The sequence below is a fragment of the Nostoc sp. PA-18-2419 genome (assembly GCF_005869855.1).
In the GTDB taxonomy this organism is placed as follows: Bacteria; Cyanobacteriota; Cyanobacteriia; order Cyanobacteriales; family Nostocaceae; genus Nostoc.
The window spans coordinates 1-57671 of record NZ_SZNH01000018.1 but is presented as its reverse complement, the minus strand read 5'-3'; the positions used below and the strand labels follow the sequence as shown (position 1 = coordinate 57671).

The window sequence follows — 57671 nt, the reverse complement described above, 5'->3', positions numbered from 1 at the left end:
GCCAGCAGAAGATAACCCACAACAATTAATTCTGCGGTGTTATGAATGTCACGGAGAAACAGCGGAGTTATGTTTGCAAAGCGATTTAGGAATGAGTTTAGGAAATACGGTAGATTTGTTAGAACGTTCTCCTACTACTGTTCCTGAATTCTCATCTGAGCAACAAATCTTGACAATCCAGCCTTGGAAAATCGCCAGCTTTAAGGTGATACCAGCGATTAATCCCAAGCTTGAGTAAGCCACTAAAGGATTGCCAAATTATCTAATCTTGTAGAGTGGACATCTTGTCCGTCTTTGGTTATTGGCCGGCAAGACACCACTTTACAAGAAATACTTTTCTATTTAGAAGTCACTTTATTATGGTCAGTTATGATTTTCCACTGACAAATGATAAATGACTATTGACAAATGACTCTCCTAGTCTTCATGATCTTCAAAAGGATCGCTCAACTGCTTGCTAGGAGGACCAAAGGAAGTATAAATTCCATACACTGTAATGGTTATTAAAACGGCGCAGAAAGAAATGCTAAGAACTATTGCGGGTTCCATAATTTAAAGATTGATTATGAGTGCTATTCTTATAGAATATTACAGAACATTAAAAAAAGCTTTGGCAAGTAATCTTAGGTGAACTATGGCACAAAGGACTAGGTTGGGAGATATCCTGAAACCCCTGAACTCTGAGTATGGGAAGGTGGCTCCAGGTTGGGGTACTACCCCTGTAATGGCTGTTTTTATGTTGCTGTTTTTTGTGTTTCTGCTGATTATTCTGCAACTTTACAATAAAACAATCTTGATTCAGGATGTATTTGTTGATTGGCGGAGTTTAGGACGCTAATAAATACAGAGTTATCTAGTTTGGATAACAAGTGAACTCACTACCCGGCTAGTCCGGGTTTTTTTGTCAATACTCAGTGCTAACTAACTATTGAGTAGACTACCTGAGGTTACAGCTATTTTCAGGTAAATCAACCACGGCTTTTTTTACGCTCCAGGCGCAGCAGAAAGTCTGAGCGGAGGTTTCCAACGCTCGCAGACTCGCTAACGCTGCGCTATCCGTTGGTGCAGCCCGCCGAAGGCATCGGAACTTTCTAAGACAAAGTCGCACACAGGAAGATGAGTATGTGGTCTAAATAGATGAAAACTGCTGTAAATATTTACAAAGCTTATTTAGTTATCACTATCAGTATTCTAGCTCAGTGATTACTTTGATAAATGTCATGTATGCAGAGAATCGTGACCATGTGCAATAATTACTGAAAAAAATGTCTTCAATGTCAGTTATCAGCAGCTAATCTTGAAGGAGCATGATATTTCTCTCTCCTAGCTCCATCCGCAAATCGGGATTCTACAATTGTAATTATTCTAAGTCTTTGATGGTCACAGACATAAGGCATCACTCGCTGGTGGGGCGATCGCTTTCTATAATAGGCGATTATTGAGTAGACTACATAATAATATGTGAGCCTATGTAGTGGTTTTAGAGTTTATTGGAGATAAAAAATGAATATATTTGGTATCGGTCTGCCGGAAATGGCTGTAATTATGGTAGTAGCGCTGTTAATCTTTGGGCCGAAGAAGTTACCTGAGATTGGCCGGAGTGTAGGCAAAACAATTCGCAGTTTTCAAGAAGCTTCTAAGGAGTTTCAAACCGAGTTTCAAAAAGAAGCTGAACAGTTAGAAGAAACGGTGAAAACTACTGCTGAATTGGAACCTAAGCAAATTGAGCCTGCTAAATCACAGCAGGATACTGCTAGTTCTTCCCAAGTTGGTTAGGAGAAAATACTAATTTTGGGTTTTAGGTCGCACCAAAGGTGCGCTGACAGCGCAACGCCATTTAGATTATTTTACAGTTGAGAGCAACGTCTCGTGGAAATCTAAAAGACGCTGGTTTCGACGTTACGCTACCGCCAATCTAAAACACTAAGCTATCTATACCTTGTGGTCTGTTTCAATCCAAAAGACACTCACAGACTAGGCGTGAACTAGCTATCGCAAATCTAAAATCTAAAATTGATTGACTGTAGCAAAATGACACAAGCTGTTACACAACCTGCTTTGGTGATTCCCCAGCTAATTGTTGGGTTGGGGAATCCAGAAAGCAAGTACGACCAAACACGCCATAATATCGGCTTTGCTGCTATGGAAGCTCTCTCTAGTGCTTGGCGCATTTCTCTAGCGGAAAATCGCAAGTTTCAAGGAGAGTATGGCGAGGGTATGGCGCCAAGTGGAGGGAAAATTCGCTTGCTCAAGCCGTTGACTTATATGAATCGTTCCGGACAAGCCATACAAGCAGTGACAAGTTGGTATAAATTACCACCGGAATCGGTACTGATAATTTATGATGATATGGATTTGCCTTTGGGAAAAACTCGTCTGCGCTTATCTGGTTCGGCTGGGGGACATAATGGAATGAAAAGTGCGATCGCACATTTAAATACTCAAAATTTTCCCCGGTTGCGAATCGGTATTGGTAAACCCAAAGATGCAGCTAATAATGATGATTCAGATACTATCTCCCATGTGCTGGGGCGATTTTCCGCTAGTGAAAATCAGCTGATGTCTCTTGTACTTCAGTTTGTGGTTGAATGTGTAGAACTAAGCCTCAAGCAGGGAGTAGAAAAGGCGATGAATCTTTGTAATAGCCGCACCATTAATTAGTGCTGAGTGCCCAGTACCCACTGCTGAGTTAGGAGTTAACAGTTGGGATTTATTCTCCCGCATCTGGCTCATCTTACCCATCTTTCTATCTTCTAGGGCGCTTATTTTGGTTGATGGACAGCGATTTTAGCTTGCTCCATCCAACCAAAATAAATATCCTACACACTCTGTGTATAGGTAAACTGACTCATTTACACCCTCCGGGTGCGGCACATCTTGGTTAATTTTTGTAAGAATAATGGCGATTGCATCGTTGCCTATCGTAGGTTATTACCCCAAGCAACGTCATTACTAAAGCAAATAAGTTTATTTAAAACGTCTTTTGCGTCTAGCTGCCACTGCCTTACGTTTACGTTTTTCTAACGGTGTTTCAAAGTGCCGATGATACTTTACGTCAGCCAATATGCCAGCTTTAGAAACCTGGCGTTTAAACCGGCGTAAAGCTGAGTCTATTCCTTCATTCTCTCCTAGAACAACCTGGGTCATTCTTGCCTTGTCCTCATAATCAATAGTTTCCATTGTAATAGTAGCCTCAACCTTAGTAAAACCCCCCGAACAAAGCCATGATTGGGAGGTTATTCGCCTGGTTGAGATTAGTTATGTGTGCTTCTAGCTTCTGCAAATCGGTAGTTGGCTACAAATTTCATATTAGTGCTTTGATGCTCCTCAGCTTTAATTAACAAGAGCAGAAAATGATTATGTTAAATTTTCCTGACTCTGCTATTTTTAAAAGTTGATTCTGCTCTGATTGAATCAATTTATCGCTGAGTGTTAATGCAGTGAAAGCAACCAATAAATTCCATAAGCTATTCGAGCTAAAAATGACTTCATCACTCAAGAAAACTAGTAAGCTGTTCCACATTTAACTTACATAATTAGAGCGGGCAAGATGCCCACTCCACAAGAGTTATATAAATTTTCGAGGCTGAACTTAATTTTAATCCGAATTATACTAGAGTTTTTAAATTACTACTAAATAGTACGTATATTTATTTTCCTATACTTAAATAAATATACGTAAGTAAATCCTGGCTCTCTGGAGATGTTGGCGTAAGTAAAGCTGATTACAGAAAGTACTGCTTGCCAGGGTGCGATCGAGGTGCTTTAATAGCGATCGCGTTCCCCAAAAGGTTCCTGCTTGGAGAATACATCTAAAACACCCAGTGAAGCGACATTAGACATCACCGTTGGTGTTTATAAAATTACAGACTCAAAACATTTAATCAAAGGTTATGACAAGCTAGTAGCATATCCTTGACACTAAATTCTCCCAAACAGCTAAATAGGAGCATATATGGAGCCAATCATTGCTATAGTCTTAGCCCTTATAGGTTATGCCTTAGGTTCTGCAAAACTGATTAATCAAGGTAATGAAGCCTTAGTGGAACGCTTGGGGCGGTATCATCGAAAACTTAAGCCAGGACTAAATTTTATTGTTCCCTTGGTGGATCAAATTGTCATGGAAGATACCACGCGAGAGCAGTATCTCGACATTAAACCCCAGAATGTGATCACTCAAGATAATGTTGACGTAGAAGTAGATGCGATTGTATACTGGCGGATTATAAATATTGAAAAAAGCTTTTACGCTATTGAAGATCTTCAAGGAGCATTGACACAGTTGGCCACAACAACGCTGCGGGAAATCATTGCCCAAAATACCCTTGAGCAGACCAATGTTTCCAGAGCGGAGATGGACAGAGCTATCTTAGACCAGTTGAATGAAATAACCGCAGATTGGGGAGTGCAGATTCTGCGCTTAGATCTTCAAAGTATTACTCTACCTGAGAGCGTACGCAAGTCCAGAGAAGATCAGCAAGCTGCTGAAATCAGAAAACGGGCACTGATTACTGAAGCAGAAGGACAGAAGGAAGCTGCCATTCGCAAAGCAGAAGGAACTATGACTTCAGTTGAGATTATTGCTAAAGCCTTACGTTCCAATCCAGAAAGCAAAGAAATTCTGCGGTATCTCGTGGCTCAAGATTACGTCAAGGCTAGCCAACAACTTGGAGAAAGCAATAATGCCAAAATTGTCTTTGTAGACCCAGCCAACTCCACTGAAATGTTTCAGGAATTGATTGGTGAGTCGGTGACTCATGAAAATAGCAGCAAAAAGTCTGAAAACGGTGCTACTTAAGAATCGCACAGTGCGGTTTGTCGGAATATTGCATCGGCTACCAGGGAAACATCTCGCATTTCTTGGACATCGTGAACTCGCAGGATATCAGCGCCATTCGCGATAGCAGCACAACAAGCTGCTGCTGTTCCCCAAACTCGTGCTTTGGGATCTGGTTGATTGAGAATCCGACCAATGAAACTTTTACGAGATGCTCCTACTAAAATAGGACAGTTAAGTGCTGTGAGCAATCGCAATTGTTGAAAAATTTTTAAATTTTGCTGATAATTTTTCGCAAAACCAATCCCAGGATCGATAATCACCTTATCCCGGTCAACGCCAACAGCAGTTGCGGCCGCTATTTGCTTTTGCAAAAAACTAAAAATTTCTGCCATCAAATCCTGATAATCTGTCATCTGTTGCATCGTTTGTGCTGTTCCTCGGATGTGCATTAAAATAATTGGCACACCTAAACTGGCCGCTGTTGGCAACATTTCCCAGTCAAAGCTACCGCCAGAAATATCATTAATCATATCCGCTCCAGCTTCTACAGAGGCTCTTGCTACCGCAGCACGGGTAGTATCTACAGAAATCGGTACTGAAATTTCTCCTCTGAGTACCTGTAACACCGATAGCACCCGGTCAAGTTCCTCTTGGAGAGTTATTTGTTTTGCTCCTGGTCGAGTTGATTGACCACCCACATCGATAATGTCAGCACCAGCAGCCACCAATGCTTGTGCCTGGACTAAAGCCGCAGAGGTCGTGTTAAACTTACCTCCATCGCTAAAGCTATCAGGTGTCACATTCAAAATGCCCATCAAATAAGTCCGCTGTCCCCACTCGAAACAGCGTCCTCGAATTATCAAGTTACTTGACATAAAAAGAAGTCAGAATTCAAAAGTCAGAATTCAGAATACTTCATAATATAAACTCAAAAATTGAAGTTAAGGCTTGCGGCGTATTAGCCATTCCCATGCACAGAGCATGGGAACGAAAAAAGACACATCAGACTAATTTATAATTGACAATCCGAGCGAAACTTTCAGGGTCGAGACTTGCTCCTCCCACTAAAACGCCGTCAATTTCTGGTTGAGCCATGATTTCATCAATATTATTCGGCTTGACTGAGCCACCATATTGAATTGATACATTTGGATTACTCAATTCGCTACGAATTAAGCCAATTATTCGATTAGCTTCGACAGCTTCACAAGTATCACCAGTCCCAATTGCCCAAATGGGTTCATAGGCTATCACCAAATTTTCTTGATCGATATCTACCAAACCTTTGTCGAGTTGGAGAGTAATGAATGATTCAGTTTCTCCGTTATCTCGTTGTTGTTTAGTTTCACCAACACAGAGAATTGGGGTCAAACCAAACCTTTGAGCTGTTCTTAGGCGCAGGTTAACAGTGGCGTCTGTTTCACCAAAGTATTGTCGGCGTTCGCTATGACCGACAATTACAAAACGCGCGCCAATTTCTGTGAGCATTGGGGCAGAAATTTCACCCGTGTAGGCTCCAAATTCATCCCAATGCACATTTTGCGCCCCCAGTTGCACCCGACTACCATGTAAATTTCTAGACAAAACGCTGAGGTCAGTGAAAGGAGGGCACAATAGCACTTCACGTTCTTCAGGCGTTTCTTGTAGGTAGGGCAAAAATCCTCGTAAAAAGTCTTCGGACTCTGCCTGGGTTTTGTACATTTTCCAGTTACCGGCAATAACTATTTTTCGCACAGGTAATTTAGTCAAGATCCTAACGCTACTAGATGCATTTTTCACTGTACTACTTTTTCGCACACTCCTCGTCCCTCAAGGATTGAAACTAGCTCTGGTTATTACTCAACTACAATAAATTTAAAATCCTTAGCAACAGTTAACTCAAATGGGCAAGCTAGTACTGCCAATTCTTCAGGGTAAGCAGATAGGACAAGTAATAGTTACCCTCACTCTCACAAATCGAATCCACCGAGTTCTCGCTGGGCAAGGCTTTATTTCTTTGGAGTAAGTGCGCTTTTGTACGCTGGATGATGTTTTAGTTGATACAGGTGCAACATTACTATGTTTACCTGCTAGCGTTATTAGTCAACTAGGTTTAGTTTAAGGTGGAGAAGCTCAGGTAGAAACTGTGGCTGGAGTACAGGAACGGCGAATTTTTCGAGATGTTGAATTAAGTATTGGAGAAAGGCAAGGAACTTTTGATTGTTTGGAACTTACACAAGTACCCTATCCGTTTTTGGGTGTGACCCCAATGGGAGTTTTAGGGTTAGAACCAGACCTTAAAAATCGAAAATTGTGTGTTTTGCAGATGAATTAGCAGTCAAAGACAACCTTTTAATGAAAAAGCTTTTATTTATTTGTAGTCAAAATAGGTTGCGAAGTCCTACCGCCGAAGCTGTGTTTTCTGAATATCAAGGATTTGAAACGGACTCGGCTGGTTTAGATCGCTACGCAGAAGTACCAGTTTCAACAGAGGCACTCGCCTGGGCTGATATTGTCTTTGTTATGGAAAAATCGCATAAAAACAAGCTATCAAAAAATTTTCAGCACTGCCTTAGAGATAAAAAGATTATCTGTTTAGATATACCAGATGAATATGAGTATATGGAACCAGCTTTAATTGAATTGTTAAAACAGAAGGTGCTACCTTTATTAAAAATTAAACAATAAGCATCAGTAATGCTTTTAATTCATAACGTCAAATCTATTGAATAAATAAAGCAAATATAGAAATTCATCTGCTGACAATCAGATTTTTGGGTTATTCTACTACCCAGTAATTAAAAATTACCAGTTATCAGTTACCAATGTTTTCTGATAACTGTTGACTGTTTACAGGTTTAATATGGTAATCTCTAATTTTTATTTTCAAATAAACATAGTAATGCTATGTCCCTAGCTCATTTATGGAGTTTGTTGCAGGATTAATAAGGTATTATATACCTCCCGTTTTAAGTTATTGTTATTTTGTAGTTCTATAGTAATTTTGTTGAAACGATCAATGCTCAGACCATTATCTTCGACAATTTTTTGAGAACGGGTACAGTAATTGACTGCAATATCTTGAGCTTTTCTGGGAAGACCATTGATGCTGTTAGAATCATTACAAACAATCTTGGGAATTTCTCCACTGCCAATAAGTTTTTTAATTTCTTCAAACGCATTTTGACGCGCTGGTTCCATTGCTAGCACCGCTTGGGCATAGCTTTTAATTTCTGTATTGTTAACTGGTGGAGTTTGACCATAAGCTTTTAAACTTGATGAAAAACCGTTGGAAATCAAACCCACAGTGGCTACAAAACCGAAAAAGAATGATTGGGAAAGGATTCGCTTTCGGTTAGATTGAGAAAAGAAATAAGAAATTTTCTTCATAGTTTATGTAATACAGAACTACATCAGGCATCTTACTAACAACTTTGAATTATTTTTGGAGTAGGAAGTTCCAGTAATTGCCCAATATATCAAGCTTTTATATTTATTGTGAACTTCCTCGACATATTTGACAAAGTTCAATTACTTTAGTTTGGAGTGCTGACATTTCTGATACTCCTTGTTTGATGCTGACTTCTAACTCCAATAGTAGGGGTAAGCAAGAGATTAACTGCTCTAAAGAAAGGAGCTTGATTTCTTGCTGTAAAAAGTAGATGCGTTTAGGATTACCGATATCAGCAGCTTGAGCGATCGCTTGTTGATTTCGCTCACCACTTTCCATCATAATCTTTACCCATAGCCAGGTGCGAAATTGTCCGATTAATGTAGATACTATCCGTAATCCTGGCTCAGAAGCATTGATGAGATCGGCTAACGTAATCAAAGCTTTTGCTGTGTCTCCTGTTCTAATTGCTGCTGCTAATTGTAAACTATTTTGGGTAGTATTTCTTACTAACTTACTAACTATATCTACGTCTAAAGGTTTATGACTACCTTGGGCATATAAACGCAATTTTTCCATCTCATTATAGAGAAGTCGTGTATCATTTCCTACAGACTGAGCCAACAACTCAGCAGTTTTCACCGTCAGTTTCACGCCCAGAGTTTGAGCAGCTTGGTTAACAGATTGCACCAGCAATTCTGTTTTCCAAGGAGGAATAAGTGGAAATTCTCGAAACTCGGTAGCAAATTGTTTTAATAGTTTTGTAGATTTGAGTCGTTCATCCGGCTTGTTACGGCTGGTAAGCAATAAAAAAGAGTTTTCGGGAATCACTGGTAGCGATCGCCCCAATTCTGCTAATACATTCTCTGGACAGTGCTGGCAAATAGTAGTGTTAATCAGCCACACCAAGCGCCCACCAGTGCCAAAAGTTGGTGTCATCACCTGATTTAACGACTCAATAGCAACATCAGCTCGCTCCGGTGGAAATGAAGTGTAGTTAAAACTAATCCATTGGGGATCGAGGACCCGATCGCGCAGCATAGCGATCGCTTTTTCCATAGCAAAATCATCCTCACCCCAATAAACGTAGATTGGCATAGAGTTACCTCCTAATGCGGGCATCAGGCAAACAGGGAGGGTGGGAAGATGGGGGTGTAGGAGGATGGGGAAGAAATCTTTTCCCCCACACTCTTCACCTCCCCACCTCCCCACACCCCGATCGTTACATTAAAAAACTAAATACTTTTGAGATCATTCTGTTAATCTGGATAATTTTCCCTAAAATCTATCAAGTGAGAGCGTGAGGCTATGAAGATTGGACGACAACTATCAAACTTACTTAAATCGGTTAGCACGGCTAACACTGCCAGAAGCCTACAGATCCCAAGCCCAGCATATCCAGGAATCTTCTAAATTTCAGGCAAATTCTGGGGTGAGACAAGCAGTACCCTTTCCTGGCTATACCTTGATGACTCCGCCTGCGGAAGAAGAATCAGAAAACTCTGCTTTCTATGCCAAATTACAGATTTACCAACAGGAACTTTTACAGTTACCTGTAAACCGTGACTTAATCGTGCCGGTACCTCCAGCTAGCTTCCATCTGACTTTAGCTGATTTAATTTGGGATAATGCTTATCTTGACGCCTGCGAAAAAAATCCGAAATTTGATAACGAGTTACGCTCTTGTTTAGCCCAAATATTTCAGCAATATCAACAATTGATGACAAGGAATCATCCTATTCAATGGCAAATGCTGGGATTGATACTGATGCCAAGAGCTGTAGCTGTTTGTTTAGTACCCGAGAATGAACGCTGCTATGAGGAAATTATTCAATTTCGCCGAACAATTTATCAAAACCCGAAGTTAATTGCTTTGGGTATTGAGCAGCACTATCACTTTACAGCGCATATTACATTAGCCTATTTTGGGGAAATTCCATCTGACTTAGACCGCACAAGCTTCAGCACGATGTTTTCTGAGTTAAATCAACAATGGTTGTTGAGTTTGCCACAATTTTCGCTTGATCGCGTCGAGTTGCGTAAGTTTGACGACATGACACGTTACTATCGCGAACCAGACTGGCCAGTTTTAGATTTTTGACCTGAGATAAGTATTTTACGACAACTAAACTTGTCTTGAAAATAAGGTATTGAGCATCGGGGAGCCACTGCCTTAGGCGGGTGTACCGACAGCCAAGCAAGTGGCATGATTGGGCATTGTAAAAAAGTTTTTTAGTAGTGGGGCAAGGCTAAAATAGTGCATTAGCTTGACTCTTGTGGGATGTGCGTCTCGCCCGTCCGAGGCGGGCAAAATGCCCACCCCACAAGAAATTTTATTGCAACATTTAAGGCTTGCCACGCCAGTAGGGTGCGTTATGCCAAAGGCTAACGCACCATTTTATTTAATTTTTAGTATTTAATGGTAGTGAGTGAAGACTAGCATCAAATACTACTTATTAAGAATGGAATCAGCGTGGCTTTTAATTTTTCAAATCTCTGTTTGAGGTTTGTTAATGAACCTCTGAGCTTTATTAATGCCCATAGTGACCAATACACTTGGGATAAGCCTTTTATTTTCACCCTACCTAAGAACAGCCTCCCCTGCTCAAAAACAGCCTAGCTCAGCAGAGAAATTTCCACAAAGCCAAGCGTATTGCAAAGTGACCGATCGCAAAATCAGCTGCGGCGATCGCGCTCAGCAATGCAATACTGTATTATTACTTTCTAAAAATCCAGGCTAAACATCGCACTTTTGAGAGAAATCCTTTGTTTTATTAAATASAAGGCTGGGATGATACAACCWGAAAATCAAAAGAGTATCACCTACACACGCGTTATCCACTTAAGTCATGTCATTGACTTGGATATTCCTCAATGGCCTGGCGATCCCCCAGTAGAATTTGAAACTGTAGCTGAATTGAACAATGATGGCTATTACCTGCGGCGTTTTTCCTTGGGGGAACATAGCGCTACCCATATCAATGCTCCTAATAGCTTTTATAGTCATAGTATCGGAATAGACCAATACCCAGCCCAGTCTTTGGTCGTACCCGCAGTAGTCATAGATATCCGTGAAGCTGTCAAAGTTAATTTTGATTATGCCCTGACAATCGCGGATGTTCTAGCTTGGGAAGAACAATACGGTGAGATTGCTTCTGGCTGCGTAGTTATACTTAATACTGGTTGGCAAAAGAAGTGGTTTGATAAAAATGCATTCTTCAATCAGGATGCTGAAGGAATTAGCCATTTTCCAGGATTTGGCAGTGATGCCACCCAATTTTTACTTGAGCAACGGCAAATAGCTGGGGTAGGAATTGATACTCATGGTGTAGACCCAGGACAGGATAGTAGCTTTGCTACTAACCGCTTAGTGTTAGAACAACCGCGCATTGTGCTAGAAAATCTCACCAATTTGGATCAGCTGCCACCATTAGGTACTACTCTAGCGATCGCAATTCTGAGATTACGTGGTGGTTCTGGTTGTCCTGTGGGGGTTTTGGCATTCGTCCCTTAATGTTTCTCTGTGTTCTTTAAAGTTCTGATGGGGCGTTGCAGAATAGAAATATGAATTAGAGCGATCGCGATGAAATGTCCAAGATGTGAATCAGATCACATTCGTAATAATGGACGGCAGCGTGGTAAACAAAATTACATATGTGTAAACTGTAAACATCAGTTCATCGAATCTTATGACCAGAAAGGATACACAGAAGATATTAAAAGTGAGTGGTTAGAAATGTACGTTAATCAATCTGGTTTCCGCGCCATAGAAAGAGTTAAAAAAGTCCAGACGCTCGCGGACTCGCTAACGCTTCCCTATCATACTACTGTTATAAATTGTGTGAAGCAAATGGGTAGTATTCTACCAGATACACCTTACAGAAGTGAAATTCCAGAAGTTACTCTTATTTGATGAACGTGAAACCTTTGTTGGCTCAAAAAAAACAAAATTTGGTTGTGGACAGCAGTAAATCAGAGGGTTGTGGGAATTATAGCTTGGGTTTTGGGTGATAGAAGTTCACAAACTTTTAAATATTTGTGGAGAACTATTAAGTATTGGCAATCTTATTTTTATGTAACAGACGGCTATACTGTATATCCTTGTTTTATTAGTAATGAAGACCACATTGTTAGTAAGACATATATGACAAGAGTAGAAGGTGAAAATAGCCGTTTAAGGCATTATCTTGCTCGACTACATCGTAAAAATTTTTGTTACTCTAAAACAGAATAAATGCTGAGACACTTAATTCAGTTAGTAATATATTATCTTAAGTATGGCTCAGTGGCACTGCGGGCGCTATGCGCCCACAAGCTTGAAGCGATCACATGATTCATATTTTGGTTCAGCAACGCCTAGTTTTTACATTGTTATAGATGTATAGCTTGTTAACTCAGTACTGCCGAGTGATTTTCTCATGGGTTAGTCTAGACTTGACGATAACCTAGAAAGTAAGCAAACTTAGTACACAAGTTCCACTGGATTATCGGTCGGAGGTTTTTGTGATTGTAACTCCGCTATCTTGCCGCAATTACATAGACGGTCAATGGTTGACTGCTGTAGGGGAAGTAACTCTTGAAAGCCGCAACCCTGCTGACAGAACCGAACTTGTTGCTACATTTCCCCGTTCCCAAGCCAAGGATGTAGATATAGCGGTAGCTGCCGCCCGCAAAGCCTACCACAGTTGGCGCCAAGTCCCAGCCCCAGCAAGGGCAGAATACATTTTTCGTGTTGGGGAAATATTACTCAAACACAAAGAAGAACTTGCCCAGTTAATTAGTCGAGAAATGGGTAAACCCCTGACAGAAGCTAGGGGAGATGTGCAAGAAGGTATTGACTGCGCCTTTTACAGTGCTGGTGAAGGGCGGCGACTTTTTGGGCAAACCACACCCTCGGAAATGCCGAATAAATTCGCCATGACGGTGCGAATGCCCATAGGTGTGTGCGCCTTAATTACCCCGTGGAATTTTCCGGTGGCAATTCCTTGCTGGAAAGCTATGCCAGCATTGGTTTGTGGCAATACAGTTATCCTCAAACCTGCGGAAGATACCTCTGCGTGTGCAACTAAATTAATTGAAATTTTCCAACAAGCAGGTTTACCGCCAGGAGTAATTAACTTGGTGCACGGTGTAGGAGAAGAGGCGGGGAAAGCTTTAGTCGAACATGACGATGTTGATTTGGTATCGTTTACTGGTTCTTCCCAAACCGGCGCTTTTGTGGGCGCGACTTGCGGACGCACTCACAAGCGTGTCTGTTTGGAAATGGGCGGCAAAAACGCTCAAGTAGTAATGGAAGATGCGGATTTAGAACTAGCTTTAGATGGTGCAGTCTGGGGTGCTTTTGGCACAACCGGTCAACGGTGTACGGCTACCAGTCGCCTGATTTTGCATCGGGACATCAAAGAAAAATTTACTGCTATGCTTTATGAGCGTGCTAGTAAGTTACGCTTGGGTGCTGGCAATGACCCCGATACAGATATCGGGCCGATAATCAATGAAAAGCAACTCCAACAGGTAAGCAAGTATTTAGAAATTGCCCGTGAGGAAGGAGCAAAGGTTTTAATTGGCGGGGAAATCGCATCTAATGGCAAATTAAAAAATGGTTACTTTTTTCAACCGACTATTTTGGATGATGTAACTCCCGATATGCGCGTTGCTTGTGAAGAGATATTCGGCCCGGTGGTGGCATTGATTGAGGTGAGTTCTTTTGAAGAAGCGATCGCCATTCTCAATGATACCAATTACGGTCTTTCCTCTTCAGTTTATACCCGCGATATCAACCGCGCTTTTACTGCCATGCGCGACATCGAAGCAGGTATCACTTATATTAATGGCCCTACCATTGGTGCAGAAGTACACTTACCTTTCGGCGGTGTGAAACAAACCGGCAACGGACACCGGGAAGCTGGCACCACTGCTTTAGATGTATTTACAGAATGGAAAAGTGTTTATGTTGATTTTTCAGGAAATTTGCAACGCGCCCAAATAGATAACCGAGGTAATTCGTAATTGGGCATGGGGAGATAAGGAGATGGGGAAGAATAATTCCTCAGTCATCAGTCATTAGTCAACTGTCAGCACCTCTCAAGGGCATTGGTTATTAGCGAACAGAGGACTGAGTTTATTTATTGAGGCATAATAACAATTTTATTCTTTGTTTGGGACAAGCCTATTCATACGTGGGGTAACTAATTGCTCCACGGTTAAATTAGCAGTAATAATTCTAAAAAACTATGTTAAGTATTCCTGTTAACTTAAATTTACCTCAAACACCGCGCCTAGTAACGAAGTTACCTGGGACTCGCGCTCAAGCAATTATACAACGCGATCGCGCCGTCAATTCTCCATCTTATACCCGCGATTATCCTTTAGTTGTGGCTCGCGGCGAAGGCTGTATGGTGGAAGATGTCGATGGCAATGTATTTCTGGATATGACCGCAGGTATTGCCGTTACCGCCACCGGACACGCCCACCCACAAGTTGTCAAGGCCATTCAAGAACAGTCGGCGCGTTTGCTGCACATGTCGGGGACGGATTTTTATTATGAACCGATGGTAGAATTAGCAGAAAAATTGGCAATTCGCGCTCCCTTTCCCCAACCAGAGAATAACGCTGGTTTTCCCGCCAAAGTATTTTTTACCAATTCTGGAGCAGAGTCTAATGAAGGAGCGATTAAACTAGCTCGATATTACACCAAGCGATCGCTAATCGTCGCATTTTTAGGTGCATTTCACGGACGTACATACGGCGCAATGTCTTTAACTGGTTCCAAAGCAGTGCAGCGAGCCAGTTTTGGCCCTTTAGTTCCAGGGATAACTCATATCCCTTATGGCACTCACGCTAGCTTAGATTACTTAGAAAAACAGCTATTTACCACAACTTTACCACCGCAAGAAGTAGCGGCGATTGTAGTCGAACCGATTCAAGGAGAAGGTGGGTATATCGTCCCAGAGAATGGTTTTTTAAAACGGATTCGCGAAATATGCGATCACCACGGTATCTTGATGGTAGTAGATGAAGTGCAAGCAGGGATGGGGCGGACAGGTCGCTTATTTGCGATCGAGCATTGGAGAGTAATGCCTGATATTATTACTACTGCCAAAGGTATCGCCAGCGGCCTACCTTTAGGAGCGATACTTGCTAGACCAGAGTTAATGACTTGGCCTCCTGGTTCACACGCTACCACATTCGGCGGTAATCCTGTAGCTTGTGCTGCCGGTATTGCCACCCTGGAACTGCTAGAAAGTGGTTTAATGACCAACGCTACTCAAATGGGAGAATTCTTACAAATTGGTCTTACCCAGCTGCATCAAAAATTTTCCAGAGTATCGCCGCCACGAGGTAAAGGTTTAATGGTTGCGGTGGACTTATTAGATGAAGCAGGTAATCTGGATTATAAATTGCGCGATCGTATTATCCAAGAATCCTTCTTACGAGGTTTATTGTTGCTAGGTTGTGGTAAAGCTGCAATTCGTTTTTGTCCCCCTCTAGTTATCGACAGCGAACAAATTCAAATCGCTCTCCAGATTCTCTCAGATATACTCTAACCTCAGACAAAAACTCTTTGTGCCTCTGCGCCTGTGCGTGAAAAAATCATTCATCCACATCAAAATTATGAAACCCGAAATAGCCCTTCATCTGTGGAAATTACTCTGGCAAGAATACAGCACCAGAGTAAATCATGCCCGTACCTACCAGCAGATGATTACTGCTGCGGGTGGGAATGTCGCTAATGACCACATTGCTTTTCGGTCTTTGCGTCTATTTGTAGATAGCCCACACAGGCGAGTTAACCTGGGCATTAACTACCTAGGACAAATTGCAGAAGCTTTAGGTTATGTGGCAGCTGGAGAGTATACTTTTGCTCAAACTCATCTTTATGCTCGTCATTATTATCATCCGCAGCAAGAGGAATTTAACTTACCTAAGCTATTTCTCAGCGAGTTAATTGTTGATGAATTACCTAGTAATATTGCTCAAATCATCTCCCAAACAGTATCTTCAATTCAACATCAACTTACCCCACCTGTTAATTTACTTCTAGAAAAACAAGAAAATATTGAAACCATTACCAAACAACTCCAACAAATATTTACGCGTCCTTGGCTACCTCCCCAGTATTCTGTTGTCGAACAAGTGAATCAGGTTACTCAGTATGGGGCTTGGATATTGCTGCACGGATATGCTGTCAACCATTTTACAGGCTACGTTAACGCCCAGAACACTGCAAAATATCCAGATATAGACACTACCGCTAATGGTTTGGCTAACTCGGGTGTACCGATGAAAGCAGAAATCGAAGGAAATGTTGCTTGTGGTTTGCGGCAAACGGCAACTCAAGCAGTAACGGAAATGGTAACGGTATTAGATGATAGCAGTGGTCTAGAAATTCAGATTCCTTGGACTTATGCATATTATGAAATTGCCCAGCGCTATCCAGTGGAAGTCAAACCTGGAAAGCAGGTACTTTTTGATGCTTTTTTAAGTAGTAATGCTCAGCAATTGTTTGAAATGACCCGTTTATCTAAGTAGGACTGGGGACTGGGGACTAGGGACTGGGGAAGGTGAGGCCCCACGTTCCCCAGTACCCAGTACCCTTCACTTCATAAATTCAGGTAATTCTATCCAAAAACGACTACCTTGTGAGACTTCAGACTCCATACCTACTTGTCCGCCCATGCGTTCGATGCCTTTACGGACGATCGCTAGTCCGATTCCTGTACCAGGGTAGGCTTCTATGCTATGTAGACGCTCGAAAACACCAAAAATCCGCTCCCAATGCTGGGGTAAGATGCCTATGCCATTGTCTTCTACCCACAAACGCACCCAGCGTTCACGGCGTTCTGTCCATATTCTGACTTGGGGTTGAATTCCAGAAGGTACAAACTTGATGGCGTTGGTTACTAAATTTGTGATAATTTGCTCGACGGTACGGTAGTTTCCCAGAACTTCTAGCAGAGGTTCGGCAATTGTCACTTGGGCTTGCTTTTGTTGCAGGGATACTTCTAATTGTGTCAGCACTTGCTTGACTAGTGAGTTGAGGTTGATTGGTTGCAGGGGCAAATCAATCCGACTCAAGCGGCTGTATTCTAACAAGTCCAGCAGCAGGTTGTCCATCCGCTCGACGTTACTGGCGATGCGATGGAGTAAATCTTGTCCGCCTGAATTCAATTCAGTATCGTAGTCTTCTAAAAGAATTGTGGCAAATCCCCGGATCGCACGTAGAGGTTCTTGCAAGTCGTGGGAGATGGAGTAGGCAAAGGCTTCTAAGGCACTGTTAGCCTCTTCAAGCTGTTGTGTACGGTTGTGAACTAATTGTTCAAGTTGTTCGGTGTAGCGCTGCAATTGTTCGCGCAAACGGGATTGCTGAATGGCGATCGCTAACTGATTTGCCACCTCACGGGTAATTTCCACATCTTCGTCAGTTAATGACCACGGTTGAATTACTCCTACGTTCAAAGAGCCGATTAGCTGTTGTTGACCAATCACAGGTACATTCATTATTAAGCGAATGCCTTGGTCGAACAAATGTTGGTGAACGCGATGGGTTCTGGGATGCTCAGCCAGGTTTTCAATGACGATCGCCTGGTTTTGTTGCAAGTCTTCAATATTGCCAAAATCATGTAATGAGAAAGTTTCGCCGACGGAAAAGCCAATGCCGTTATTAGACTGAACAGCCAAGACAGTGGCTTGTTGCTGTTCCCAATCAAATAAGGTCACATCCATTAATTGGCAGGGAAGTAAGGGATAAGTCGCAGCTAAAGCAACTTCAGCAATTTCGGTGGGAGAAATTGCCCCTAAAATCGACCGATCTAGCTCTTGGAGAGTCTGTAATCTTGTTGCATAGCGTTTTAGCGCTTCTTCTGAACGTTTGCGCCCGGTGATATCTTCCACTAGCCCGTCAATGACCAACTCTCCATTAGTAGTATTAAGCGTTTCATTTACTAATATCCATATATAGCTACCATCTGCTCTACGTAACCATAATTCCCGTTCTCGTCTTTGCTGTAGTCTAATGTCTTCTGCTTTGGAAGAAATCTCATTAAAGCTCCTATTAGACTGAATTTCTTCTAAAGAATCAAGTCTCAAAAGTCTGAGAAATGCAGTGTTAACTTCTAGGAAACGTCCGTCAGGAGTTGCCCGAAACACGCCGATATCTAATTGGTTGAGTAGAGAATACAGGCGGTTCTCTAAAAACCGAGCTCTACGCTGAGCTTCATTGCGTTCTAAGACAGACCTCACCGTTGCGGACAAGCGAACCAGGTGCTTGGGTGACTTAAGGATGTAATCATCGAGTCCCTTTTTCATCGCCTCAACGGCAATCTCCTGAGTGCCTGTGTTGGTAAACATGATCACCGGGCGATCGGGGTAGCGGTTCTTGAGGAGATGTAATATTTCTAAGCCATTGTTCCAACGCAGTTGATAATCGGTAATTGTCAAGTCAAAGCGACCTGCCACCAGTGCTTGCTCAAAGTTTTCTGGTTCACCCACTTCCTCTATTTCTACATCAGGAAATTCCCGCCGCATCTCCCGGATAATCATGAAACGGTCATTTGGATTGTCGTCAATAATCAGAATGTGCATGAGAAACCAAAATTGATGCTTGAGAAGCTCTAAGTGCAGAATACTAAGGAAAGTCAATTTCAGAAATTAAAACTTTCGTTGTATGTGTTAGGAATGTAAGGCATAATTGAAAGTATTTTTCTGCGTTACGCCGTCTTGAGCATACTCTACTAGCGCTTGAATTTAATTTATGAATTATCAATTACCTAGTGATGCCTTTTCTAGGCTAAACCATTAGTCAGTGTAAACCAACGGCTGTTGATTTAAATTTAGCCAGTAAGCCTCAAGTAACTTTATCATTGCAGTCAAGTCACTAAATGCAACTGGTTTAACTAAATAGGAGTTGACACCCAAGTCATAAGCTTTATGAACGTCAATTGTTTCTTTAGAAGTTGTTAACACAATGACTGGTAGGCGTCTGAGTTTAGGTTGTTGTTTGAGCCACTCCAAAACCTCAAACCCAGATTTGCGGGGCATTTTCAGGTCTAACAAAACCAGTATCGGTAGAGGGTAGCGCTCTCGGTCAGCATATTCTCCTTCACCACAGAGGTAAGAAATAGCGGCTTCTCCGTTACTCACAACTTGCAGGCATTGCATTAAATTAGCTTTACGTAAAGCACGACAAATTAATAGAACTTGATCTGAGTCGTCTTCTGCGAGTAAAATAGTTTGCTGCTTTGCGTTCATGTTTCCATCGTCAGTTTTTGTAGTTCAATCCAAAAGCGGCTGCCTTGACCTACTATTGACTCTACACCGACTTGTCCCCCCATACGTTCAACACCTTTGCGGACAATGGCTAGGCCAATGCCAGAACCAGAGTAAGTCTGTTGGTCATGTAATCTTTCAAATACGTTGAAAATTCGCTGTTGATGTTCTGGTGCAATGCCAATACCGTTATCTTCTATCCAGAGTCGAATGGGGGATGAGGGGGATGAAGAAGTATTTTCTTCATTATCTCCCCCTCTGGCCATGCTCCCATCCCCGACAATTTCTGCCCATATCCGAATTTGGGGTTGTCTATTAACAGGGACAAATTTAATTGCATTACTTAGCAGGTTCACAACTACTTGAATTAAAATTATCCAATTAGCTGTAACTTCTGGAAGTAGTTGCTCTACATTTACCTGAGCTTGTCGCGATCGCAATTCTACTTCTAGTTGGTTGATAGCTTCTGTAACAATGTCTGTGAGGTTAAGTAGACGCAGCTTAATTTCTACTCGACTCAGGCGCGAGTAGTCAAGCAGGTCTTGAATTAATCCATCCATCCGTTCGGCAGAGGCGACGATCCTTTGGATATAGTCTTGTGCATTGCTGTCTAAGCGATCGCTATAATCTTCCTGTAGGGCTTGAGCCAAACCTTGCATTGACCGCAAAGGAGCGCGTAAATCATGGGAGACTGAATAAGCAAAGGTTTCAAGTTCTTTGTTGGCTTCAACTAGGGCGGCTGTCCGGTGGGCGACTCGTTGCTCTAATTCATTAGCGTAGTTCTGCACTGATTGCGCCATTTGACGATGGCGAATTTCACTTTCTCCCAGCTTTAACTCTATGCGTCTCCAAGCAGCATTCAATTCGGTGATTAGCACCGATACAATTACAAATAACCCCAAGCGAATAAAGCCATCGAGCGTTAAAACAGTCAGTGAATCAGTTGGTTGTAAGAAGAAGTAAGCAATAGCCAAGCTACACAAGAAGATTGCGAATAAACCTGACCAGCGAGTCCCATACCACGAACTCAGCACTACGGCGGCAAAAAATATTGAAAAAGTAATATTCTTTAACAGTGGCGATATAAGTAGAGACAATAACAGAGCTAAACTGCTGGCGAGTAGAGCAATACCATAGCTTTTTTGCCAGGAGTAATTTCTACTTTGCATTAGCCACCTCCGGGTCTGATTAAATACTTACAACATTTAATACCGTTGCTAAAAATCTTTATAATCAATTAATCGGCTGTAAGAGATTACAGCAATAAGCTCCTACTAAGTAGGTCAGTGTAAATAATTATCGTTGGGATAAAGTACGTCCCGATGAAAAAAGTTTCTCTGCCATGCATGAAAAAGGAATATCCCCTACACCCCACACCCTTTTTGAAGTCAGAGGGCACATAAAACAAAGGTTTGAGCTTTATTAGCTTTTGTTTGCACAGTTTAGTTTGATTGTGCCCACTTACTTAATATATTTTTAATAATAATTTCGTGAATGGGAATTACCCTAGTTGTAATAACTTAGCAATAGTTTGAATTAAGTGGGGCGGATCTATTGGCTTGCTAATATGGGCTTGAAAACCCGCTTTGATCGCCTGTTGTTCATTACCTTCTCCAGCATACGCTGTTAGAGCGATCGCCAAAATTTGTCCTCCTTGTTCTGGACTCATTGACCTAATTTGTCTTAATAACATATAACCATCCATTTCTGGCATTCCCACATCGCTGATCAGTAAATCTGGTTTCGACTGTGGCAAAATTTTCAGCACCTCTGTTGCTGATGACACAGCAATGACAGTGACTCCACACTGTTGGAGTACGAAGCTAACTAACTCTAAAGAATCGGGATCGTCATCTACAGCTAAGATTTTCAGACCATCAAGAGTCGGATTATTACTAACAGTGGCATCGCTTTCTTTACTACTATCAAGTGAATCGGTAAGTATCATCGGCAACTTGATAATAAAGGTTGCTCCTTGACCTTCTCCTAAACTTTCTGCAAAGACAGTTCCACCATGCATTTCCACTAAATAACGCACAATTGCTAATCCCAAACCTAAGCCACCAAATTTTCTAGTGGTTGCACTATCAGCTTGACGGAAGGTGTCAAACACATAGGGCAAAAAATCTACGCTGATTCCTTTGCCTGTGTCTTTAACTGTGATTTGAAGTTGAGAATCGATTTGCTCTAAATAAATTTCAACTTGTCCGCCTTCCGGAGTGAATTTAATCGCGTTGGAAAGCAGATTCCAGACGATTTGTTGCAAGCGTCCGGGATCTCCAAATACTTGACCAACATCAGAATCGAGAGTGGAATGAATTTGAATTAATTTCGCTTCCGCTGATAGCCGTACTGTTTCGATTGCGGCTCGAATAATGGTTGCCAAATCAACTGGACAAACATTGAGACTGAGTTTACCTCGCAAGATGCGGGAAATATCCAGTAGGTCTTCAATGAGTTTAGTTTGTAATTTAGCATTACGTTCAATGGTTTCCAGAGCAAAAGCAGTCTTTTTTTGGTCTAGCTTGTTGCTACGCAGCAGTTTTGCCCAACCCAAAATCGGATTTAAGGGAGTTCTAATTTCGTGAGAGAGAACAGCGAGAAACTCATCTTTAATCCGATTTGCATCTATTGCTTGTTGGTAAAGCCGAGCATTATCAATTGCTGTAGCTGCCCGCAGAGCCAAAGCTTGAGCCATATTTAAATTAGTTTGACTGTAGCGACGGTTTCCTTGAGTTGTAATCAAAGTAATCGTTCCTAGCTTGCGTAAGCGTCCACTGTAGGCATCGCCAGCCACTAGCGGCACAATTATATAGGATTGAATGTCGATTTGGCGCATCAACCGTTGGGTTTCTGTGTCCTGCATCGCTAGTAAAAAAGAATTGGCGGCTGCATCAGTAACTAATTCTGGTTCGCCTGTTTGCAAAACCTTTCTCATACCAAAATCAGCTTCTACTGAGGTGGAATAAAACTGTCTCAGTAGGAGGAAGAGTGCTTCTTTTTCAGGAGTAGTTGCTGCAACAATCGGCTCCTCAAATACTGCCAAATTAGTCTCAACAATATCAATCAAACAGCAATCAGCTAAAATTGGAACTACCAACTTTGCTAATTTTTTTAGAGTCGCGTGGTAATCGAGGGAAGATACCAGCAATTGACTGGCTTCAGAGAGCAAACTGTAATTTTGCTTTTCAACCTCAGCTTCCATGCGGGCAGCTTGTTCGCTGACGAGCAGTTGCTCTCGTTCTAACTCTACTCGTTTGCGATCGCTAATATCCTCTACTAAGCCATCAATGATAGCTTTGCCATCGATTTCGGTGAAGGTTTTACTTACACGCACCCAAATCAAACTACCATCAGCTCGTCGCAATTGGATTTCGCGATCGCGCACTTCACCATTTTCTCGCAGTTGATTAATTAGCTGAGCGTAATCTTCTGGCTGAAAACAAAGCTCAATGAACCGACTTGCTTGCTCTTGGGTTAAGGTTCCTAATCCAATCAAACGCAGGAATGCTGGGTTGCATTCCAATAAAGAACCATCGAAAGTTGCCCGATAAATGCCAACGTTTAAGTGATTAAGTAGAGTTTCAAACCGAATTTCTAAATTTACAGCTTTTTGGCGAGTTTTAGCTCGTTCTAGTGCTGATCGCACTGCTGCTATTAAACGTACTTGATGCTGAGGAGATTTGATTACATAGTCATCCAATCCAGACTTCATTGCCTCTACAGCAATCTCCTGAGTCCCGCTGTTGGTGAACATAATTACTGGGCAATTAGGATACCTAGCTTTAATTGCGTGTAGCACTTCTAAACCATTACTCCAGCGCAATTGATAATCGCTGACAACCAAGTTAAATTGCCCCCTCTCCAATGCCTGAGCTAAGTCTTCTGCTGCGGTAACTTGTTCTACTTGCAGGTCAGAAAACTCACGTTGCAATTGCCGAATTGCGAGGAGGCGATCGTTAGGATTGTCATCAATCAAGAGAATTCGTAACATTCGATTTGGCTACAAGTCCAATTGTTATCAAATCATAAGCCTAAAAGTAGCTGAAAAATACTCTAGATTTAGGAATGATTTTAGAAGACGAAGTAAAAGATATGATATTTGCTTATGGGTATTTGTACAATAGTGATGAATCACCTCGAGCAATCGGTTATGATTGTATTGGCTGCATTTGCAAGTTTTCCCTAACACATTAGCTAATTTATTTAGAATAATCAGAACCAATTTGGCTTAGCTATTTTATGAATTTTCGCCGCATTTTGAAAGCTGGTGAATCTTATACTTTCAGCCAATATTTTGAATTACCCTTTACTATTGATGATATTTTACTAGAATTAGATTGTACGCTAGAAAGGATAAATTGAACTCTACTTGAATCTTCAGAAGTTTTTGATTTACAGTTTCTCCAACAGCAGCTTCAGCAGAATTTATCTCATATTGATTTAGTTAATCAAACTACTAGGCGTGAAGCTTTAATTAGTCCAATTTTGTTTGAGGGATGGAAAGAGGCAGACGCACACATCAAAAAGACTGCTCCGACATCTCCCCCCTCTCCCAAAGTGAATTAATTTTTTCATGCTTGCTTGCGATTACAATACAACACCAAAAGTATAAATAATCCCATTCCAACTAAATATTTAATCGGATCGGGAATGTTAGGATTAGGCGAAAAAAAACCTTCGATCGCACCTGCAATCATCAACATTGGTACAATCCCAAACACTAACTGCACTGCCTGATTACCATAAAATTTCAGTGCATCCCCTCGGCGATATTTGCCTGGAAATAAAATTGCTCTCGCTAATAAAAATCCTGCACCTCCAGCAAAAAATATCGCCGGTAGTTCTAAAGAACCATGCCCAAATACAAATGCCCAAAAAGGATAAGCTAAATTATTTTGAGCAACTAAAGTACCAACAGCACCAATTAATAAACCATTAAATATCATCAAATAAGCTGTGTATACCCCAGCTGTAATTCCACCAGCAACAGCCCCAAAAGACACTGACAAATTATTGATTGTAATGCTGCTGGATGCCAAAGGTTCAACGCCAACAATTGACCCCATCCACAATTTATGCTCGTCTCGTACCTTGGTAATCAAGTTCTCCGGTACAATCAAGGACATAAAGCTAGGATTTTGCCAGGAATACCACCAAGCCACTACTCCACCTAGTAAAAACAGCGCTATTGCCAGAGCAATATATGCAAATGTTTTTTGGACTACAGATGGTAATCCCCAACGATAGAATTCTAAAACTGCTTGCCATTCCTGTCGCCGCGAACCTTGGTAAATCTGCGTATAAGCACGACTTGTTAAAGATTGTAAACTTTGTATCAAAGTATTGCTGATTTGCTGGGTGCGGGCACGGGCTAAATCCGCCGTTACTGAACGATACAAGCTAGCTAACTCTCTAATTTCGCCTGCCCGTAGAGACTTTAGTCCTTTCTTTTCTACCTGCTTTAGTAGGGCATTCAAACGCTGCCAATTTGGTTCTCGTCGTGCAATCCAACGTTGAATATTCATGAATTTTAGAAATACTGACTTTAACTTAGCTTAAGATAGCCTCAAATTCAGATCCGTACTTTTAAGGGAAATTTGGCATTATGTCTGAGAATTTTGGCTCTCCCGGCCACATACAACCACTAAGTATCGGTAACGTTGTTAGTGCTGCGGTGCGATTGTATCGTTCTCATCTTGCGACCTATCTTAATCTGGCAGCGATCGCTCACTTGTGGATTCTAGTCCCAGTCTATGGCTGGGCAAAATATGCTGCGATTTCTGGATTAATTTCCCGTTTGGCTTTTGGAGAATTGGTGTACCAACCTGAAAGTGTCCAATCTGCTAGAAGCCATGTTGATTCACGTCTGTGGTCATTTTTGAGAGTTGCTTTCCAAGTAGGAATATCTTTAGCACTAATTTATTTCGGATTAGCGCTCGTTGGTGGCATTATAGCTGGCTTGCTGGGACTAGTATTAGGAGGGATATTAGGTAGTTCAGGCATTATAGTTATAACTACATTGGCAGTTATTATAACGGTATTAATTGTGCTATTGGGAATAACCTGGTTTTACTCGCGTTGGGTAGTCGCTGAAGTTCCCCTAGCTGTTGAGGAAAATATTAATGGTGGCGAAAGTGTTGCCAGAAGTTGGGAGTTAACTAAAGCCTCAGTATTTCGTATTCAAGCTGTAGTTTTAGTTGCTTTTTTGGTGACATTCCCAATAGTATTTGTATTCAACTATATACCCAGCTTATTTCTCATAAAACTTGAGCCAGGCTCTACTACTTACTCAATTGTGTATCTTATTTCTTGGATTGGTAGCTTAGTCGGTGGAGTTTTTGTGATGCCATTCTGGCAAGCACTCAAAGCTGTTTTATACTTGGACTTACGTAGTCGGCGTGAAGGTTTGGGTTTGCAGTTACGACAACCTCCTTCTGAGGATTTTCGTTAACTCAATACCTGAATTCAACTTTATTAATTTCTTATTAGTTCAGATATGCGCTTTTTTAATCGCATCACATTCCAGACTCCAGAAAGTGTAGAACTGGAATTTACTTTAGCCGGAATTGGCAATCGAGCTTTAGCATTACTGATTGACTATGTAGTCTTGGGTGTAACTTTGTCGCTGCTTTTTTTGACTTGGGCTTTATTCTCAATACAACTATCCAATTTTCTCGAAGGTTTGATTAAAAATACTCAAAATATAGGACTTTGGCTGTTAGCAATTTTCTTCATTATCGCCTTTGCAATCTATATCGGGTATTTCGTATTTTTTGAAACTTTATGGTTTGGACAAACCCCTGGTAAACGTATTGCTAAAATTCGCGTGGTTCGAGATGATGGTAGACTCATCGGGCTACAACAAGCAACATTACGTGCTTTGTTACGACCCTTTGATGAAACTTTGTTTATTGGTGCTTTTTTAATTATGTTAGGTAGTCGAGAAAAGCGCTTGGGTGATTTAGCTGCTGGGACAATCGTGATTCAAGCCGAACCAAAAACTGCATCAACAACATTCACAATTTCAGAGCAAGCACAAATACTCCACAATGAGTTACTACAAATTGCCAATTTATCCCAATTGTTACCTGATGACTTTGCTGTAATTCGTGAATATTTGCAACGACGTGGTGCAATGTCATTAAAAGCAAGAGCATCACTATCTTTAAAGTTAGCTGAGCAAGTTAAATCTATTATTAATTTACAACACTTACCATCAACTGTAACAGCAGATGTATTTTTAGAAGCTATTTACCTTGTTTATCAACAGCAAGAATTTTAAATTGTAAACATTTAGGGAACTGCAATAAATAAAAACAACTACTTGAAGTTGTGACTGATGACTATTAACTGTTGAGTGTGAGTAGCAGGATATTTTTTATTTGTCAGTCTTTTAGTTAAAATAGCCTTGGCCTAGAACAGTAGAAGTAATCCCCCCAACTCCTATAAATTTCAGGTTTTTGGAGGGATAGTCAAATGTTGCAGCAAAAAGTGAATTTAATATCAGTTAACAACTACTAAATTAAATTTTGGTTAACAAAAGGTTAAATATAAGTTATATCAATGATGGTTGCTGTTTTAGCGGAATTGCGATCGCTAACTCACTACCTTGTTCTAGTACTAAAATACACTAAAAGCCGATTACCATAATATTAACCAAAACTTTGAACGAGGTTTGGAGAGAGGTTTTGCACAACACCAGTTAATAGCGCTTCTAACTGATGTTGAGCGCCCTAGTCCTAATACCCGAGAAAATGACGTGAGATGTTGTCCATATAGGACTAATTTATTTCAAAGATTTGATCGCTAATTTGACGACCTTCTAAAAACATTTGTACCTGCCATTTGCCAACGGTTGCAGCTGAATTAATTGTGTTGTGACACTGGGTATTCCAAACAGAAGTATTAATTGCGCGGGTTTGATAGCTGTTTTGCTTGACAATTTGACCGTTTGGGTCAATCCAATTACAAGACAGAGCCAGCTTTTGACCCAAGGGTGCATCCTTCAAAGTGACACGGTAAAAAACTTCTGGATTGGTTTGGCGGGAAATTGTCTTTAAATCGCCACTATTATTTTGTCCCAAAGTGATACGGTTTTGTTGAGCAGAAACACGAGAGAGTGCAGAATTATGTTGCTGCATCACAAATATTGTAGATGCACTCACCACCGCTAAGAGTGCCACCACTCCAGAGGTAATCCATCGATTCCGGCGTTTCTGCACTGAGAGCGCTTGACGGCGATTTAACTGAATTATTGCTTGGTCTAGTAAGTCTGGAGATAAATTCATCTCCTGTAAAATTTCTTTAACCTGCTCTTGGTCTAATTCCCCTTCTCGACGCGTTTGCAGACTTTCTACTTCAGTGATTATTTGTGTTAATTCTTCTTGAGTCAGTCGCGGCGTCATAGCTTAACTCCTGTGCAAAAAAAGTTGATGGCGCTTGTTGATGATGTTGCAATCCGAAGAGTATTTGGCAGAAAATACTCTACTTAATTGCAAACCTTTACTATACATTCGGGTAGATCGCATCATAAAGCTACAAGTTTAGTTTGTTGCTTTTCGGAATTTTTCGTGAAAATTTTTGTAAAAATTACCAGCAAGTAGCTAGATTTTCGATGCTTAGAATTACCTGATTAAAGCTGCTGATCGCTGTTTTTATTATAATTATGTGTTTTGGTGAATGTTAAATAACAAACAAGTGATCGCTGCTCAGGACGCAAAACCAAACTAACGCGCCTATTCTGAGCAAACCCAGCCTAGAATTAGCTTTCAGAAACTAATTAATTCCATCTGGGAACCCTTTATGTTAATATTAATTGTTTATTTTTTAACTTATTGATAAATTTGGATAATTCTGTTTGTGAAATGTAATTGATAATTGGATAACTTATTAAAACTTTAAACTTAAATTACTAATTAGTAATTATTCAGTTATTTATTATTGTGAGTGTAGAGTGAGGAGTTAGGAGTTATTCTCCTTGTCCTCTTTTTTCCATGCCTAACCTCTACTATTTGGCAATATCTTCAAAGTCTGTTATCGCATAAGCAAACTCCCTAAAAGCTGTCTTAATTAGAACCTCTTTGGTTCCTCTCTCCAAGGAAGAATTGCGTATGAGGTCTGTTAATTCTAGAAACAGCAGAGAAAACATAAAACGATCTTGACGGTCAACTTGTTTCAAACAAGAGAATATAAACTCATAAAGCTCTGTTTTTCTCGGCTTAGTTTGTTCATCCCATATCTGCAACCCAAGCCGAAAAGTTCTTAAACGGATTTCATTAGTGTTGTAGGACGTGTCTTTGTAGCGTACTGATACGCGCTGGGGTAAGTCCATAAGTTTTAGCTATGCATATTTAACGTAGAGTAATTATTCAGTTATATTGTTTGCCGATCCGGAAAAATTTGATCTGGGGCATGGGAAAAGGCAGTTCTTGGCGCAAGGAATAGAATATCAACGTCTTATTAACTATATAAGGATAAAACTTAATAATACTTATATAACATTTATACACATTGAGTTTACAGTGCTTATCTAAAAAAGATTGTTTGCAAACTCTCAGAAAAATCTGGCGGCTGTAAGTGCGATCGCCGTTATTCAAGTTCGCTTGATTACTTATCAAATTAAAAAACTTTACAACACACAAATAATAGAGGCGTACAGCTGTACACCCCTATCTATCAAGTATTTCGTGAAATGGTATCAAGTTGTCTGGTGTCAATACCTGAGAATTAAAAAATTAGCCTGGTTGTATTTCTGGATGTCCGTTTTCAACCACAAATGAAGCACGTTTACTAATCGTGCCATCTAGGGTTGTAACCTTTGACACAACCAGATAGTCTGTCTTCCAAGTTGTGGGAGTTACAGAACAGCGAACATACCCCCGTTGACCGTTGTAGAACTTAATGTGTGGGTTGTCAGGTAAGTAAGCTTCAACTGTGGGACTGCTATCTGCGCCATCTCCACCGGAACTAATTGAGGTACAAACAAATTCACTCCCCACCGTAGTAGATTGTGGATTATTAAAGTCAGCCTTTAAATTCATTGCCCAGTTGGAATGAATATCTCCTGATAAGACAACTGGATTCGATGGTTTGCGCTGTTTGAGAAAATGCATCAGGCGATCGCGGGAAGCCAAATACCCATCCCACTTATCCATACTGTAAGTTCCACCTTCTCCTGGCTTCATATCAATCTGAGCGACTACAACCTGTTGAGCGATAATATTCCACTTGGTCTGCGATTTATTTAAACCATCATATAGCCAGTCTTCCTGACGCTTGCCAGTAATCGTTGCCTTGGGATCGAAATCTGCTGCACACCGTTCTTTAGTACCATCACCACAAGGCTGATCTGTACGATACTGGCGGGTATCTAAGACATGGAAGGTTGCCAAATTACCAAAATCAAGCCGACGGAAAATTTGTGCATTTGGGCCTTTAGGCTTTGAGAAGGGTCGCAGGGGCATATGCTCGTAGTAAGCCTGATAAGCAGCTGCGCGGCGCTGGAGAAAAACTTTGGGGTCTTGGTCTGGTTCGTTATCGACTTCTGAAATATCATTAGCGTAGTTGTTTTCTACCTCATGGTCGTCCCAAGTTACAATCCAGGGAAATGCAAGATGAGCCGCTTGCAGATTAGCATCGGTTTTATAAAGAGCGTGACGGTTGCGGTAATCTTCCAACGTCAAAATTTCTGGACTGTTATGCGGTCTGACTGCTGTTGCTGAAATTCCTCCCTCGTAAATGTAGTCACCAACATGCACTACCAAATCGAGGTCGTCTTTAGCCAGATATTTGTAAGCAGTATAATACCCTTGCTGATAGTTCTGGCAAGAAACAAGAGCAAAGTTCAATTTACTCAAATAGCTATTTGCCAAAGGAGCTGTACGAGTGCGACCAATTGGGCTAGCATCTTCACTGACATTAAATCGATACCAATACCAAGTATCAGATTGCAGTCCTTCTACCACAACTCGAACCGAGTGAGCTAGTTGTGGAGTTGCCAATACCGTACCTCTAGAGACAATACGCCTCATATTGGAATCGCTAGCTACTTCCCAGTGAATAGGTACATTCACAGGTGGCATTCCCCCTCCATTTAAGGGTTCGGGAGCCAGACGAGTCCAAATTACTACGCTTGTCGGATCGGGTTCACCCGACGCTACACCCAAAGTGAAAGGATAATTGGAAAATCTGCTTTTGGCGATTGCCCTTTGATGAGAAAATTGGTTAGCGATCGCAAAACCACTCAATGCTCCTGCACCGATAATTAAGTTGCGTCGTTTAATTCGACTCTGCAAGAACCGCTCAATATTATAATTATCTACCATTTTTTACTCCTGATTAACCGATGAATTTGTCATTTATCTAATGACCAATGACCAATAAACTAAGGACGGCAAATATTAAGCTTTAACCTTTTTGATAGAAATTAGCTTTTTATTCATCATCAAACCAAGGCCACAAGCCAATATGCCAGCTAAAGTTGTTGGTTCAGGTACTCTTGTATAAGAGACGGTACCCGAAACTACTTCGACATCTGGAGAAGTTGTAGAGAAAAGTGTAAAATCCTCACCAATAATTTCGTAGCGGATGAAACTGGAAGGATTAGTTTTATTATCGAATGTATAGTCTAATCCTAAAGAGCTTTTTCCTGGGGAAAATAACGTTGAATATACAAGGGGAAAGTCTGGATAGTTGATATCATCTTGTTTGGTGTACACTGTAGAATCACCGTCAAATTTGAAATCAAGCGACTTAACTGCTACGGGATTTTCTTCACTGAAAGTTGAATCATCAAAACTGAAAAAGCCATTTCCCTTAGCGGTGGGACTATCAACGCTGAAAGTATAATTAATAATTGCAGCAGATACAGATTTTGCATCTAGAGTTGCAAAACTTATAGTCAGGCTAGCAGTAGCAAACACTAATTGTGGAATCAATTTCATCTTTTACTTTCCTCACGAGCAACTTCTGGAAGAGATACATACTGGTAAGTTTTAATTAGTTTGTTACTAATTAAGTTATCTCTTTTACACTTTTAAAAGCGGCAAATCACTGTTAATTACAGCAATTAAAAGGACTATTCAATTATTAAATTTGAACAACAAAGAGACAAGTTTTTAAATAGTTGAAACGACCACATCTTAAGATGGTAAGTTTAAGCAAAGTTTAATCATAGGTAAAAATCGCAGCAAGTTTATTTTGCTAATCAAGGACGTACTAAAAATCAAGATATTGCTATGCAATCGCTGCGTACGCTACGAGTTCTCCGTTTGCGTAGCTTCGGTAGGAAAGGAGTACGTAATGACAAGTATTTAGCTGGACATAATATGATTTTTGATTTCAGTAAATTCAGCAACGAGAAGTATTTTTAACTGTCTGCTACTCATTTCCTAATCAAAACGATAGCCTAAGAGAATCCAGGTACTCACATATGCATCATGTTACCCAAACCGAAAAAACGCTGGACACCTTCAAATTGGGCAAGTTGGAAGCCCTTTGGTATTGGCGAACAGTACCCGAATAACTACTGGGAAGTATTTCGAGCAATTTGGCTTTCTCGTGACCAACTGCCCTATGCGTGGAATATCCTAAACAAGGGTGTCTGCGATGGTTGCGCTCTCGGAACAACCGGCATGAAAGATTGGACTGTAGATGGTATTCATCTGTGCAATGTCCGGTTGCGATTGTTGCGGATGAATACTATGCCAGCTTTTGACCCCGTGCTACTAGAGGATGTCTCGCAGTTGCAAAAGCAAAAAAGTGCCCAATTGCGAGACTTGGGAAGACTTGCTTATCCGATGATTCGTCAACGTGGCGAAAAAGGCTTTCGCCGTGTGAACTGGGATGAAGCCTTAGAGGTAGTTGCTAGTCGCATTCGTACCACCACACCAGACCGCCTTAGCTTTTATGTTACCAGTCGCGGTACTGTTAATGAAACTTATTATGCTACGCAAAAAGCCGTGCGAGCAATGGGAAGCAATAATATAGATAACGCTGCCCGTATTTGTCATTCTCCCAGCACAGCAGGTTTGAAAGCTGCTCTTGGTGCAGCAGCTACTACTTGTTCTTATAAAGACTGGATTGGTACTGATTTATTAGTCTTCATTGGCTCTAATGTTGCCAATAATCAGCCTGTTACCGTTAAATATCTGCATTATGCTAAAAAAGCTGGTACTAAGATTGTAGTAATTAACACCTATCGCGAACCAGGAATGGAGCGTTATTGGGTGCCGTCAATTGTAGAAAGTGCCCTATTCGGCAGCAAGTTTGCCGAAGACTTCTTTTTAATAAACATGAACGGAGATATAGCATTTTTAAATGGCACAATTAAACATCTAATTGCCAACAACTGGGTAGACCAGTCATTTATTGACCGCTATACTGCTGGCTTTGCAGAACTTCAAGCATCCTTAGAAAGCCAGTCTTGGGAAGAATTAGAGCGGCTTTCCGGTGCATCTTGTGAGGAAATGTACGCCTTTGCCAAAATGGTCGGGGAAGCCAACAAAGCAGTATTTGTTTGGAGTATGGGAATTACCCAGCATGAGTGCGGTGAAGACAACGTGCGAAGTATCATTAACCTAGCTCTTACCAAAGGTTTTATCGGTCGGGAAGGTTGCGGTTTAATGCCAATTCGCGGTCATTCCGGGGTGCAAGGTGGTGCTGAAATGGGGTGTTACGCCACAGTATTTCCTGGCGGTAAAGCTATTACCTCAGAAAATGCTACCCAATTAAGTCAACATTGGGGTTTTGAGGTGCCAACAACTAAAGGTTTAATTGCACCAGAGATGATTAACGCCGCATATCAGGGGCAATTAGATGTTTTATTCTCTGTGGGAGGGAATTTTCTAGAAGTACTCCCAGAACCAGATTACGTGGAAAGTGCCCTCAAGCAAATACCGCTGCGAGTGCATATGGATATTATTCTCTCCAGCCAAATGTTGGTGGAACCTGCTGAAACTGTAGTGCTTTTACCTGCTACAACTCGCTATGAAATGCTAGGAGGAGTCACAGAAACTAACACCGAACGCCGGGTAATTTTTAGCCCAGAAATTCCAGGGCCGCGTATCGGCGAAGCACGTCCAGAGTGGGAAGTATTTCTGGAATTGTCCAGACGCGTCAAACCAGATTTAGCAGACAAATTGACTTTTGCTGATACATCTGCAATTCGCCAAGAAATTGCTCAAGTTGTCCCACTGTATGCTGGTATTCAACACTTACAACAAGCTGGTGACCAGTTTCAATATGGCGGCTCACATTTGTGCTTTGGCTGGAACTTTCCTACACCGGACAAGAAGGCACATTTCGGAGTATTATTACCACCACACAGAGAATTACCAGAGGGCTGTTTTTCAGTAGCAACCCGTCGCGGTAAACAATTTAATAGTATGGTGCAGGAACGCAGAGATGCAATTACTGGGGCAGTGCGAGAGGCAGTGTTAATGAATGCCTCTGATGCTGCGAAGTTGGATTTAAAAGATGGGGATCGAATAATTCTGAAAAATGAGTTAGGCGAATTGCCAGGACAAGTTTACATTGCACCCATTCAATCAGGCAACTTGCAAGTACATTGGCCGGAAGGGAATGTATTATTAGATAAAACTAAGCGATCGCTCGAAGKTGTTCCTGATTATAATGCGATCGCCTGGCTAGAAAAAATTTAAATTTCCCAGTCTTAACAACATCTCTAACTTCTACTGCTACGCTGAACTTAATATCACCCCAAGACTTGCAGCCATGTCTGTCGCCAAAGATTTTGAACACCCAAAAGATGTAATATTTCCACCAGGAGATTTAGAAAGTAACGAACCGCCATTGGAAACATACTTACATTTACAGCAAATGCTACTATTAATCAAATGCCTTGATTGGTGGTGGCGCGACCAGAATGATTTCTTTTGTGCGGGGAATTTGACAATTTATTACAGTCCACGGCAACGAAAATCTGAAGACTTCCGGGGACCAGATTTCTTTGTGGTGTTGGATACTGAACGCAAACCGCGTGATAGCTGGGTTGTTTGGGAAGAATATGGTAAATATCCCAATTTGATTATAGAACTGCTTTCAGATTCCACCGCAGCGATTGATAAGGGTCTAAAAAAGCAAATTTACCAAGATATTTTTCGTACTCCCGAATACTTTTGGTTTGACCCAAAAAATTTAGAATTTGCTGCGTTTATCTTAGTTGGTGGTACTTATCAGCCCATAGAACCCAACTCTCAAGGATTATTCTGGAGTCAACAGCTAAGTTTATACTTGGGTATTTATGAAAATAAATTGCGTTATTTTACCCCAGAAGGACAATTAATTCCCACACCTGAAGAAGCTGTTGAACAACAGGCGCAACGTGCCGAACAAGAAAAACAAAAAGCGGAGCGTTTAGCAGCCAAATTGCGAGAATTAAATATAGATCCAGAAAATTTATAAGTAATGAATAGACAAACTGGTAGCAAAACCAAAGCGCAAATTTCGATTGTGGAAAATGGTAAGATGCGATCGCGTTCAGACCATCTCACTACCGAGGAACCGTTAGAAATTCGCCTCGCCCCTTTGGGAAAAACTGTAGCTGTTACCATGCGGACACCTGGTGCAGATTTTGAACTTGCTGCTGGTTTTCTATATGCCGAAGGAGTTGTTAACTGTAGGGAAGATATCCAACATATTAGTTACTGTGTAGATAAATCAATAGATGGCGAGCAGCGTCATAATATTGTAAATGTAGAACTGCGGCATGGATTAATTCCAGACTTACAGCCTTTAGAGCGTCATTTTTATATTAGTAGCGCCTGTGGGGTATGTGGTAAAGCTAGCCTTGAAGCTTTGCATTTGCGGGGATGTTCAGTGATTCCTGCTGGCGTAACAGTAACACCTGAAATTATTTACAGCCTACCACAGCAACTCCGGGCTGCTCAAGGTATCTTTACGGCTACAGGTGGCTTACACGCTGCGGCTACCTTCGACCTTCAAGGACAATTATTAAATCTGCGTGAGGATGTTGGGCGTCACAATGCTTTAGATAAATTGATTGGTTCAGCTTTTTTTAGCGACGAATTACCTTTAAATAATCATATTGTCTTAGTCAGCGGACGCTCTAGTTTTGAAATTTTGCAAAAGTCTACAATTGCTGGAGTTCCTATTGTCTGTTCTGTTTCTGCTCCCAGCAGTTTGGCGGTGTCTGTCGCCAAAGAATTTGGAATTACCTTAATTGGATTTCTGCGTGGAGAACGGTTTAATGTCTATACTGGTTTGGAAAGAATAAAAGCTATAAAATAAAACAGTTATCCAGCGACAAAGTGATAGGCTATTTTTATCTATATGTAAGATGAACTGTGACTTAATAATCCCTAATCTAAGAATAAATAATACTTCTGAAACTTACTCATCGTTGATTACAGATGACAAGAAAGAGATTTTTGATTGATAGATCCTGGCATGAAACTGTAAGAATCTCTAACTAAATAAAGAGGGCGTGCTTTTACTTTTATTTTTGAAAAAATGCCTATTGCCTTTTGTCTGCCTAGCTACGTATATAAAATAATCAATCAAATTGAACTCCGATATATCCACTTACGCATTAGACAAATATGGTTTTTCCGTGCATTGATGCATTTGTTACCATAGCATCGGYTAATTATGAAAATTTAGTGAATTTCTATACAAAATTGCTGGAGCAAAAGCCAGCTACTTTGATTCCAAATGTCTATGCTGAGTTTCATTTGACAAGTATGCGATTGGGTATTTTTAAACCAAAGAAGACAAATGAATCAGAATTTGAAGTGATGTCCGGTGACTCACCGCTTTATGTTTACAACAAAAGTAAAATAAGTTTATGTTTAGAGGTGAGTAACTTGGAAGATGCGATCGCTCACCTAACCACCTTGGGCTATCCCCCACCAGGAAATATTTCCATTGCTGATCACGGTAGAGAAATTTATGCTTATGACCCTGATGGTAATCGTCTGATTTTACATCAAGCGGCTATAGTCATTAGTCATTAATCATTTGTAAAGGACAACTGATTAATGATACGCAAAATCACGACTCATCGACTTGGGTAAATCTGACACCACTTGCTTGGCTGCCAACAAACCCATTCAACGCAGTGGTTCAACTTTGCCCCAGAGGATAAATAACAAAAGACAAAGGACAAATAAAAATGGCAATCACGCAAAACTATAAATTAAACCTAATTCAATGGTATCCAGGCCACATAGCCAAAGCTGAAAAGAATCTTAAAGAACAGCTCAAACGTGTAGATGTGGTGTTTGAGGTACGAGATGCCCGGATTCCTTTAGCGACTCACCATCCCCAAATAGCTGAGTGGGTAGAGGGGAAAACACGGGTGTTAATCCTCAACCGAGTAGATATGATCACACCACAAATGCGATCGCTGTGGCTAGATTGGTTCAAACGTCAAGCAGAAGTCCCTTATTTTACCAATGCTCAACATGGTAAAGGTATAGCAGAAGTGGCACGGGCAGCCCAAGCTGCTGGAGTAGAACTCAATAAAAGAAGAAGCGATCGCGGCATGTTACCCCGTCCAGTGCGAGCTGTGGTGATTGGTTTTCCCAATGTCGGTAAATCAGCTTTAATTAACCGTTTGTTAGGACGGCGAGTGGTAGAAAGTGCAGCCCGTCCTGGTGTAACTCGCCAACTCCGGTGGGTGCGAATTTCTGAACACTTGGAATTGCTAGATGCTCCTGGTGTCATCCCCGCCAGGTTAGAAGACCAAGAGGTAGCATTAAAATTAGCAATTTGTGATGATATAGGTGAAGCATCTTACGATAATCAGCTAGTAGCAGCAGCGTTAGTAGATTTACTAAATTATTTAGAAGCTGTAGCTACAGATTTATTACCGAAAAAACCGCTACAATCCCGCTACCAACTCGATTCTACATCTGACACCGGAGAAGCATATTTACACGCCTTGGCAGAGCATCGTTACAAAGGTGATGTAGAGCGAACTGCAAGGCAACTCTTAACAGATTTTCGTAAGGGATTGTTGGGTGAAATAGGTTTAGAATTTCCTCCTAATTAATAAATTAGCTTTTTCTGGTCGTTTTTGAGTTGCACTCAATAAATCCCAACACTCACCTTTAGAAGTATGCTGAGTGGCTGTAAGGGCACAAATCAATGACTACGGCTTTATCTAGCTAGCTTTGTACTACGCCGCTCTACCGATGCGCTTTTGGATTGTACTCGCTGATAAGTAAATCTTATTAAAGATATTAATCTTTTTTTGTCAAGCCATCTTGACGACTTTTAACAAATTTGTTAAATTTATTTACATAAGTTAACAAGTGACCAACACAAAAAATTATTGATACCAATGTTAATGAAGACGAAGTTCTCAATAGCTACGTAACTGAATTAAGTAGCGAACATGGGAACAACGTAAATATTTAATAGAAGGTGTTTTTCTAGCTTTATATTGTTACGACTTTATTCTTAATTGCTTTTAGCTTCACTTAAGATTTTTTGATTTTATATCGTTGTATCTCATCGCCATTCGTACTTCTTTCTTTACCTCAGCTAATTTAGCTGGGGTTTTTTGTGTTTTAACCCTGTGCGTATTGCTGATATAGCAAGAAACAATTCCGATGAAACAAGTTTCACCGCCATACATAAAAAAAGTTTCTTCTTCTACACCCCACACCCTTTTTCAAGTCAGAAGGCAGTTCTTACTGTTCTTGCTGGAGGTAAAACTATTAATGCTCTTAGCATTCACTCCTGTCATTATGTCCTAGAGAGTGTGACTACGGCTATAAGTAATTTTTATTAAGGTTATAAATCTTATTTTGTCAACCTGACTTGACAATTCGTAACAATATTGTTAAATTTATTTACATAAGTTAACAAACAACTAAGAGAGAAAAAAATAATGTATACCACCGTAAATGAAGAAGGCATTCTCAATAACTATGCAGCTGAACCCAAGATGTACTATGCTGAGTACCCAGCAATTTGGGAACAGCGTAGATACTTAATACAAAGTGTTTTTGCAACTTTAATCATCACTACTTTAGTTTTAGTTGGTTTTAGCGTTAGCTAAGATTTTTTAATTTCTGTATCGCTGTATCTCATCGTCATCCTCACTTCTCGACTTTACCTCGGCTAAATTAGCCGGGGTTTTTTCTGTTCTACGCATCCCCAAGCGCAGTAGTATCTTGGGTTGTAAAATAGCAGCGATCGCTGCATATACGTAATTGCTAATTCCTCGTAAGATTTAAAAAACAGCCTTTTGCATAGATGTTACCCAGCATGAAACGAACCTGGAAGTCTCTACTGCTAACTTGTAACTGGGTATTGCTGTCAGTTGGAACATCAATTTTGATTATCTTGACGCGAACCTACACTCAGTCTTGAAGAAATTACCCGTCAGTTAAAATTTATTGAAGCAGATAGACTTTATTTAGCTGAACAAATCCCAGAGGTAGAAAAAATTTATCGCCAGCTAAAAAACCTTTTGCCAAAACTAGCACACCTGAAGAACGTAAACCAGCCATAGTTGACCCTACGCAACTATCCCCAGGAGGTCAGGTCTATTGGCGAGAATCAGAAGCGGGGATAGCAAAGCCGCGACATGGAACGTCAAGCAGATACACTTGGCACACGGTTAATTGTTGCTATTGACTACATTGCTGATGGCTTGCGTAACTTAATGGTGACATTAGAAAAACAGCAAAAAATACTCTTCCAAGCTGGTTGTCTTCGCACCCAGGTGGTAGCGAGCGAGTTAGTGATTTAGAAAACCTGATTACCCGTAGTAACTACAACCGTTACGCCGACGAAGGAGTCGGGCATCATAGAGAAATTTAAGCACGAGTGAAAAAGCTACTTGCAGATAAAAAAGCCAAAGAAGAAAAAAAATAGCGTTTTTAATGAATCAAAAAACGAAATTATTCGTCTTTAAAACTATCAATTCCCTACCGATTTTTAGTGGAGGATGGTTATGTCTTCAAAACTGCTACGATTAATATCTTTGGGCAGTCTTGGCTTATCTTTGTGTCTGGGCAATTCCGCCGCAATGGCGCAATATGACTCTACTGACAATGGTGTAGTAGTACCAACAGTGCCATCAGATGGTACATCATCACCAATACCAATCGACACATCAACAAACATACCACCTTCACCTTCAGCTGACAGTACAACTCGCTTTACCTGTCAGACTTACAATGGTCAGTACACGGTGATGTATCAGCCACAAAGTCAGCCAGGACAATACTTTCCTTGGGCGACACCTGCGACTTTGGGCGGTGGTTGGGATGCACAAAGGCGTTGTGTAGCAATTGCCAACCGCTTGGAACAGTATCGCCCAGATGGTCTACAAGAACTCCAGACATCTGTAGAAAATAATGAAAATATTGTCTGCGTTACAACTCAAGCTAATCCCAGCTGTAGAATTGTGTTGACAGTACCGCCTGGCAAAGATCCTTATACTATCCGCAACAGTATTTTCCAAAACTTGACTACTGCTGACAGTGGACAGCAAACCATAGCCGTTAACACTTATGGCGATCGCACAACAGGAAACAGCTTATATAATTTAGGACGTACACTTCTAGGCGGTGGCAATAATCGAGTTAATTCATCTAGAGGCGATATTAATCTTAAGCCTTTCCTCGATGCCAAAGATGGTGGTACTGCTAGAAACCTCCGCAATGGAGTCGCAATTCGGCGTCAGTCTCAACCAAGTTCTGTTCGCCTAAATCCTAATAATTTTCGCTAATTAATAGGTAGCAGTGGCAATTGAGTCTCACTCTAGTCAATTAACAGGTTTTCACCATTAATTACGAATTAGTCATTATTTGGTGATTGAGGAATGGGAATGGGGAGTGGTGTAGTTGAATTATTTGAAAAGCGCTGTCACATTCAGCTACTTCCACCCACAATGTAGATATAGGAACCAAGATTTTCGTCATCTGTACCCACAATTATACCGCCTTCTGCACCAGGAATAAGTTCTATTGCTTCAATTTTGTGGTAGTAAGAGCGGTAAAGGGGAACAAGTTGAGGATGCGATCGCCAAGTTATATAATTACTACACAATCCCAAGTAACCAGCAACATATACAGCTGATTGAAATGGCCCGTCATCTCCGGCATCGCTTGCTGCTGTGATGTAAACAATTCCCAACGAGTCTACTTTTAAATCAGAAATATGTCGAACATTTCCGGAAGGAAATGGTACTTTAAAGTTACCATAACCTGAAAGCTTAATTTCATAAGTCTGGGGATTATATTCTCCAAAATAAATAGTTGCTGCTGTTTCTCTTTCTCCGCGATCGGCCCAAATAGCTACTAATTTACCATCTATATATTGTAAACCAAATGCTTCTAAATTACTTTTTAGCGTAATTGATGGTAATTCAAATTCTTTAATAATATTAATATTTTTTTTGGTAATATCTAATCTCAAATAATAAGCTTTTCCTCTACTGCTTAAAGCAATAAAATCAGAATTTGATTGAGGAACAGATGTTATTGACTCTAAATCAATAGGTAACTCTATTTTAATTGGCCAGTTTAAAGAAAAATATTCAGGTTGATTTTTTCCATTAATACTAATAATTGATAATCTGCTTTGATCGGGTTTTTTATTATCATGAACAATCAAAAAATCTAAAGAATTGCTTTGCTGCTTTATCAAAGCCATACCACTGATGCCAAAAGTAATACCACCACGAACTGGACGCCATTCTTGCGCCCAAACTTGGAGAGATATCATTAACAACGCGACTAAGACTATTATATTTATGATTAACTTGAAAAATTGAGGCATAGTAAAAGGAATTGGACGGGAAGCAATTCAATTTTGGATTTTAAATTTTTGATTTGGAATTAAATTTTAACCTCAAATTTAAAATCTCAAAAACTCGTCACTCTCCGTAAGCAGAGTGTGTCAGTCAATGCTCAATGATATCAAATCTCAGGAATGTTTACGGTAAGCTTGCCGACGCCAGATTTGGGCGAAGTAGTCTTGTGATAATCAAAGTACTTTTTGCAAACAAAGCAATAATTCTTTGATAGTATATGGTTTGGACAAGAATGTATTCACGCCAATGCCAGTGACCGTACTTAGCTTCCGCTTGGACATCAATCCACTGGTGGCAATAATTTTGACTTGCGGGTTGATTTTTTTCAAGGTACGGATGGCAGTTAAACCATCGAGCGAAGGCAGCATAATATCGATTAATACAGCATTAATTTTATCGGCATTTTTAGCGTATAGTGCGATCGCTTCAATACCATCACTTGCAACTAAGGTCTTATAGTTATAAGTCTCCAATGATGATTTAGTAACCTCCTGAATCGCTACTTCATCATCGACAACCAAAATCAATTCGCCATGTCCTGTCTGTGGGATCGAATCTTCTGGGGTGAATGTTTCCATTCCCCCTACAGCTGGTAAGTAAACTTTAAAGCTAGTGCCACTTCCAGGTTCGCTGTACACGTTAATAAAACCTCCGTGGGTTTTAATGATTCCTAGTACGGTGGAAAGTCCTAAACCTGTGCCCTGTCCGACATCTTTTGTAGTATAAAATGGCTCAAAAATTCTATCTAAGATTTCCCCAGGAATCCCAACTCCAGTATCAGAGACTGTAATCACTGTGTAAGCTCCAACCTTGGCTTCTAGGTTCATCCGGGCATAATTTTCGTCAATAAACAGATTTTGTCCAGAGATTGTCAAACTACCGCCATTAGGCATAGCATCACGAGCATTAACACAGAGGTTCATTAGTACTTGATGGAGTTGGGTACTATCTCCGGAAACCATCCACAAATCCTGAGGTATATCAGTACTAATTTCTATAGATTTGGGAAATGTCTCTTTGAGAATCTTGGCAACTTCCATAATTAAATGCTTGAGTTGCAAAGTAATGCGTTTTCCCTCCACACCCCGCGCAAAGGATAGCACCTGCTTGACTAAATCGGCTCCGCGTTTAGCGTTAATTTCTAAAATTTCTAGTAGATGGTGAGTCCGCTCATCTGCATCGGGAAATTTGAGTGGTAATAGTTGCGCTCCTGCCAAAATCGGCGTCAGAATATTGTTGAGGTCGTGAGCAATGCCACTGGCTAAGGTGCCGATACTTTCTAAACGTTGAGCCCGAAACAATTGGGCTTCTAAATGTTTTTTGTCGGTAATATCTGTGTCAACACTCAGAATTGATTTGGGCTTTGCTTCTTCATCACATACTAAACTCCAACGACTGGCGACGAGGACTTCTTTGCCAGTTTTGGTAATTTTAGTTAACTCACCCTGCCACTTACCTTTACTAATAACTTCTAAAACAGCCGCTTCGATTTCTGGTGAAGGCTCGTCAAACAAAAGCTCAGTCACACTTTTTCCCCTAACCTCTGTAGCTTGCCAACCGTAAAGTGTTTCTGCGCCTTTGTTCCAGAAGATAATTTGATTATTTAAATCTCGTACGCAAATAGCATCTGTGGTGACATCAAGTAATGCTGCTTGTTCTTTAATTTTTTCTTGGGCTAATTTGTGTTCCCGCAAAGCAGCTTGCCGTTCGCTAATATCGATACTGGCGCAAGTCACCCCAACAACTTCTTGGGATTCATTCCGCAATGGCTCAACTGTCAAATCGTAATATCGAGTTGTTTGTTTAGTTGTAATTGATATTTCTTCTCGTGTTCCTATGCCACTGCTTAGTACCCCAAGTTTGATTGCGGTCAGATGTTGAGCATCTTCGGTACAGATGATATCTAAGTCTTTTTTGCCCAATATTTGCTCAACCGTCAATCCATAGGAAGGATTATAAACCCAAGTGTACCGTAACTCCCGGTCTTGGTTGTAGACAAAAATGGGAGAGTTCTTCAAGGCTACGCGAAATCGCTCTTCACTCTGTCGCAGTGCGTTGTCTGCTCGTTGACGTTCAATTGCATAACGCATCGAACGTACCAGCAAATCACCAGTTACTTGCCCTTTGACTAAATAATCCTGCGCTCCTTCCTGCATTGCCCTAGTTGCCAGGGTTTCGTCGTTTATACCTGTCAGCACAATAATTGGAGTTGCTTTTGCCTGTTGGTGAGCAGTAACAAAAGTTTCCAGTCCTTGGCTATCTGGTAGCGAAAGGTCTAACAGAATGACATCAAAAATTTCATTTGCTAAGTGGTTGAGTGCTTTCTCAAGCCGCTCAACGGGCATTAACTCAACTAGAACTGTCTTAACTTCCTTTAAAAACTCCTGTAATAAAAATACATCACCAGGATTGTCTTCTACTAATAAGACTTTTATATTTTCACCTGCCATTGCCATTACTCCGGTGGCAGTTTTACGATCGCAAACCAAAAATTTTCGATTGATTTTACAATTTTAACGAATTGATCGAAATCTACTGGCTTAGTTATGTAACAGTTTGCTGATAGATTATAAGCTTTGAGGATGTCTTCTTCGGCTTGGGAAGTCGTCAAGACGACTACAGGAATTCGTTTGAGGTTTTCATCTGCTTTAATTTCTGCCAATACTTCTCGCCCGTCTTTTTTAGGGAGATTCAAATCGAGCAGCACAATATCTGGATGAGCTGCTCTAACATATTTTTCCTGTTTTCGCAAGAATGCCATTGCCTCGACACCATCTTCTACGACGTTCAGGTGAATCGAGATTTTGCTATCTTCGAGGGCAATGCGTGTAAGTTGAGCATCACCAGGATTATCCTCTACTAACAAAACCTCAATAGGCATAATCGCTTGCATGTTGATGATTGCTTAAGAGCTTCTATCTGGAATTGTGAAGTAGAAAGTCGAGCCTTGACCCGATTTCGATTCAACCCAGATCCGCCCGTTGTGGCGTTCTATAATTTTCTTACAAATTGCTAGACCAATACCAGTACCCGCATACTTATCTCTACCATGCAAGCGCTGAAAAATAATAAAAATACGTTCAGCATACTGGGGTTCTAAACCAATACCATTATCGCGCACCCAGAAGATATATTCGTTGGGGTGGGTGGAGAGATTGGGAGATGGGGCCCCGACGTTAGCGTTGGCGCAGCCTCTCGTAGAGAACTGGGGCGTACCACTTCCCTGCGGGACGCTACGCGAACGTGGAAGCAAGCTACGCGTAGCGTCTCCCACAGAAGCCGATTGGGGATTAGGGACAATGGGGAAGGTGGGGGCCCCCTCTGGGGATAAGGGGCGATGGGGAGATGAACTAGTATTTTCTTTCTCTGCTTCCCTTGTTCCCTGTATTTTCCACTCCCTACTTCCGACTCCGATGTGAATTTGTGGGTGCTGCTTTTGACAAAATTTGATAGCGTTACTGATGAGATTTTGAAATACTTGTGTTAATTGGGTAGCATCAGCCATCACTTCAGGCAAAGTATCATAAGTGACATTTGCTTTACTATCTGCGATCGCCAGTTGGAGATTTGCGATCGCCTGTTTTAAAACAGCATTACAATCAACTCGGGTAAAAGGCTGTCCACGGGTGCTGACGCGGGAGTAGTTCAACAAATCATTGATTAGTGTCTGCATCCGCCGTGCCCCATCTACTGCATAGTTGATAAATTCATCGGCATTAATATCGAGTTGATTTTTGTATCTTCGCTCCAGCAATTGTAAATAACTGGTTACCATCCGCAATGGCTCTTGCAAGTCATGGGAAGCTACGTAGGCAAATTGTTCTAATTCCGCATTGGAACGGGCGAGTTCTTCACTTTGGCGAATTTGTTGTTCTAATAGTTGCCCCTGAGATAAAGCAAAGCCAATTTGGTTACCTAGTTGCTGTAAGAACTCTGTCTCAAAGTTATTCCACTTGCGAGGCCCAGCGCATTGGTGAGCCAACAATAAGCCCCAAATGTTATCTCTGACAAGAATTGGGACTACGAGGTTAGCTCTGACAGCAAACTGTTCCAGAAATTCTCGATGGCAAGGTCGAATATAAGCCGTTTTAATGTCTTCAATTGCACTGACTCTGCCCTGGCGATATCTTTCTAAGTATTCTGCTTTAAAGCAAGGGTCGATAATATTTTTACCTAAAATTACAGGCCAACCAGGTAGTACAGCTTCTTGTACAACTGTTCCCGAACCCTCAGCCGATAGTTGAAAAATTAAAACTCGGTCAGCTTGTAGGAGTTTTTGGACTTCAGTAACAGTAGTTTGAAGAATTTCGTCTATTTGTAAAGATTCTCGAATTTTAAGAGTAATTTCCGAAAATAATTGCGATCGTCGACTCTGTCGCTTTAATTCCTCTTCTGTTCGCTTGCGATCTGTGATATCAGTATAAGAACCAACCATTCGCACTACATTACCTAATGCGTCCCAAAGTGCCTGTCCTCGATCCAGAATCCATTTATAGTTGCCGTCTTGGCATTGGACTCGATACTCACAGACATAAAATGGTGTTTTCTGGGCAAAGTGGTTCTCAAAGGTCTGAAGTACCAAATCTCGCTCATCAGGATGGATTAGTTTTGTCCATTCATCCCAGCAATTGGAAACTTCGTGGTCTTCATACCCCAGCATTTCCTTCCACTGAGTTGAGAAGAACACTTCGTTAGTTTTGATGTTCCAGTCCCAAATACCATCATTGTTACCCTGTAATGCTAATTGCCAACGTTCTTCACTTCCTTGAAGTGCTTCTGCTGTTCGCCGTCGTTCAGTAATGTCTTGAAAATAAACAGATAAGCCGTCTTTTCCTGGATAAGCATGGACTTGAAACCAGCGCTTGAGGGGCAAATAAAACTCCTCAAATTCTACACTCACCTGTTCTAAGACAGCTTTGCGATACTGCTTTTCAAATGYTGTGCCAATAATTCTCGGAAAAACTTGCCAAATATTTTTACCCAAAAGCTGATTTTGAGTTTTTTGTAATAGCTGTTCTGCTTGCCCATTAATGTAGGTAAATCGCCATTTTTGATCTAAGGCCAAAAAGGCATCAGTAACACTTTCAAAAATATTAGTGATGCGGGTTCTAGCTGCTTCCGACTCGGCGCGTGCTGTTTGCTCCTGCACCACTAGTTTCTCAGTAATTTGAGATACCTCACTCACATGACGCCTCAGTTCCAATTGATCAATCACTAGGCGACTCAGAGCCACAAGCGCCTCGATTTGTTTTTGGCTCAATTCTTTGGGAACTTGGTCAATTACGCACAAAGTTCCCAGCATATCTCCTTTGGGAGTAATTAAAGGTACACCTGCATAAAACCGGACATAGGGGTAGCCAATTACTACTGCATTCTTCGCCAATTCTTCATTAGCTAGGGTATCTGAAACCACAACAACGTTACGCTGCTCTTGGCAAAGGTAAGATAACCCAACACTCCGGGGCATTTCTGATACGTTTATACCTACTTTTGCCTTAAACCATTGACGGTTTTGATCAATGAAATTTACCAAGGAGATAGGAGTGCCACAAATAAATGCCGCTAACTGAGCAAGATTGTCGTAAGCTTGTTCGGGTTCGGTGTCAAGAATTTGATACTGGCGGAGGGCTTCTAGCCTCGCCACTTCTGTATCAATGTGCCCTGCTTTCATTAATTTTGATTAGAAATCTAAATGTAATATTCAGTTAGCAAAGTGACTATCTCTAGACTAGCTTAACATTTTTTAACAATTTGTTAATAATTTCCTCACCTCTCTTTTAAGGTGAACGTTTGTACTATTTCATCAATGATATTTGAACCTAATTTTGATATTTTGGCTCAGGCATCGCTTAATTTACAATCCGAAGATTTGGAGTTTAATAGATGAATTCTTTGTTCAATTCCAACCGATACCTGAAATGCCGTAAAAAGGCTGATAGTACCTATGCTTACCTGAAAAGGGCTACTGTTAAACCCCTAGCAAAACGGTTGACCGCAGCTTGGCAATTAGATCACTCAAATTACCTGTGTTCAGGCGGTAACTCAGAGGATGGGCAATCAACCGCGCCGTGCTTTCATAAAGAGTAGCAATTTCAATCAAACCATTTTCGCGCAAAGTTCGCCCTGTGGAAACCAAATCCACGATCGCTTCTGACATGCCAGTAATTGGTCCTAATTCCACTGAACCATACAACGGCACTATTTCCACAGGTAAATCCAGACTGTGGAAATATTCACGAGCGCAATTGACATATTTAGAAGCAACTCTACCATGCGGTGGTAAATGTAGCGGCGATCGATAAGAACTCAATGCTTTTACCGCCACCGACATCCGACAATGTCCAAACTGTAAATCCACCAAGTGGGCAACTTGCGGCTGTTTTTCGCGTAGCACATCGTAACCAACAATCCCCAGTTGTGCCTGACCGTATTCTACATAAACAGGTACATCCTGCGCCCGCACCAATAGTCCTTTTGCAAGTCCCTTAGCGTCAGAAATTTGAAGTTGGCGATTTCCTGAATCTAAAAAAGCACTAAAATCTAACCCAACAGCTTGTAGCAACCGGATGCTATTTTTAAGTAGTTCCCCTTTGGGCAATGCAACAGTCAGCATTTTTTTCTTAACAGTTCAATAATATTGAGAATATCTCTATATGCTTACCACAAGCAGCACGAGAATTTTATTAGTTGACGATCAAGTTGAACTAACTCAACCCTTGAGTCGCTTATTAACTCGTGAGGGTTATACTGTAGATGCCGCTTATGATGGTACAAGCGGTAGCGATCGGGCAAGAGTAGGTAGTTATGACCTACTAATCCTAGATTGGATGCTACCAGGAAAAACAGGGTTAGAAATTTGTCAGGAATTGCGACGCCAAGGCAAAACTACTCCTGTACTATTTCTCACGGCTAAAGATACTTTAGATGACCGTGTAGAAGGTTTAGATGCTGGTGCAGACGATTATTTGGTGAAACCTTTTGAACTGCGAGAGTTACTAGCCAGAGTCCGGGCTTTGTTGCGTCGTTCCGGTTCCCAAGCATATGAAAATAGCATTGGGCGCCTGAGTGTAGCCGATTTAGAACTTGATTGTGAAAATCAAGTAGCCTATCGCCAAGGACGGATAATTGAACTTTCGCAAAAAGAAAGCCAGCTGTTGCAATACTTTATGGAACATACTGGACAACTGCTGACTCATGCCCAGATTATGCAAACTTTGTGGATAGAGGAAGAACAACCCAGTAGCAACGCCATTGCGGCATTAATTCGCTTGCTGCGGCGTAAGATTGAAGTAGGTAAAGAAATTACGCTGATTCACACAGTTTACGGCAAAGGTTATCGTTTTGGCGCTTCTTCAATAGAGTCTGTTTAGCCAAGAAATTAATTAAGGAGTTGAATTTTACTTTTAGTTTTGCCTTGTTGTACTAAGCAAGAGAAAACAATCGTCACCAGCCTCAAAGAACTCTTAGACGACTCAGAACTTGCAAATATTGACGACCCAGAGGAAAAATTTGTCACTAATGGAGTAAGCTGGCAAATGTATGAAGCGTTACTAACTAAACTATGCGCCAAGATTTCAGAGGAAATTCAAGCTATTGACGAATTTGAACAAGGTGCGTAAGTATTGATAATTTTATCAAAAATTCTCAGCTGGTGTACGGCTGACTTTGGGTTGTTCAAAGTACCCGTACACTACTTGAGAAACTTGACGAATAAAATCTCTGGCTCTATCGTCATTATTTGGTCTTCTCACAAAAATTCCTGCATAGTAACGCTTACCTGAAGGCGTTTCAATAATACCTGCGTCACCCAATACAAAACGCAAAGTTCCTGTTTTGTGAGCTATCTTTGCACCATAACCTAAACCAGATGGTAGCAATCTTCGATTATGACAACCATACATAATACCTATGACTTGAGACTTACTTTGAGCGGAAAGTAGCTGATTATTTACCATTAAAGCTGAGAGTCTGACTAAATCTTTTGCACTAGTTTTATTGGTTCCATTGAAGTCCCCTAACATCCGCTGAAGAGCAGTACTTTGTAATCCCCAACTGCGAAACCGTTGATTTAATTTAGCAATTCCGCCCAAACGAGCAATAATCATATTTGTTGCTGTATTATCACTAATAGTCATCATCATGGTTGCAGTTTTCAAAACACTAAACTTGCTCCCTACACGCTGATATTGCATATTTCCAGAACCACCAACAACGTATCTACGCTGCATTACTAAAGTTTCATTAAGTTTGATTCTTCCTGCATCTACTTCCTGAAATAAAGCAATCAAAATTGGATACTTAATTGTACTAGCGGCTGGGAAAGCTTTATTTCCGTTAATACTTATATAATCTCCTGTTTCCAAATCCATAAAAAAGATACCAGGAGTCAGAAATTTGTAGCGAGTAATTAATTTATTAATTGGGATTTTTAGTTCTGATATCTCGCGTCCTAAAAGAACTACACCAGTATAATTAGGAAAATTTGTTGGGTTAACAATATTACTGGGAACTGGGGGAATAAATTGAAGTGGTGGTAATTGTAGATTTGATTGGTTTGGACTCCAGTTATTATAAGAGTTAATTTTATTACTATTAGAATTTGCTTTTACTGGTGAGGAAAACAGAATAATACTGATGAGGCTAAGTAAAAACCAGCGTAATTTCATGTTTGATTGTATAATTATTATAAGATTACCTTACAGAAATTTCCCAGTCAGGTAAATCAAATCAGGACATCGAAAATAATAATCAATAAAATATATAATGTCAATATTTATAAATAAAGTCATAAAAATAATTCTATTTTTAAAATAAAATGATAATTTTTTTGATTAAATTCAGTGTTATTTAAATAACATTAAATAAAAATAAGTGTAAAAGTTAATATTTACTAGAAAAAGATTGAGAATAACGGTAATACAGCAAATTTTAATATTAAGAACTTATACCTCTAATCTTTTTTAAAAAACAGTGTTTCACAGAAAAATCTGTTTTTCAGTACTCTGTGTCTGATTGTCAAGCTAGTAACCAACGTAAAAAACCTTTCCCAACTTGCCTAAGTATAAAACTAAAAATCCATTGGAATAGGGGCCCAATTAGTGAGAAAAATAGTAAAAACAAGAAATCAGTGGGATGAATAAAAATAATAGGAGTCAGACAAGTTATTCCCCAGGCCAGCCAATTTCGATACTGAGAGTTGATATAAGTCCATCTGGGAAATTGATTAACAAGCCAATAGCGAATAATAGCAAAGATAAAATATATTCCTAGACTAGCAAATATTGATAATGCAGATGGAAGTGATTGTAATAAAGGTAATTTCCAAGCTAAAAACCCTACAGGAAATAGTAAAGCTAATTCCCAAGCTAATAGATTTAATTTAGTCTTGAGATAACTCAGTATTTGTTCAATAAGCCAATAATGTATATAAACAATATTTAAACACTCAGGATTTTGAATAAAATCATTTCTAATTTTGTGAATTATCTCACCAGAAAAGCAAACATTACTTTGTAAAACAGTATCTTCTTCTTGCGAAAAATCTAAAACTGATGTATTTTCTGTATAAGAGAGATTAAAAATAAGTCCATCTTGTAACGTCGACTTATTTTTTAATGATTTAATCCATAGTAATTGAAGAAAAGTTACTATAAAACTATTGTTAAAAATTTTGAAGCTTTTTGGGCTATTGATTAATTTTTTAGATCGCTCAGTATTTTTGGTGAAAAAAATGTTATTACTAAAGCAGTTGTAGTACCAAAGATAAGCTAGTAATTTTGGTGGAATATATAGAGAGGAGCCTATTTTGGGCGCTTGTTCAATTTGTTTTAAAACTGCTTTATTTAAATAAAAAGTGTAGTATCCTGGCTCAACCTTAATCTCAAGTTTGATAGGAGTGCTTTGAGGGATTTGTACAAAGAAAAATAGTTGAATATCATCTTGATTATCTTTGTGTATTTTATAAGCGTTCATTTCGGGATAATTTTGCAATACCTTGTACAATACCAATTAAAAAATCTAATGTTCCCCGCCACTGTTTTTCTCCAGCAACTACCCCTTCATTATGTATTTTTAGGATTAAATCTCGATCGCCATCAGGTAATTGAAATAGTTTTTTATGATAACGACTGATAATATCTCCATCTAACTGCATAACAGTTTGAGCATAAATAATATCAATATCTACACTCGTAATTTGACCACCATCAAGTGCAGCTTTAAGTTCAGACATTTTCCGCAGAGTACGAATAAATTTATTATTATTTAAAAGGTCTTCAATTTCTTGCCATCTTTGTCGCAAATTTTTTTGGCTATTATTATCTTCTATATCTGGAACAGGAGTTGGAGCAGGTAATATTGGTCGAGCTAGTTTTATATAAGCATCATCAGTTTCAATTATTTTTCCTTTATATTCAACCTCATATCTAAGACGATCCTGATATTGTACTATTCTGGGGTCTGGCTCACTACTCTCAGTACTTTGTTCGAGAAGAATGTAAAAATATTCTCTTTCAAGTTGTAAAAATAGACTTTTATAACGCTTGCGTAGCTCTTGAGCTTGAGTTCTTTCTAGTTCTGTTAAATTTAAATTTTCTGGACTTGGAATTCCTTTGACATCAAAGTAATCTTTATCATTGATTGAATAAATCTCTTGATATGCTTGCCAAGCATTAAATTTCGCACCAGTAATTTGGTCAACAACCATCGTATTTACTTCTAAAGCTGTAATATCATCGACTAATGCATATACAGATGAGACTAGCTTCTCTAGCAAATCTCTGGCTTGTTTTTGAATATTGTTAGACATAGTAATAATTTACTTGATTTATCTAAAGCAAGTTAATCTATAGGTTTGAATAGGTTCCTATGCTCTAAGCATTTTAGTGTAACTATTAATAAATAACGGTCACTATATACGTGGTAATGATTGTTGTGAAGTTTTACGAGATTTAATGATTTCTACGAAAAAATCATACAATTTATGCAAATTTTCTATATTTTTTTGCATAATTTCCCGACTTTCTTTTATTTGAGTTAGATGAAACTCACGAAGTTCTGTATATGCACCACTACCAATAAATTGACTACCAACTTCATTGTTTATATCACCATCTATTAAATTAATTACGGTATACATTCGATTACCTGGTTGAGCAGTTTGTTGAGATTTTATTTCTTCAAGCTGATTAGAAGACTCTGGAACCCAAGTGGTAATTTCTAACTCCACAACTTCAACTATTGCTGTTTTAATAGCATCAATAACGTCATCAATATTGAATCCTTCTCCTTTAGTATTTAGTTTCTGAACTTTTCTTTTAAATTCACTACTTGGCTTACTAAGTTGACTATTATTTTCCCCATTTTCGCTAGATTGACCATTAGTTTGTGTGTTTTCGTTAAGATTAGTATTCACCATAATATTTCAAAACTTATAAATTTATATCCAAACAAAATACAATTTTAGTTGATGTCAAAACTTTTAAGCCTTTTACTTAATAAAAGTAACTAAAGTCAAAACAACTTAATTATTGAAGAAATTTTTATAAATAAAAGTAAAGTTATGATTTTCCTCAGCCAATTTTCTCTTAGACAAAGAATAATACCATTTGAGATTCTGGAGCCACTAGGTTGCAGTAAATGTAGTATTTTAGTAGGCGCTCGCCACATTGTCTTAAATGGCATAATTCTAAAAAAGTTATTTAATTAGCTTTTAAGTATTATTGTTACAATTTGTATAAATTACTTCATACTTGTAAATAAAGAAATTTATAATTCTCAGAATAAATAATAAATTTTTAGTATAAATTAGAACTAAAGTTAAAATAATTTATTTTAGTCAATGTGTTTTCTGTTTTATCTAGCAAAGCGTAGACACACGGGTGTTAGCCGACTTTTCCTATGCCACTATGTATACAATAATGTGATTGCCCTGAGAAGGACAAAAAAATATGTTGTTATCTCGTCAAACTTTTGCTACATCTTTAGTAGCTTGTGTATGTATCTTAGGAGTTAGCTTACTTCAATTTTCTCGACTCCAAAAACTGCYAATTAGTAAACAAACTGCCTCCTTAGAAACTCTAAATAAAGATATTAAAAAAGAAAATATTCATCTTAATTTTCTTAAGAAAATGCCTAGTTTTAGTTATGACAATTTTGTTGCAGATTTAGTATATCTCAGTTTTTTACAATACTTCGGAGATGATGAAGTTAGGGATATAACAGGTTATAGTTTAAGTCCAGAATATTTTGAAGTAATTCTAGAACGTGACCCACGATTTTTAGCAGCCTATCAAGGTCTTTCGATTAGTACTTCATTATATGCTGCCATGCCAGAACGGGCGATCGCATTGTCAGAGAAAGGCTTAAAATCGCTATCTCCTAGGGTTCCAGAAAAATCTTATTACATTTGGCGTTATAAAGGAACTGATGAGTTGTTATTTTTAGGTAATCCTCAAGCTGCCGAACAATCTTTTGCAACAGCGGCAATTTGGGCAAAAAATTTCTCAGATGAAGAAAGTCAGTTTGTAGCTGCTAGTTCTCAAAGAACTGCTGAATTTCTCAGTCGAAATCCTAATAGTAAATATGCTCAAATTGCTACATGGGCAATGGTATTAAATAATCAAGTTGATCGAAAAACTCGCAAACGTGCGATTGGTGAAATCGAAGCTTTGGGGGGAAAAATAATTAAAACTCCTGAAGGAAATTATAAAATTGCATTTCCCCCAAAAGATTAAATTATTATTTATATAAATTTATTATAAAATAAATAAACTATTGTAAAATTCTGAAGCTATCGTAGCTGATAAAGAAAATACATAATATCTTTAAGGGCAATAGCGGTGTCGATACAATTAGCAGAATCTGATTTTCAAATATTAGGGTGTTTTTCTGTTATGTCTCAGTTGCGCCCTCACCTTCAGCAGGCTGAATTTATAGAACAAATTAGATATCAGATGAAAGAAGGATATAAAATTCTATTCTTGGAAATAGAGGAGCAAACTCTCGCAATTGCTGGATTTCGTATTAACACAAGTTTAGCATTGGGTAGATTTTTATATATTGATGATTTAGTTGTCGATGAATTGAAGCGGTCACAGAACTACGGTCAACAGTTATTTCAGTGGTTAGTTGAATATGCAAGAAATAACTCCTGCGAACACTTGAGTCTTGATTCTGGTGTTCAACGATTTGCAGCTCACAGATTTTATCTCATGCAGCGCATGAGTATTACAAGTCATCACTTTTCAATAGAGTTGTAGTGACAAGTAAGATGAGTGAGAAAAATGATATTTTTTGGTATGACGGTAATTTAATTCATTCGCAAATTCTAGAATTAAACATTAACGATCCAGGCTTACTTTATGGAGCGACTGTTTTTACAACGCTGCGAGTTTATCAGAACTCCTTAGATCATAATTTAACCAATTGGCAAGCACATTGCGATCGCCTACTTTTCTCAATCCAATCTTTTGGTTGGCAACAACCCGATTGGAAGCGTGTCCACCAAGGTGCCCAAGTTCTCCTCCCACACTTTCCCGTTCTCAGAATTACCTTATTTCCTGATGGCCGAGAGTGGATAACTGGCAGATTTTTACCACCCGATTTGACAGAAAAACAAAAAAATGGTGTACTATGTGCCATTGCTAGTTCAGAATTTTTTCGTTCTCTTCCTTCTCATAAAACTGGAAATTACCTGAGTGCTTGGTTAGCAAAAACTAGCTCAGAAGCTCAAGAAGTAATATTAGTGGATGCTATTGGAAATTGGTTAGAAACTACTACAGGTAACCTCTTGGGGTGGTGTGATGATAGTTGGTGGACGCCGCCAATAAAGGCTGGAATTTTGCCGGGAATATTGCGATCGCAACTTGTAAACGAGTTGCAAAACCAGCAACAGCCGATACAGGAAGCACCTTGGAGTCAAGAGCTAGTCGAAAGATTTGAAGCGATCGCCTACACTAATAGTGTGGTAGAGATTATCCCCATTCATACAGTTTATCAACCGACAGGATCGCTACAATATAATCCTCACCATCCTAATTTTCAGCAGATAAGGGGGCTTTTCTAGCATCACAGTCATGTCGTTTTGTTATATCTTAAAATAAGTTAACATAATTCTTAATAATGACTCTCCGTTCACAGACGCTACGCGATGGCGCAAAAAATACAGGAGGATAGACCTTAGTGAATAAAAGATGGAGAAACGCAGGGCTGTACGCGCTGCTATTTATTGTTGTCATTGCCCTGGGGACAGCATTTTTTGACAAACAACCCCAAAGCACAGAGACATGGCGATACAGTAAGTTTATTCAAGAAGTTGAACAAGGCAGAGTAGAAAAAGTCAGTCTGAGTGCAGACCGTTCTAGGGCACTGGTTACACCCAAATATGACCAAAATAAACGGGTGGTAACCCTAGTTAACGACCCAGAATTAATTAATACTCTGACATCAAAAGGCGTTGATATTTCTGTTTTGCCCCAAACTGATGAAGGATTTTGGTTTAAGGCACTCAGCAGCTTATTTTTTCCTGTATTGCTTTTGGTTGGCTTATTCTTCTTGCTACGTCGCGCTCAAAGTGGCCCCGGTAGCCAAGCTATGAACTTTGGCAAATCCAAAGCCAGAGTACAAATGGAACCCCAAACTCAGGTGACATTTGGTGATGTGGCTGGTATTGACCAAGCCAAATTGGAATTAAACGAAGTCGTAGACTTTCTCAAAAACGCCGATCGCTTTACCGCTGTTGGTGCAAAAATTCCTAAAGGTGTGCTGTTAGTTGGGCCTCCTGGTACAGGTAAAACCCTCCTAGCTCGTGCGGTAGCTGGTGAGGCGGGTGTACCTTTCTTCTCAATCTCCGGTTCAGAATTCGTGGAAATGTTCGTGGGTGTAGGTGCATCCCGCGTCCGCGACTTATTTGAACAAGCCAAATCCAATGCTCCTTGTATCGTCTTCATCGATGAAATTGACGCCGTAGGTCGTCAACGAGGTGCGGGTTTAGGTGGTGGAAACGATGAACGCGAACAAACCCTCAACCAGCTGCTCACAGAAATGGACGGCTTTGAAGGTAACACTGGCATCATCATTATCGCTGCTACTAACCGTCCCGACGTTCTAGATGCAGCACTATTGCGTCCGGGTCGCTTTGACCGTCAAGTTGTAGTAGACCGTCCCGACTATTCTGGACGCAGCGAAATCCTCAAGGTACATGCCCGTGGCAAAACCTTGGCGAAAGATGTGGACTTAGATAAAATCGCCCGTCGCACCCCTGGATTTACCGGTGCAGATTTATCCAACTTGTTGAATGAAGCCGCAATTTTGGCAGCACGGCGGAATTTAACTGAAATTTCGATGGATGAAATCAACGATGCGATTGACCGCGTATTAGCTGGGCCAGAGAAGAAAGACCGGGTAATGAGCGAAAAGCGCAAAACCTTGGTGGCGTATCACGAAGCCGGTCACGCCTTAGTTGGTGCTTTAATGCCCGACTATGACCCAGTACAAAAAATTAGCATCATTCCTCGTGGTCGTGCGGGTGGTTTAACTTGGTTTACCCCCAGTGAAGACCGCATGGACACTGGTTTGTACAGCCGCGCTTATCTGGAAAATCAGATGGCTGTGGCTTTGGGTGGTCGCCTCGCTGAAGAATTAATCTTTGGTGAAGAAGAAGTTACCACCGGTGCTTCCAACGACTTGCAACAAGTAGCCCGTGTTGCTCGTCAAATGATTACCCGATTTGGCATGAGCGATAAACTTGGCCCAGTCGCCCTCGGTCGTCAACAAGGTAACATGTTCCTGGGACGAGATATCATGTCAGAGCGTGATTTTTCTGAAGAAACCGCTGCTGCCATTGATGAAGAAGTCCGCAAACTTGTAGATGTAGCTTATACCCGCGCTAAAGAAGTGTTAATGGGCAACCGCAAGATTTTAGATCAATTAGCGCAAATGCTGGTTGATAAAGAAACAGTAGATGCCGAAGAATTACAAGAAATTCTCGCAAATAATGATGTGAAAACTGCTGCGTTTGCTTAATTAAATCACAAGTTAGAAATTAGAAGTTAGGAGTTAGAACTTAAGAACAATTCCTTACTCTAAATCAAAAAATTCGGGGTGATTCTGGTATTTTCCAGAGTTGCTCCGTTTTTTTATTAGACCTCTTGCAAAAAAGTTTTGTGGTATGGTGGAGGATTGAGTTAAATTCAACAGGAATTTAGGCTTTTTGAATTTCGTAGTTATAAAGCCCAGCAATTAAATGACAGCGCAATCCAAAACGTTTCCTGCGATTACGGTAGCGCTGACTCAAAATCCGAAAAACTTTTAACTGCCGATTAACATGTTCAATCAGGACTCGACGACTCGCTAAAGTCCGGTTAGATTGCTTTTGCTCTTTGGTTAACTTACCTCCTCTAGGTTTTTTGTGAGGCAACTGACTATTTGTATGTACC

The 57671-nt window shown here is 40.2% G+C and carries 53 protein-coding genes and 2 pseudogenes (1 of these 55 running past the window's edge); 30 read left to right on the top strand and 25 right to left on the bottom strand.

Going from position 1 to position 57671, the window contains the following annotated elements:
• A protein-coding gene (locus tag FCR06_RS18940; RefSeq protein WP_138502412.1) for an alpha-mannosidase crosses the window boundary here: on the top strand, positions 1–238 show its end. The gene continues 2972 nt to the left of window position 1, outside the view; 238 of the gene's 3210 nt are visible here — the last part of the coding sequence; the start codon falls outside the window, past its left edge; it ends in the stop codon at positions 236–238.
• 179 nt (positions 239–417) lie between these two features.
• Here FCR06_RS18940 and psbN read toward each other — a convergent pair whose 3' ends face one another.
• A complete protein-coding gene (gene psbN / locus FCR06_RS18935) occupies positions 418–549 on the bottom strand; it encodes a photosystem II reaction center protein PsbN (protein ID WP_138502410.1) in 132 nt (43 codons plus the stop codon).
• An 85-nt stretch (positions 550–634) separates the two neighbouring features.
• Here psbN and psbH point away from each other — a divergent pair, with 85 nt between their 5' ends.
• The 3 genes from psbH (at position 635) to pth (ending at position 2661) form a co-directional block, all read left to right on the top strand.
• Positions 635–838, top strand: coding sequence for a photosystem II reaction center phosphoprotein PsbH (psbH, locus tag FCR06_RS18930; RefSeq protein ID WP_138502408.1), 204 nt, complete (start codon positions 635–637; stop codon positions 836–838).
• A 665-nt stretch (positions 839–1503) separates the two neighbouring features.
• The gene (locus FCR06_RS18925) at positions 1504–1776 is read left to right on the top strand and encodes a TatA/E family twin arginine-targeting protein translocase (RefSeq protein WP_138502406.1); all 273 of its coding nucleotides are present in this window, start codon (positions 1504–1506) and stop codon (positions 1774–1776) included.
• 255 nt (positions 1777–2031) lie between these two features.
• On the top strand, positions 2032–2661 hold the full coding sequence (pth, locus tag FCR06_RS18920) for an aminoacyl-tRNA hydrolase (RefSeq protein ID WP_138502404.1): 630 nt from the start codon (positions 2032–2034) through the stop codon (positions 2659–2661).
• A gap of 306 nt (positions 2662–2967) precedes the next feature.
• Here the strand turns inward: pth and rpsU are convergent, their stop codons facing one another.
• On the bottom strand, positions 2968–3147 hold the full coding sequence (gene rpsU / locus FCR06_RS18915) for a 30S ribosomal protein S21 (RefSeq protein ID WP_008226419.1): 180 nt from the start codon (positions 3145–3147) through the stop codon (positions 2968–2970).
• Positions 3148–3955: 808 nt separating this feature from the next.
• Between rpsU and FCR06_RS18910 the strand changes: the two genes are divergently transcribed.
• Complete coding sequence (locus FCR06_RS18910; protein WP_138502402.1) at positions 3956–4798, top strand: SPFH domain-containing protein; 843 nt, start codon at positions 3956–3958, stop codon at positions 4796–4798.
• Here FCR06_RS18910 and folP read toward each other — a convergent pair.
• Together folP and tpiA are read right to left on the bottom strand one after the other, a co-directional pair.
• Complete coding sequence (gene folP / locus FCR06_RS18905; protein WP_138502400.1) at positions 4795–5655, bottom strand: dihydropteroate synthase; 861 nt, start codon at positions 5653–5655, stop codon at positions 4795–4797. The two genes, FCR06_RS18910 and folP, sit on opposite strands and share 4 nt — an antisense overlap.
• Positions 5656–5782: 127 nt before the next feature.
• The gene (gene tpiA / locus FCR06_RS18900) at positions 5783–6514 is read right to left on the bottom strand and encodes a triose-phosphate isomerase (RefSeq protein ID WP_138502512.1); all 732 of its coding nucleotides are present in this window, start codon (positions 6512–6514) and stop codon (positions 5783–5785) included.
• Positions 6515–6905: 391 nt separating this feature from the next.
• Here tpiA and FCR06_RS33625 point away from each other — a divergent pair, with 391 nt between their 5' ends.
• Positions 6906–7094 (top strand): hypothetical protein, encoded by a 189-nt coding sequence (locus tag FCR06_RS33625; protein WP_223280197.1) that lies wholly within the window; start codon positions 6906–6908, stop codon positions 7092–7094.
• Between the two features lie 20 nt (positions 7095–7114).
• Positions 7115–7447 carry a low molecular weight protein tyrosine phosphatase family protein gene (locus FCR06_RS18890; RefSeq protein ID WP_138502398.1) on the top strand — a complete coding sequence of 111 codons (333 nt, stop codon included), beginning with the start codon at positions 7115–7117 and terminating at the stop codon, positions 7445–7447.
• 234 nt (positions 7448–7681) lie between these two features.
• Here the strand turns inward: FCR06_RS18890 and FCR06_RS18885 are convergent, their stop codons facing one another.
• Both FCR06_RS18885 and holA read right to left on the bottom strand, forming a co-directional pair.
• The gene (locus FCR06_RS18885) at positions 7682–8149 is read right to left on the bottom strand and encodes a DUF4168 domain-containing protein (protein ID WP_138502396.1); all 468 of its coding nucleotides are present in this window, start codon (positions 8147–8149) and stop codon (positions 7682–7684) included.
• 103 nt (positions 8150–8252) lie between these two features.
• Positions 8253–9248: a DNA polymerase III subunit delta gene (gene holA / locus FCR06_RS18880; RefSeq protein WP_138502394.1), complete on the bottom strand. Its 996-nt coding sequence runs from the start codon at positions 9246–9248 to the stop codon at positions 8253–8255.
• Between the two features lie 217 nt (positions 9249–9465).
• Between holA and FCR06_RS18875 the strand changes: the two genes are divergently transcribed.
• The 7 genes and pseudogenes from FCR06_RS18875 (at position 9466) to FCR06_RS18845 (ending at position 16682) form a co-directional block, all read left to right on the top strand.
• Complete coding sequence (locus FCR06_RS18875) at positions 9466–10251, top strand: DUF1868 domain-containing protein (protein ID WP_138502392.1); 786 nt, start codon at positions 9466–9468, stop codon at positions 10249–10251.
• A gap of 442 nt (positions 10252–10693) precedes the next feature.
• Entirely contained in the window at positions 10694–10891 is a 198-nt protein-coding gene (locus tag FCR06_RS18870) for a hypothetical protein (RefSeq protein ID WP_223280196.1), read from the top strand.
• 50 nt (positions 10892–10941) lie between these two features.
• Complete coding sequence (locus FCR06_RS18865) at positions 10942–11664, top strand: cyclase family protein (RefSeq protein ID WP_138502388.1); 723 nt, start codon at positions 10942–10944, stop codon at positions 11662–11664.
• Positions 11665–11733: 69 nt separating this feature from the next.
• Positions 11734–12483: pseudogene (locus FCR06_RS18860) on the top strand (IS1 family transposase).
• Between the two features lie 173 nt (positions 12484–12656).
• Positions 12657–14159, top strand: coding sequence for an aldehyde dehydrogenase family protein (locus FCR06_RS18855; protein ID WP_138502510.1), 1503 nt, complete (start codon positions 12657–12659; stop codon positions 14157–14159).
• Between the two features lie 224 nt (positions 14160–14383).
• A complete protein-coding gene (locus tag FCR06_RS18850) occupies positions 14384–15697 on the top strand; it encodes an acetyl ornithine aminotransferase family protein (RefSeq protein ID WP_138502386.1) in 1314 nt (437 codons plus the stop codon).
• A gap of 67 nt (positions 15698–15764) precedes the next feature.
• Positions 15765–16682, top strand: coding sequence for a DUF1338 domain-containing protein (locus FCR06_RS18845; protein ID WP_138502384.1), 918 nt, complete (start codon positions 15765–15767; stop codon positions 16680–16682).
• Positions 16683–16748: 66 nt separating this feature from the next.
• Here the strand turns inward: FCR06_RS18845 and FCR06_RS18840 are convergent, their stop codons facing one another.
• The 5 genes from FCR06_RS18840 to FCR06_RS18815 form a co-directional block, all read right to left on the bottom strand.
• Positions 16749–18734 (bottom strand): ATP-binding protein, encoded by a 1986-nt coding sequence (locus FCR06_RS18840; protein ID WP_138502382.1) that lies wholly within the window; start codon positions 18732–18734, stop codon positions 16749–16751.
• Positions 18735–18947: 213 nt separating this feature from the next.
• Positions 18948–19400, bottom strand: a complete 453-nt coding sequence (locus tag FCR06_RS18835) for a response regulator (RefSeq protein WP_138502380.1) — start codon at positions 19398–19400, stop codon at positions 18948–18950.
• The gene (locus FCR06_RS18830) at positions 19397–20587 is read right to left on the bottom strand and encodes a PAS domain-containing sensor histidine kinase (protein WP_138502378.1); all 1191 of its coding nucleotides are present in this window, start codon (positions 20585–20587) and stop codon (positions 19397–19399) included. The genes FCR06_RS18835 and FCR06_RS18830 overlap by 4 nt, the downstream gene beginning before the upstream one ends.
• Positions 20588–20919: 332 nt before the next feature.
• A complete protein-coding gene (locus FCR06_RS18825; protein WP_138502376.1) occupies positions 20920–23412 on the bottom strand; it encodes a response regulator in 2493 nt (830 codons plus the stop codon).
• Between the two features lie 580 nt (positions 23413–23992).
• Entirely contained in the window at positions 23993–24946 is a 954-nt protein-coding gene (locus FCR06_RS18815; protein ID WP_138502374.1) for a stage II sporulation protein M, read from the bottom strand.
• Positions 24947–25026: 80 nt separating this feature from the next.
• On the opposite strand from FCR06_RS18815, the gene FCR06_RS18810 reads away from it, so the two are divergent.
• Together FCR06_RS18810 and FCR06_RS18805 are read left to right on the top strand one after the other, a co-directional pair.
• Positions 25027–25872 carry a hypothetical protein gene (locus tag FCR06_RS18810; protein ID WP_138502372.1) on the top strand — a complete coding sequence of 282 codons (846 nt, stop codon included), beginning with the start codon at positions 25027–25029 and terminating at the stop codon, positions 25870–25872.
• 45 nt (positions 25873–25917) lie between these two features.
• Positions 25918–26703, top strand: coding sequence for an RDD family protein (locus tag FCR06_RS18805; RefSeq protein WP_138502370.1), 786 nt, complete (start codon positions 25918–25920; stop codon positions 26701–26703).
• Positions 26704–27202: 499 nt separating this feature from the next.
• Here the strand turns inward: FCR06_RS18805 and FCR06_RS18800 are convergent, their stop codons facing one another.
• From FCR06_RS18800 to FCR06_RS18785, 4 genes are all read right to left on the bottom strand, one after another.
• Positions 27203–27826, bottom strand: coding sequence for a DUF3859 domain-containing protein (locus tag FCR06_RS18800; RefSeq protein WP_138502368.1), 624 nt, complete (start codon positions 27824–27826; stop codon positions 27203–27205).
• Positions 27827–28428: 602 nt separating this feature from the next.
• Positions 28429–28752 carry a hypothetical protein gene (locus FCR06_RS18795; protein WP_138502366.1) on the bottom strand — a complete coding sequence of 108 codons (324 nt, stop codon included), beginning with the start codon at positions 28750–28752 and terminating at the stop codon, positions 28429–28431.
• A gap of 403 nt (positions 28753–29155) precedes the next feature.
• Positions 29156–30745 (bottom strand): alkaline phosphatase D family protein, encoded by a 1590-nt coding sequence (locus FCR06_RS18790; protein ID WP_138502364.1) that lies wholly within the window; start codon positions 30743–30745, stop codon positions 29156–29158.
• 75 nt (positions 30746–30820) lie between these two features.
• Positions 30821–31363 carry a PEP-CTERM sorting domain-containing protein gene (locus tag FCR06_RS18785; protein ID WP_138502362.1) on the bottom strand — a complete coding sequence of 181 codons (543 nt, stop codon included), beginning with the start codon at positions 31361–31363 and terminating at the stop codon, positions 30821–30823.
• Positions 31364–31858: 495 nt separating this feature from the next.
• On the opposite strand from FCR06_RS18785, the gene FCR06_RS18780 reads away from it, so the two are divergent.
• The 8 genes and pseudogenes from FCR06_RS18780 (at position 31859) to FCR06_RS18745 (ending at position 40149) form a co-directional block, all read left to right on the top strand.
• Positions 31859–34081, top strand: coding sequence for an FdhF/YdeP family oxidoreductase (locus tag FCR06_RS18780; protein ID WP_138502360.1), 2223 nt, complete (start codon positions 31859–31861; stop codon positions 34079–34081).
• 73 nt (positions 34082–34154) lie between these two features.
• Positions 34155–34844, top strand: a complete 690-nt coding sequence (locus FCR06_RS18775) for a Uma2 family endonuclease (protein WP_138502358.1) — start codon at positions 34155–34157, stop codon at positions 34842–34844.
• Positions 34845–34847: 3 nt separating this feature from the next.
• Positions 34848–35690: a formate dehydrogenase accessory sulfurtransferase FdhD gene (gene fdhD / locus FCR06_RS18770; RefSeq protein WP_138502356.1), complete on the top strand. Its 843-nt coding sequence runs from the start codon at positions 34848–34850 to the stop codon at positions 35688–35690.
• A gap of 311 nt (positions 35691–36001) precedes the next feature.
• Complete coding sequence (locus FCR06_RS18765) at positions 36002–36415, top strand: VOC family protein (protein WP_138502354.1); 414 nt, start codon at positions 36002–36004, stop codon at positions 36413–36415.
• 158 nt (positions 36416–36573) lie between these two features.
• Complete coding sequence (ylqF, locus tag FCR06_RS18760) at positions 36574–37455, top strand: ribosome biogenesis GTPase YlqF (protein ID WP_138502352.1); 882 nt, start codon at positions 36574–36576, stop codon at positions 37453–37455.
• Positions 37456–38298: 843 nt separating this feature from the next.
• Positions 38299–38469, top strand: a complete 171-nt coding sequence (psb34, locus tag FCR06_RS18755; RefSeq protein WP_138502350.1) for a photosystem II assembly protein Psb34 — start codon at positions 38299–38301, stop codon at positions 38467–38469.
• A 522-nt stretch (positions 38470–38991) separates the two neighbouring features.
• Positions 38992–39233, top strand: a pseudogene (locus FCR06_RS33620) (M48 family metalloprotease); the annotation flags it as partial.
• A gap of 136 nt (positions 39234–39369) precedes the next feature.
• Positions 39370–40149 (top strand): COP23 domain-containing protein, encoded by a 780-nt coding sequence (locus FCR06_RS18745; protein ID WP_138502348.1) that lies wholly within the window; start codon positions 39370–39372, stop codon positions 40147–40149.
• A gap of 143 nt (positions 40150–40292) precedes the next feature.
• On the opposite strand, the gene FCR06_RS18740 is transcribed toward FCR06_RS18745, so the two are convergent.
• From FCR06_RS18740 to hisG, 5 genes are all read right to left on the bottom strand, one after another.
• Positions 40293–41201 carry a hypothetical protein gene (locus tag FCR06_RS18740; protein ID WP_138502346.1) on the bottom strand — a complete coding sequence of 303 codons (909 nt, stop codon included), beginning with the start codon at positions 41199–41201 and terminating at the stop codon, positions 40293–40295.
• Between the two features lie 207 nt (positions 41202–41408).
• Positions 41409–43685: a response regulator gene (locus tag FCR06_RS18735; protein WP_138502508.1), complete on the bottom strand. Its 2277-nt coding sequence runs from the start codon at positions 43683–43685 to the stop codon at positions 41409–41411.
• Positions 43686–43690: 5 nt separating this feature from the next.
• Positions 43691–44116 carry a response regulator gene (locus FCR06_RS18730; RefSeq protein ID WP_223280194.1) on the bottom strand — a complete coding sequence of 142 codons (426 nt, stop codon included), beginning with the start codon at positions 44114–44116 and terminating at the stop codon, positions 43691–43693.
• A gap of 24 nt (positions 44117–44140) precedes the next feature.
• Positions 44141–46906: a GAF domain-containing protein gene (locus FCR06_RS18725; RefSeq protein ID WP_138502342.1), complete on the bottom strand. Its 2766-nt coding sequence runs from the start codon at positions 46904–46906 to the stop codon at positions 44141–44143.
• Between the two features lie 297 nt (positions 46907–47203).
• Positions 47204–47848 (bottom strand): ATP phosphoribosyltransferase, encoded by a 645-nt coding sequence (gene hisG / locus FCR06_RS18720; protein WP_138502340.1) that lies wholly within the window; start codon positions 47846–47848, stop codon positions 47204–47206.
• Positions 47849–47888: 40 nt separating this feature from the next.
• On the opposite strand from hisG, the gene FCR06_RS18715 reads away from it, so the two are divergent.
• Both FCR06_RS18715 and FCR06_RS34620 read left to right on the top strand, forming a co-directional pair.
• Positions 47889–48605, top strand: coding sequence for a response regulator transcription factor (locus FCR06_RS18715; RefSeq protein ID WP_138502338.1), 717 nt, complete (start codon positions 47889–47891; stop codon positions 48603–48605).
• Positions 48606–48644: 39 nt separating this feature from the next.
• Positions 48645–48854 (top strand): hypothetical protein, encoded by a 210-nt coding sequence (locus FCR06_RS34620; RefSeq protein WP_317616830.1) that lies wholly within the window; start codon positions 48645–48647, stop codon positions 48852–48854.
• 15 nt (positions 48855–48869) lie between these two features.
• Here FCR06_RS34620 and FCR06_RS18705 read toward each other — a convergent pair whose 3' ends face one another.
• The 4 genes from FCR06_RS18705 to FCR06_RS18690 form a co-directional block, all read right to left on the bottom strand.
• Positions 48870–49901 (bottom strand): serine hydrolase, encoded by a 1032-nt coding sequence (locus tag FCR06_RS18705; RefSeq protein WP_138502336.1) that lies wholly within the window; start codon positions 49899–49901, stop codon positions 48870–48872.
• A 349-nt stretch (positions 49902–50250) separates the two neighbouring features.
• The gene (locus FCR06_RS18700; RefSeq protein ID WP_138502335.1) at positions 50251–51207 is read right to left on the bottom strand and encodes a hypothetical protein; all 957 of its coding nucleotides are present in this window, start codon (positions 51205–51207) and stop codon (positions 50251–50253) included.
• A complete protein-coding gene (locus FCR06_RS18695) occupies positions 51194–52042 on the bottom strand; it encodes a hypothetical protein (RefSeq protein WP_138502333.1) in 849 nt (282 codons plus the stop codon). The genes FCR06_RS18700 and FCR06_RS18695 overlap by 14 nt, the downstream gene beginning before the upstream one ends.
• A 102-nt stretch (positions 52043–52144) precedes the next feature.
• The gene (locus tag FCR06_RS18690; RefSeq protein ID WP_138502331.1) at positions 52145–52651 is read right to left on the bottom strand and encodes a hypothetical protein; all 507 of its coding nucleotides are present in this window, start codon (positions 52649–52651) and stop codon (positions 52145–52147) included.
• Positions 52652–53183: 532 nt separating this feature from the next.
• On the opposite strand from FCR06_RS18690, the gene FCR06_RS18685 reads away from it, so the two are divergent.
• The 4 genes from FCR06_RS18685 (at position 53184) to ftsH3 (ending at position 57258) form a co-directional block, all read left to right on the top strand.
• Positions 53184–53969: a hypothetical protein gene (locus tag FCR06_RS18685; RefSeq protein ID WP_138502329.1), complete on the top strand. Its 786-nt coding sequence runs from the start codon at positions 53184–53186 to the stop codon at positions 53967–53969.
• A gap of 159 nt (positions 53970–54128) precedes the next feature.
• Complete coding sequence (locus FCR06_RS18680; RefSeq protein WP_138502327.1) at positions 54129–54494, top strand: GNAT family N-acetyltransferase; 366 nt, start codon at positions 54129–54131, stop codon at positions 54492–54494.
• 11 nt (positions 54495–54505) lie between these two features.
• Positions 54506–55300, top strand: coding sequence for an aminotransferase class IV (locus FCR06_RS18675; protein WP_189523486.1), 795 nt, complete (start codon positions 54506–54508; stop codon positions 55298–55300).
• Between the two features lie 116 nt (positions 55301–55416).
• Positions 55417–57258 (top strand): ATP-dependent zinc metalloprotease FtsH3, encoded by a 1842-nt coding sequence (gene ftsH3 / locus FCR06_RS18670; protein WP_138502325.1) that lies wholly within the window; start codon positions 55417–55419, stop codon positions 57256–57258.
• A 178-nt stretch (positions 57259–57436) separates the two neighbouring features.
• Here ftsH3 and FCR06_RS18665 read toward each other — a convergent pair.
• A partial coding sequence (locus FCR06_RS18665) for a transposase family protein (protein WP_138499596.1) occupies positions 57437–57671 on the bottom strand: 235 nt, incomplete at its 5' end.

Bases quoted from the DNA above. Each gene is read 5' to 3' on its own strand.
- FCR06_RS18730 (WP_223280194.1), bottom strand. From the start codon at position 44,116: ATGCCTATTGAGGTTTTGTTAGTAGAGGATAATCCTGGTGATGCTCAA.
- FCR06_RS18910 (WP_138502402.1), top strand. From the start codon at position 3,956: ATGGAGCCAATCATTGCTATAGTCTTAGCCCTTATAGGTTATGCCTTA.
- FCR06_RS18925 (WP_138502406.1), top strand. From the start codon at position 1,504: ATGAATATATTTGGTATCGGTCTGCCGGAAATGGCTGTAATTATGGTA.
- folP (WP_138502400.1), bottom strand. From the start codon at position 5,655: ATGTCAAGTAACTTGATAATTCGAGGACGCTGTTTCGAGTGGGGACAG.
- FCR06_RS18675 (WP_189523486.1), top strand. From the start codon at position 54,506: ATGAGTGAGAAAAATGATATTTTTTGGTATGACGGTAATTTAATTCAT.
- pth (WP_138502404.1), top strand. From the start codon at position 2,032: ATGACACAAGCTGTTACACAACCTGCTTTGGTGATTCCCCAGCTAATT.
- FCR06_RS18800 (WP_138502368.1), bottom strand. From the start codon at position 27,826: ATGACGCCGCGACTGACTCAAGAAGAATTAACACAAATAATCACTGAA.
- FCR06_RS18810 (WP_138502372.1), top strand. From the start codon at position 25,027: ATGTCTGAGAATTTTGGCTCTCCCGGCCACATACAACCACTAAGTATC.
- FCR06_RS18690 (WP_138502331.1), bottom strand. From the start codon at position 52,651: ATGGTGAATACTAATCTTAACGAAAACACACAAACTAATGGTCAATCT.
- FCR06_RS18815 (WP_138502374.1), bottom strand. From the start codon at position 24,946: ATGAATATTCAACGTTGGATTGCACGACGAGAACCAAATTGGCAGCGT.
- FCR06_RS18715 (WP_138502338.1), top strand. From the start codon at position 47,889: ATGCTTACCACAAGCAGCACGAGAATTTTATTAGTTGACGATCAAGTT.
- FCR06_RS18705 (WP_138502336.1), bottom strand. From the start codon at position 49,901: ATGAAATTACGCTGGTTTTTACTTAGCCTCATCAGTATTATTCTGTTT.
- fdhD (WP_138502356.1), top strand. From the start codon at position 34,848: ATGAATAGACAAACTGGTAGCAAAACCAAAGCGCAAATTTCGATTGTG.
- FCR06_RS18745 (WP_138502348.1), top strand. From the start codon at position 39,370: ATGTCTTCAAAACTGCTACGATTAATATCTTTGGGCAGTCTTGGCTTA.
- FCR06_RS18890 (WP_138502398.1), top strand. From the start codon at position 7,115: ATGAAAAAGCTTTTATTTATTTGTAGTCAAAATAGGTTGCGAAGTCCT.
- ylqF (WP_138502352.1), top strand. From the start codon at position 36,574: ATGGCAATCACGCAAAACTATAAATTAAACCTAATTCAATGGTATCCA.
- FCR06_RS18695 (WP_138502333.1), bottom strand. From the start codon at position 52,042: ATGTCTAACAATATTCAAAAACAAGCCAGAGATTTGCTAGAGAAGCTA.
- FCR06_RS18795 (WP_138502366.1), bottom strand. From the start codon at position 28,752: ATGGACTTACCCCAGCGCGTATCAGTACGCTACAAAGACACGTCCTAC.
- holA (WP_138502394.1), bottom strand. From the start codon at position 9,248: ATGCCAATCTACGTTTATTGGGGTGAGGATGATTTTGCTATGGAAAAA.
- FCR06_RS18845 (WP_138502384.1), top strand. From the start codon at position 15,765: ATGAAACCCGAAATAGCCCTTCATCTGTGGAAATTACTCTGGCAAGAA.
- psbH (WP_138502408.1), top strand. From the start codon at position 635: ATGGCACAAAGGACTAGGTTGGGAGATATCCTGAAACCCCTGAACTCT.
- FCR06_RS18805 (WP_138502370.1), top strand. From the start codon at position 25,918: ATGCGCTTTTTTAATCGCATCACATTCCAGACTCCAGAAAGTGTAGAA.
- FCR06_RS18840 (WP_138502382.1), bottom strand. From the start codon at position 18,734: ATGCACATTCTGATTATTGACGACAATCCAAATGACCGTTTCATGATT.
- FCR06_RS18785 (WP_138502362.1), bottom strand. From the start codon at position 31,363: ATGAAATTGATTCCACAATTAGTGTTTGCTACTGCTAGCCTGACTATA.
- FCR06_RS18790 (WP_138502364.1), bottom strand. From the start codon at position 30,745: ATGGTAGATAATTATAATATTGAGCGGTTCTTGCAGAGTCGAATTAAA.
- FCR06_RS18850 (WP_138502386.1), top strand. From the start codon at position 14,384: ATGTTAAGTATTCCTGTTAACTTAAATTTACCTCAAACACCGCGCCTA.
- FCR06_RS18825 (WP_138502376.1), bottom strand. From the start codon at position 23,412: ATGTTACGAATTCTCTTGATTGATGACAATCCTAACGATCGCCTCCTC.
- FCR06_RS18700 (WP_138502335.1), bottom strand. From the start codon at position 51,207: ATGAACGCTTATAAAATACACAAAGATAATCAAGATGATATTCAACTA.
- FCR06_RS18775 (WP_138502358.1), top strand. From the start codon at position 34,155: ATGTCTGTCGCCAAAGATTTTGAACACCCAAAAGATGTAATATTTCCA.
- FCR06_RS18680 (WP_138502327.1), top strand. From the start codon at position 54,129: ATGTCTCAGTTGCGCCCTCACCTTCAGCAGGCTGAATTTATAGAACAA.
- FCR06_RS18835 (WP_138502380.1), bottom strand. From the start codon at position 19,400: ATGAACGCAAAGCAGCAAACTATTTTACTCGCAGAAGACGACTCAGAT.
- psb34 (WP_138502350.1), top strand. From the start codon at position 38,299: ATGTATACCACCGTAAATGAAGAAGGCATTCTCAATAACTATGCAGCT.
- FCR06_RS18830 (WP_138502378.1), bottom strand. From the start codon at position 20,587: ATGCAAAGTAGAAATTACTCCTGGCAAAAAAGCTATGGTATTGCTCTA.
- rpsU (WP_008226419.1), bottom strand. From the start codon at position 3,147: ATGACCCAGGTTGTTCTAGGAGAGAATGAAGGAATAGACTCAGCTTTA.
- FCR06_RS18740 (WP_138502346.1), bottom strand. From the start codon at position 41,201: ATGCCTCAATTTTTCAAGTTAATCATAAATATAATAGTCTTAGTCGCG.
- hisG (WP_138502340.1), bottom strand. From the start codon at position 47,848: ATGCTGACTGTTGCATTGCCCAAAGGGGAACTACTTAAAAATAGCATC.
- FCR06_RS18735 (WP_138502508.1), bottom strand. From the start codon at position 43,685: ATGGCAGGTGAAAATATAAAAGTCTTATTAGTAGAAGACAATCCTGGT.
- FCR06_RS18885 (WP_138502396.1), bottom strand. From the start codon at position 8,149: ATGAAGAAAATTTCTTATTTCTTTTCTCAATCTAACCGAAAGCGAATC.
- psbN (WP_138502410.1), bottom strand. From the start codon at position 549: ATGGAACCCGCAATAGTTCTTAGCATTTCTTTCTGCGCCGTTTTAATA.